Below are 54,080 nucleotides of genomic sequence, written 5' to 3'. Positions count from 1 at the left end.
GGGTTTCGTCGCCGGCGTGATCGGCGGTCTTGCGAGCTATCCGGGCGCGCTGATCGGTGCCCTGGCGGTGGGCGTGATCGAGGCTTTCGGCTCTTTCTGGGCCAGCTCGTTCAAGGAGGTGATCGTGTTCACCATCATCCTGCCCGTGCTTCTGTGGCGTTCTTTGCGCAGCGGTCATTCGGACGAGGAGCACTGATGAACTCCTTCCTCCTGTTGGTTCATGCCGGGCGTTCAGGGCGCGCTCACGCCGACGGGGTACCTTGCTCCGCGAATGTCCCCCGGCCTGCGGCCTCCTCCTTTATTTCGCTGCGCAAGGCACCCCGCCGTCGTGATCGTTCAGAGGACTTGTTGATCAGCCAGCACAAGAGCAGCGCTCGTTGTGCACAGGGCGCCGGGTGCTCCCCGCAGCGAAATAAAGGAGGAGCCCGAAGGGCGGGGGACATTCGCGGAGGGGAGTACCCGGTGGCCTGTGCACTCGCCCCGAACAAACCCACGACAAGCAAACAAAGACAACGCGCAACGGATCACTGACATGGAAGCGCTAATCAACACAACGCCGCCCCACGCGCCCGACAAGAGCGCGCTGCGCACATGGGGCCCGCTCGCGCTGATCCTGGTGCTGGCCGTGCTGCCGTTCCTGCCGCTGCCCGACTTCTGGATCATCCAGCTCAACTACATCGGCATCTACACCCTGCCCGTGCTGGGCCTCGTGCTGCTCACCGGCGTGGGCGGCCTCACCTCGTTCGGGCAGGCGGCCTTCGTCGGCATCGGTGCCTACACCACGGCCTACCTCACGGTGAACACAGGGCTGTCGCCGTGGGTCACGCTCTTCATCGGGCTGGCGCTCACCGGCATCAGCGCATCGATCATCGGCGCCATCACGCTGCGCATGTCTGGCCACTACCTGCCGCTGGCCACCATCGCCTGGGCGCTGTCGCTGTACTACCTGATGGGCAACCTCGATGCGCTGGGCAAGTACGACGGCATCCTGGGCGTCAAGGGCCTGTCGCTGTTCGGCTTCGAGTTCGGCCAGCAGCGCTTCTTCTACGGCGTGGTCTGGGTCTTTGCGATCGTCGCGGCATTCGCTGTGATACGCCTGCTCGACTCGCGCAGCGGCCGCGCCATCCGATCGCTGGCCGGCGGCTCGCAGATGGCCGAGGCCATGGGCGTGAACACGCTGCGCTTCAAGATCGGCATCTTCGTGCTGGCGGCCATGCTGGCCTCGATCTCGGGCTGGCTGTTCGCGCACTTCCAGCGCACGGTGAACCCCTCGCCCTTCGGACTGAAGATGGGCATCGAGTACCTGTTCATGGCGGTGCTCGGCGGCGCGGCCCACGTGTGGGGCGCCATTGCCGGCGCGGGCGTGGTCAAGCTGCTCGAAGACCAGCTGCAGGTGCTGCTGCCCAAGCTCATCGGCACGGCCGGCAGCTACGAGCTGATCGTGTTCGGCATCATGATCGTGCTGGTGCTCAAGTACCTGCCCGAGGGCCTCTGGGCCTTTGTCGACCGGCGCCTGCCGCGTCCGCGCCGCAGCGTCGACTGGCAGGACGCGAAAGACCTGCCCGCGCGCGCCAAGCCGGCCGCCGGCGAGGTGGTGCTCGACGTGCAGGCCATCCGCAAGACCTTCGGCGGTCTGGTGGCAGTGAACGACATCAGCTTCCAGGCGCGCGCCGGCCAGATCGTCGGCCTGATCGGGCCGAACGGCGCGGGCAAGTCGACCACCTTCAACCTGATCACCGGCGTGCTCGGCCTCTCGGGCGGCGCGGTGCGCTTCCGCGGCGAGGCCGTCGGCGGGCTGGGTGCGCGGCAGATCGCGCAGCGCGGCGTGTCGCGCACCTTCCAGCACGTGAAGATGGTGGCCGACATGACGGTGCTGGAGAACGTGGCGCTGGGCGCGCACCTGCGCGGCCGCAAAGGCGCCATCGCGGCCATGCTGCGCATCGACCGCCAGGAAGAGCGCGCGCTGTTCCGCGAGGCCGAGCGCCAGTTGCGGCGCGTGGGCATGGGCGACTACCTGCACGAACTGGCGGGCAACCTCGCGATGGGCCAGCAGCGCCTGCTGGAGATTGCACGCGCGCTGTGCGCCGACCCGGCCCTGCTGCTGCTCGACGAGCCCGCGGCCGGCCTGCGCCACAAGGAAAAGGAAGCGCTGGGCAAGGTGCTGCGTCAACTGCGCGACGAAGGCATGAGCATCCTGCTGGTCGAGCACGACATGGGGCTGGTGATGGACATCTGCGACCACATCGTGGTGATGGAGTTCGGCACGCACCTGATGGAGGGCACGCCTGCCGAGGTGCAGAACAGCGACAAGGTGCGCGCCGCGTACCTGGGAACGGAACATTGACATGACGACACCCCTGCTTCGCATACGCGACCTGCACGCCGGCTACGGCCGCGCCGAGGTGCTGCACGGCATCGACCTTCAGGCCGACCAGGGCCGCGTCGTCACCGTGATCGGCCCGAACGGCGCGGGCAAATCGACGCTGCTCAACGCGCTGATGGGCGTGCTGCCCTCCAAGGGCGTCATCGAATTCAAGGGCCAGCCCATTTCGGCGATGACGCTCGAGGAACGCGTGATGCTCGGCATTGCGCTGGTGCCGGAGAAGCGCGAGCTGTTCGGCACCATGCCGGTCGAAGACAACCTCGTGCTCGGCGCGTTCCGCCAGGTGCGGCTGCGCAACAAGCAGTGGCGCGACCGCATCGACGAGGTCTACACGCTGTTCCCGCGCCTGAAGGAGCGGCGCGCGCAGCTGGCCGGCACGCTCTCCGGCGGCGAGCGGCAGATGCTGGCGGTGGGCCGCGCCCTGATGTCGCGCCCCACGCTGCTGATGCTCGACGAACCCAGCCTGGGGCTGGCGCCGCTGGTGGTGCAGGAGATCTTCCGCACGGTCGATGCGCTGCGCGCCACGGGCGTGACCATTCTGCTGGTGGAGCAGAACGCGCGCGCCGCGCTCGAAGTGGCGGACCACGGCTATGTGCTCGAAATGGGCAGCGTGAGCCTCGAGGGCGAGGCACGCAAGCTCGCGGTCGATTCGCGCGTGATCGACACCTACCTGGGCGCGGCGCGCAAGGCCGCCTGACCAGAAAAGAAGATCGACCGAGACACCCGCCGCGCACGCGGCAAGGAGACGACATGACGAGACAGCGCCACTTCACATTCGGCCTGTGCGCAAGCGCGCTCGGAGTTGCCACGCTGCTCGCGGCTTGCGCGGGGAGCCCACCCTCCCCGCACGCGCCGCTGGCCGCCGCGCGGCCCGGCACGCTGCAGGCCTGCGCCGACCTGGCCACGCGCGCGGCGCTGCCGGGCACGGTCTACACCTCCGTCACCGACGTGCCGGCCGGCACCGTCACGGTCGGCGGCGTCGCGATGGCGGCACCCGCGCACTGCCTGGTGCAAGGCCGCATGAACGAACGCACCAGCCCGGTCGACAACCAGCGCTATGCCGTCGGTTTCGAGATGCGGCTGCCGGTGGCATGGAACGGCCGCTTCTTCTACCAGGCCAACGGCGGGCTCGACGGCGTGGTGGTGCCCGCGCTCGGCGGCATCGGCGGCGGCGGCCCGCGCAGCAGCGCGCTGCAGATGGGCTTTGCCGTCATCAGCTCCGACGCCGGCCATGCGGGTTCGATGGGCCCGCGCTTCGGGCTCGACCCGCAGGCGCGGCTCGACTACGGCTACAACGCGGTCGCGCAGCTCACGCCGATGGCGAAGAACCTGATCGCCAAGGCCTACGGCCGCGGCCCCGACCGCTCTTACTTCGGCGGCTGCTCCAACGGCGGGCGGCATGCGATGGTGGCCGCGGTGCGCTCGGCGCAGCAGTACGACGGCATCCTCGCCGGCGACCCCGGCTTCAACCTGCCGAAGGCGGCCGTGGCGCAGCTCTATGGCGCGCAGCAATACGCCGCGGTGGCCAGCGCGAAGACGCCTGCCGGCCAGCCAGACCTGCAGAGCGCCTTCACCCCGGCCGAGCTGAAGCTGGTGGCCGACAAGGTGCTGGCGCGCTGCGACGCGCTCGACGGCCTGGCCGACGGCATCGTGTCGAACGTGCAGGCCTGCAAAACGCGCTTCGACATCCAGCGGGACGTGCCCACCTGCGCCGCCGGCACGCGCGACGGCATATGCCTCAGCGCGCCGCAGAAGAATGCGCTGGCCAACGTGTTCAAGGGTGCGCGCAACGGCGCGGGCCAGCCGATCTACAGCAGCTTCCCCTTCGACGCGGGCGTGAGCGGCAGCAACTGGCGCGAATGGAAGTTCGCGAGCCCGCCGACGCGCGACGCGGGCGCCGTGGCCTTCATCTTCAGCACGCCACCTTTGGCCGCCCGGCCGCAGGGCCTGCCGTTTGCGCTGGGCTTCGACATGGACCGCGACGCGCCGCGCATTGCCGCGACGGACGGGGTGTTCCGCGAGTCGGCGCTGTCGTTCATGACGCCGCCGGACGCGGCCAACCTGGGCGCGCTGCGCGACAAGGGCGGGCGCATGATCGTCTACCACGGCACCAGCGATCCGGTGTTCTCGTCGGACGACACGGCCGCCTGGTACGAACGCGTGCAGGCCGCGAACGGCGGCGACGCCTCGTCGTTCGCGCGCTACTTCCCCGTGCCGAGCATGAACCACTGCTCGGGCGGCCCGGCCACCGACCAGTTCGACATGCTCAGTGCGCTGGTCGACTGGGTCGAACAGGGCAAGGCACCCGCGTCGATCACCGCCTCTGCGCGCGGTGCCGGCACGCCTGTGCCGAACACCGAAGTGCCGGCCAACTGGTCGCCGCAGCGCACGCGGCCACTGTGCCCCTATCCGCAAGTCGCCACCTACACCGGCGGCGATACCGAGCGCGCGAGCAGCTTTGCCTGCAAGCCGCCTTCTCCCTAGATTCCCGAGCGCCCATGGATTACCAGCCCCGCCCCGAAGATGTCCGATTCCTGCTGAACGCGGTGCTCGATGCGCCCGCGCGCCTGGCCGCGCTCGCGCCTTTCGCCGAGGTCGACGAGGCGCTGCAGTCGCAGGTGCTGGAGGAGGCGGGGCGCTTCGTCGGCGAGGTGGTCGCGCCGCTGAACCGTGACGGCGACGAGATCGGCTGCCGTTTTGCGGGCGGCGAAGTGACCAGCCCGCCGGGTTTTCGCGAGGTGTACCAGGCCTTCATCGACGGCGGCTGGCCCGCTCTTTCGGCCGCGACCGATGACGGCGGCCAGGGCCTGCCCGCCGTGCTCGATGCCGTGCTCTACGAGTGGCTGGCTGCCGCCAACCACGGCTTCACGATGGCGCCCGGCCTGCTGCATGGCGCCTATGCCTGCCTCAAGCACCACGGCAGCGACGAGCTGAAGCAGCGCTATCTCTCGAAGATCGCGACCGGCGAGTGGCTGGCCACCATGTGCCTGACCGAGGCGCATGCGGGCAGCGACCTGGGCCAGGTACGCACGCGCGCCGTGCCACAGGCTGACGGCAGCCTGCGGGTGAGCGGCGGCAAGATCTTCATTTCCGGCGGCGAGCACGACCTGACGCCGAACATCGTGCACCTGGTGCTGTGTCGTTTGCCGGACGCGCCCGCCGGCCCCAAGGGCCTGTCGCTGGCGCTCGTGCCCAAGCTGCTGCCCGACGGCACGCGCAACGCGGTGCAATGCGAACGCATCGAGGAAAAGATGGGCCTGCACGGCAGCCCGACCTGCACGATGCGCTTCGACGACGCCACCGGCTGGCTGGTCGGCGAGGCGGGGCGCGGGCTGGCCGCGATGTTCGTGATGATGAATTCGGCTCGCCTGCATGTGGCGCTGCAGGGCATCGGCCTGCTCGACGCCGCCTGGCAGAAGGCCGACGCCTATGCCGCCGAGCGCCGCCAGATGCGCGCGCCCGGCCCCGTGCCCGCGAGCCGCGGCGGCGAGAGCGCCGACCTGATCGCCGAACACCCGGCGGTGCGCCGCATCCTCGACACGCAGCGCGCCTGGATCGACGGCGCGCGCACCCTCGCCTACCGCAGCGCGCTGATGCTCGACGTGGCCACGCACGACGCCGACCCCAAGGCCCGCGAGCGCGCGCAGCGCTGGTGCTCGTTCGTCACGCCGGTGCTCAAGGCCGCGTGCACGCAACAGGCCTTCCAGGGCGCGAGCGAGTGCCTGCAAGTGTTCGGCGGCCACGGCTACGTGCGCGAATGGGGCATCGAGCAGATCGTGCGCGACTCGCGCGTGACCATGATCTACGAGGGCACCAACGAGATCCAGGCCATCGATCTGCTGGTGCGCAAGGTGCTGCCCGACGGCGGCGCCGGCATGTCGGCGGTGCTGCTCGAGCTGCGCGACACGCTCGACGCCTCGCGCGAGGCCGATGCCGACGTGCAGCGCCGGCTCGCTCAGCTGCGCTACCTGGGCACCACGGTCGCGATGGCCGCGCACGCCAACCCGGTGCTGCCTTACGAAGTGGCGGACGACTACCTGCGCGTGGCGATGCTCACGATGCTCGCCTGGGCCTGGGCGCGCATCGAGGCGGCGGCGCCGCAAGACAGCGGCAGGGCAAGGGTGGCGGCGGCCTTTCGGCGCTGGGTGCTGCCCGAGTTCGAGATGCGGCTGGGCATCGTCAAGCGGGCCTGCGAGACGGTCGCGCTGACCCACGCGGCGCAGCCGCAAGGTGTCGCGCGCTAGGCTGCCGGGCAGCTTTCACCCGGTTACGCTCGGGCCATGCCTTCCTCTTCGAAATCCGCTCCCGCGAAAAGCGAGCCGAGCATTGCGCCGCCGGGCAAGGCGGACCGGCTCGACGCGCGCATGCTCGAAACCCTCGTCGGCTACAACGCCCGGCGCGCATGGCTGATCGTCAGCGACTTCTTCGCGGAACGCATGGCGCCCTATGGGCTCAAGCAGATCGATTTCTCGGTGCTTTCGCTGCTGGCGCACAACCCAGGCGCCACGTCGCGGCAGCTGTGCAGCACGCTGGACATCCTGCCGCCCAATCTGGTGAGCCTGGTCGCCACGCTAGACAGCCGCGGCCTCATCGAGCGCCGTCCGCATCCGCACGATGGCCGCGCGGTGGGCCTGTACCTCACGCCGGCCGGCGAGGCGCTGATCCATGAAGCCGAGCAGACCGTGATGCAGCTCGAGGCCGATGCCAGCGCCAGACTCACGGCGCGCGAGCGCGAGACCCTGATCCGCCTGCTGCAGAAGATCTATCTCTGAGGGCCTGAGGGCGCCTACAGCCCTCGCTCGACCATGTCGATGAGGCGCTGGCCCAGCGCGTGGATCTCGCCTGGCGGCATGGCGCGCAGCGGCCCGTCGATGATGAGCAGCGCCAGCCCGTGCACCGACGACCACGCGAGGTATTCGGCATTGGGGCGCCGCGCCGGGTCGAGCACGCCCGCGTCCACCAGCCGGTCGATGGCCTTGCCCAGCAGCTGGAACGGGTCCATCCCGCTCGCGCCGGCCTTGTCCGGACCGAGTTGGCCGTCGCCTTCGGCGGAAACCACGAAGGCGGTGCGGAACAGCCCGGGCTCGGCCTGCGCGAACCGCAGGTAGGCGGTGCCGATGGCGCGCACCTGCGCGCGGGCGAAGTCGGCGGGCGGCTGGTCGCAAGGCAGCACGGCCAGTTCCTTTTCCATCGCACCCGCTGCCGCGGCCAGGGCCGCTTCCCGCACTGCCCACAGCAGTTCCTGACGGCTGCCGAAGTGCCGGTAGGCGGCGTTGGGCACCACCCCCGCGCGCCGCGTGGCTTCGCGCAGCACCACGGCGTCGGGGCCGCCGTCGCGCGCAAGCTCGATGCCCGCATCCAGCAGCGCCCGGCGCAAGTCCCCATGGCGGTAGGTGCTGCGGGCGGGCGGCAGGCTTTCAGGGACGTTGTTGAGCTTCATTGCACTTCCATGTGGACACCGTCCATTATCCCTGTTATTCTTTGTGGACGGTGTACACAAAGTAATCCGATTGTTTGCGGCCCGATACACCGGGGCCCCACGACTCATCCTCATCCGCCCGAAGGAATCGCCATGAAAGTCCAGTCTTACCTCTCGTTCGAAGGCCGCTGCGACGAAGCGCTCGGCTTCTACAAGAAGGCGCTCGGCGCCGAAGTGATCCAGCTCATGCGCTACGCCGACGCGCCCCCCTCGCCACCCGCCCCGTCCGACAACGCCGATGCCAGCTGCGGCGGCGCAGCGCCCTCGCCCGACAAGGTGATGCACGCGGTGGTCCGCATCGGCGAGACCGAGCTCATGGCCTCCGATGGCCGCTGCTCGGGCCAGCCGAAGTTCGAGGGCATCATGCTGGCCCTCACCGCCGGCACCGACGCCGAAGCCGTCAGGTGGTTCAACGCGCTGGCCGAAGGCGGCCAAGTGATGCAGCCGCTGATCCCGACCTTCTTCACCTCCAGCTTCGGCATGCTGGCCGACCGCTTCGGCGTGGGCTGGCTGCTGGTCGTGGCACACCCGGCCTGACCGCGCATCATCTTTTCTTTCGTCTCCAGGAAATTTTCTCCATGCTCAAGACCATCGCCCTCGCAGTCGTGGCGGCCATCGCGGCACTGCTGATCTTCGCGGCCACCCGGCCCGACACCTTCCGCGTGGAGCGCACCGCGCGCATCGACGCACCGGCCGAGAAGATCTTTCCGCTGATCGACGACTTCCACCGCTGGGGCACGTGGTCGCCCTACGAGAAGCTCGACCCCGACATGCAACGCAGCTTCGGCGGCAGCGCCAGCGGCAAGGGCGCCACCTACGCCTGGGAGAGCAAGGGCAAGGCAGGCGCGGGCCGCATGGAGATCACCGAGTCGACGCCCTCTTCGAAGATCGCGATCAACCTCGACTTCACCCGGCCCATGGAAGGCCACAACGTGGCCGAGTTCACGCTGCAGCCACAAGGCAACGCTACACAGGTCACCTGGTCCATGCACGGCCCGAGCCCCTATGTCGCCAAGCTCATGGGCATCTTCTTCAACATGGACCAGATGATCGGCAAGGACTTCGAGACGGGCCTTGCCAACCTCAAGACGGCCACCGAAAAGTAACCAAGGAAACTCTCATGTCCCCCATCAACGCTTACCTCACGTTCGACGGCAATGCAGCCGAGGCCATGCGCTTCTACGAGAAGACGCTCGGCGGCAAGATGCAGATGATGATGACCATGGGCGAGGCGCCCGGCGCCGAGCAGTTCCCGCCCGGCGCGGCCGACCGCATCATGCATGCCGCCCTCGCCTATGGCGACGGCCTGCTGATGGCCTCCGACTCCATGCCAGGCATGGCCTACGAAGGCATGAAGGGCTTCGGCGTGGCGCTCACGCTCGACACGGTGCCCGAGGCACAGCGCGTGTTCGACGCCTTCGCAGAAGGCGGCAAGGTCACGATGCCGTTCGGCCCGACTTTCTGGGTCGAGGGCTTCGGCATGGTGACCGACCGCTTCGGCACGCCCTGGCTCGTCAACGGCGGCAAGCCGCTGGTGTGACGCGCATGACGGACGCACTCGACAGCCGCAAGCGCTGGCTCGCGCTGATGGTGCTGTGCCTCGGCGTGCTGATGATCGTGCTGGACACCACCATCGTGAACGTCGCGCTGCCCTCGATCCGCACCGACCTCGGCTTCACCGAGACATCGCTGGTCTGGGTGGTGAACGCCTACATGCTGACCTTCGGCGGCTTCCTGCTGCTGGGGGGCCGGCTCGGCGACCTGTACGGCCACCGCAAGCTCTTTCTCATTGGCCTGGTGCTGTTCACGCTCGCCTCGCTGGCCTGCGGCATCTCCAACTCGCAGGTGCTGCTGGTGGCGGCCCGTGCGGTGCAGGGGCTGGGCGGCGCGGTGGTGTCGGCCGTGTCGCTATCGCTCATCATGAACCTCTTCACCGAGCCGGCGGAGCGCGCCAAGGCCATGGGCGTGTACGGCTTCGTGTGCGCGGGCGGCGGCAGCATCGGCGTGCTGCTGGGCGGCCTGCTCACGAGCACGCTGAGCTGGCACTGGATCTTCCTGGTGAACCTGCCGATCGGCGTGGCGGTGTATGCGCTGTGCGTGGCGCTGCTGCCGAGCGCGCGCGGCCATGCGCACGGCGAAAAGCTCGACGTGGCCGGCGCGGTGACTGTCACGCTGTCGCTCATGCTCGCGGTGTACGGCGTGGTCAACGGCAACGAGGCCGGCTGGGGCTCCACGCAGACCGTGGGGCTGCTCGGCGCCGCGGTGCTGCTGCTGGCGGTATTCATCGCCATCGAGGCGCGCGTGCAGCATCCGCTGATGCCGCTGGGCCTGTTCCGGCTGCGCAGCGTGTCGGTGGCCAATGTGGTGGGCGTGCTGTGGGCGGCGGCCATGTTCGCGTGGTTCTTCATCTCCGCGCTCTACATGCAGCTGGTGCTTCAGTACACGCCGATGCAGATCGGCCTGGCCTTCCTGCCGGCCAACATCATCATGGCGGTGTTCTCGCTGGGCCTGTCGGCGAAGATCGTGATGCGCTTCGGCATCCGCAAGCCGCTGGCGGTGGGGCTCTGGCTCGCGGCCATCGGGCTGGCGCTGTTCGCGCGGGCACCGGTCAACGGCAGCTTCGTGGTCGACGTGCTGCCCGGCATGATGCTGCTCGGCCTGGGCGCGGGCATGGCGTTCAACCCGGTGCTGCTGGCGGCCATGAGCGAGGTGGGCCCGTCCGATTCGGGCCTGGCTTCGGGCGTGGTCAACACCGCCTTCATGATGGGCGGCGCGCTGGGCCTGGCCGTGCTGGCCAGCGCCGCGGCAGCGCGCACCGCATCGATGGACGCCGCCGGCGCGCAGATGCCGCTGGCGCTCACCGGCGGCTACAACCTCGCGTTTCTCGTCGGCGCCGTGTTCGCGGCGGCGGCGGGCCTCATCGGGGCGTTGCTGCTTCGCTCCACCATGCCGGGGCAGACGCAGAACAGCGACGAAGAGGCGGCACCCCGGGGAACGGCGGCGTCGTGAGCCGAGAGGCGCCATGCAACCGCCGGTCTTCTTTCTTCAACGGTTCCACGCTTTGTTCAGGAGAACTTCCATGGCTCGTTATGTAGACGGTTTCATCGTCGCCGTTCCCAGTGCCAACGTAGAGGCTTACCGCAAGCTGGCGCGCAAGGCCGGCAAGGTCTGGATGGAATACGGCGCGCTCGAATACGTCGAGTGCATCGCCGACGACGTGAAGCCCGGCAAGCTGACCTCGTTTCCTCAGAGCGTGAAGCAGAAGGCCGACGAGACGGTGGCCTTCTCGTGGATCACCTACAAGTCGCGCAAGCACCGCGACACGGTGAACGCCAAGGTGATGGCCGACCCGCGCATCGCATCGATGGACCCCAAGACCATGCCCTTCGATGCCAAGCGCATGATCTTCGGCGGCTTCAAAAGCATCGTAGAGCTCTGAGTCTTCTCGGGAACACCGCGGAACCGGCTTCGCCGGGCCGCCGGTGTTGCCCCCTGCAAGGGGGTTGGCGCAGCGACACGAAGTGCGCGAAGCCTGGGGGTTAGCCAATAAACCCGTCGTAGACGAGCTTGAGCCCGGTGAGCAGCATGCCCAGATACACGAAGCGATAGAACCAAGTCGCATCGATGCGCCGTGCGATGCGTATGCCTACCCACACGCCGAACGGCGCGATCGGCATCAGCACCAGCGAAGTGGCCAGCGTGCGGAAGTCGATCAGGCCCAGCCACGCGTAGGGAATCCACTTGCTGAGGTTCACCACGAAGAAGAAATACGCCATGGTGGCCGTGAAGATCACCGGCTTGAGGCGCAGCGGAATCACGTAGGCGTTGATGGGCGGGCCGCCCGCATGCGCGATGAAGCTGGTGAAGCCCGACACGGTGGTCAGCACCGCGCCCACGCGGCGCGAAGGCAACGGGTCGTCGGGCTTGGGCGGGAACAGCAGGCGCTGCGCCAGGAACAGCAGCGTGAACACGCCGACGATGCCCGCCACCGTGTGCGCCGGCAACATGCGAAACAGCAGCGTGCCGATCACCGTGCCCAGCAGGCCGAACGGAATCAGGAACTTGAGCAGCGAACGGTCGAAGTCGCGCCGGAATGCGGCCAGGCCCAGAACGTCCATCAGCAGCAACAGCGGCATCAGGATGGCGGCTGCCTGCGGCACGGTGACGGCCAGCGCCATCATCGGCACCGCGAGCGACCCGAAGCCGGCGCCGAAACCGCTCTTGCTGATGCCGAGCAGCAGCACGGCGGGAATGGCGACCGCATAGAAATGCGGGTCGGTGATCAGGGGGAAAACCATGGACGGAAGGCAAAAGAAAACCCGCCATGCGGGCGGGCCTTCCGAGCGTAGCAGGATGCCGGAAAACGCGCCCGGCGCCGCCTGCCTTGCCTCTTACTGCCGGGCCGGCTCCTTCAGCGGATTGAGCACGAAGTCGAAGTCCAGGCGCCAGCGGCCGTTGTCCTGCTTCTTCCACGGCGCGACCAATGACTGGCGCACCGCGAACACGGCGTCGGAGTCCAGCCATTCGTCGCCGTCGCGGAACACGTGGGTGATGAGCCGTTCGTAGCCCGGTGCCTCGATCTTGAAATGCAGGTGCGCGGGCCGCCAGGGGTGGCGCTTCGTGGCACGCAGCAGATCGCCCACGGGGCCGTCGACCGGAATCGGATAGGCCACCGCCACCACGCTGCGGAAGTTCAGGCCGCCATCGGCCCCGGTGCGCAGGGTGCCGCGGTTCTCCGCATGGTCGAGTCCGGCGTGCTGCACGTCGTAGTGCCCGCCTGCGTCGGCCTGCCACACGTCGACGACCGCGCCGGGCACCGGCTCGCCGCCGAGCCCGCGCACGGTGGCGTACACGTCGCACGGCTCGCCCTCGGCGCCGTTGGCCACGTCGTCGCCGTGCTCGTACTCGGGGGCGCCGTCGAAGTAGAAGGGGCCGAACACCGTGGCCTCGGTGCAGCCGGCGGGCTTGTCGTTGTTCATTGCGATGGTGAGCATCGACAGGCCCAGCACGTCCGACAGCAGGATGAATTCCTGCCGCTTGTCGTCGCACTTCTGGCCGGTGGCCGTGAGGTACTGGATACCCTGGAACCACTCTTCCTCGGTGAGCTTCACCTCGCGCGCAAAGGCGTGCAGGTGCTGCACCAGGCTGGTCATGATCTCGCGCAGGCGCGGGTCGGGCGTGTCGGCGAAGCGCGCAAGCACGGCCTGCGTGATGTTGTCCTGGTTGAGGTTGCGCATCGCGGTGTCTCCATTTCGTCTCTTCGGTACCGCGCACTTTAGGCCGCGCGCCGCCGCCCTGAAAGCCGCCCGGAGCAAATGATTTTTCCGCCCAGCGGAACGGTCGCCGCGCGGCTGCGCCAAAATCCTCCGGACAGGCAAAAGACAAGACCCGGAGACACCGCCACATGGACCGCTGGACCGAAATCGCACTGCTCGTGCAGATCGCCGATGCCGGCAGCCTGAGCCGCGCGGCCGAGGCGCTGGGCCTTTCCAACGCCGCCGCGAGCCGGCACCTGAGCGCGCTGGAGGACCGGCTGGGCGCGCGGCTGGTGGAGCGCAACACCCGCCGGCTCTACCTGACCGACACGGGCCGCGAGTTCTGCGGCCGCGCCCGCGCCATCCTTAGCGACCTGGCGGATGCGGAATCGACGGTGAACGCCACTGCGTTCAACCCGACCGGCACGCTGCGGGTGACGGCGTCGCTCTCGTTCTCCATCCACCACATCGCGCCGCTGCTGCGCGAATACACCCAGCGCTATCCGGGCGTGACGGTGCACGTGGAAGCCGCCAACCGGTACTTCGACCTGATCGACAACAACATCGACGTGGCGATCCGTACCCGCGAGTACGAGCCCGACTCGAACGTCACGATCCGCCGGCTCGGCGAGACGCGGCGCATCCTGGTGGCGTCGCCGCGCTACTTTGCGCAGCACGGCTTTCCGAAGACGCTGGACGAACTCGCGCGGCACAAGCTGCTGATCTACACCCACGCCAACAATCCGAACGAGCTGCGCTTCAGCCGACGGGGCGAGACGCGCACGGTGTCGGTCACGGGGCTGCTCGAGTCGAACGACGGCCAGGTGCTGCGCGCCGCCGCGCTCGACGGCATGGGCATCCTGGTGCAGCCGACCTACATCGTCTACGACGACATCGTGGCCGGCCGGCTGGTGCCCACGCTGGACGACTGGGACCTGCCGCACCTGACCATCAACCTGGCATACCCGAGCCGCAAGCACCTGTCGGCCAAGGTGCGCAGCTTCATCGACTTCATGGCGGCCCACTTCGAAAAAATGGACTACGAGCGCAAGTGGACCGGCCACTTCGGCGTGCGCTGAGGCGGCTTTCCGGCAAAACATGTGCGTTTACGCACATCCCGCTTTCTGGCGGCTGCGCACACTGGAACCGCAACCGTCGCATTTCGCGGCGGCCTTCAATTTCCAAGGATCCGCCATGAACACCCAGGCCGCAGCCGCCAACACCCCGCGTGCGCCGATCGCATCGCCGCTTTCCGCCGTCTCCCCCACCACGCTGGACGACTCCGGCAAGTTGCTGATCCGCGTGACGGTCGGCTTCCTGGTGCTGCTGCACGGCATCTTCAAGCTGTCGGCGGGCGTCGGCTTCATTGCGGGCATGCTGGCCAAGGCCGGGCTGCCGGGCGGGATCGCCTATCTGGTGTACGTCGGCGAAATCGTCGCGCCGCTGCTGATGATCGCGGGCCTCTTCACCCGCGCCGCCGCCGGCGTGGTCGTGATCAACATGCTTGTGGCCTTCGGCCTCGTGCACATGGCCGACCTGTTCGCGCTGGGCAAGCAGGGCGGCTGGGCGCTGGAACTGCAGGGCCTGTACCTGTTCGGCGCGCTGACGGTGGTGCTGCTGGGCGCCGGCCGCTTCAGCATCGGCGGCCGCAACGGCCGCTTCAACTGACGGCCAGCCGGCTCAGCCGGCATCTCCCCTGACCTGCGAGACCATCGTCTCGAGGCGGGCGATGTCGGCCACCAGCAGGGCCTTGTCGTCCTTGCGCAGCACGCCGCTGCGCACCAGCACATTCAGTTCGCGGGTCACCTGCTCCCGGTTGGTGCTGATCTGGCTGGCCAGCGCCGCATGCTTGGGCGCGGGGTCCAGCCGAGCCTGGTTGGCGTCCCCGCCATGCGGGCCGGCGGCACGGGCCAGGCGCAGCAATTCGGCATGCAGCCGGTTCTGCACGCCCAGGGTGCTCAGGTCGATCACCCGTTCCGACAGCTGCCGCACCAGCGACGCCAGCCGCAGCATCACCCTCTCGGCCACCAGCGGCTCGTCGCGCAGCAGGGCCATGAAGGCGGCACGGTCCAGGCTGGCGACCACGCTGGGCGCAAGGGTGACCACGTCGGCGGAGCGCGGGCCGCCGTCGATGGCGGCGATGTCGCCGAAGTGCTCCCCGGCCTCCGAGTCGCGGAAGGTCACCTGCCGGCCGTTGGCCGAATAGGTCGTCACCCGCACCCGGCCCGAGACCAGCAGAAACACCTCGCCCTGCTGCTCGGCGCGCAGCAGCAGGGGCTTGCCGGCTTCCACGCTGTGCCACAGGCATTGCCGGGCCAGCAGGTCCAGGCGCTGGTCGGAGAGGCCTTCCAACAGTGCGATCTGGCGCAGTGCGAGGCTGGAACGGGGGACAGGGTCTGGTTTGTCCATGCCGGGGTCTGTGGTCAAGGGGGATGAGCGCGCGGATTATGCTCGGGAGCCGCTTCGAACCCGTTCATGGACAGACGTTCCCCCCAACCGCACTTTTCCCCGAGAACGCCGACACGGCGCAATCTCCGCTGGGCGAGCGGGTTGGTGCTGATGGCCTACATCACCGTTCACCTCCTGAACCATTCCCTTGGCATCTATTCGTTTGCCGCCGCCGAGACGGTGCTGCGCGGCGTGCAGAAGTTCTGGCACAGCCTGCCCGGCACCGCGCTGCTGTACGGTGCCGCCGCCACCCACCTCGTGCTGGCGGTGGTCGCCCTATGGGAGCGCCGCACCCTGCGCATGCCGCCGCTCGAGGGCCTTCGCGTGCTGCTGGGCTTTGCGCTGCCGCTGCTGCTGGCCACCCACCTCACGGCCATGCGTGGCGCCTACCAGGCCTTCGGCATCGAGGGCTCGTACGTGCGGGTGGTCTGGGGCCTGTGGGACTGGCAGGGCGCGGCCGCGCAATTGGTGATGATGCTGGCGGCCTGGACCCACGGCTGCCTCGGCCTGCATTTCGCGCTGCGAGCGCAGCCGGCGTACCGGCGCTTTTCCTACCTGCTGCTGGCCGTGGCGGTGGCGCTGCCGCTGACGGCTGCGATGGGCTTCGTGTCGATGGGTCGCGAGTTCCAGTGGACCGGCGTGCCGCCCGTCGTGCTGCCGACGCCCGAGCAGGGCAAGGCGCTCAGCACGGCCGAAGACAGCATCAAGTGGTTCTACGGACTGGCGCTGGCCCTGCTGCTGCTGGCGCGCTGGGGACGCAACGGTTTTTCGCGCTGGTCGCGACAGCCGTCGATCACGCTGCGCTACCCCGACCGCACGGTGCAGGTGCCGCGCGGCTGGAGCGTGCTGGAGGCGAGCCGTTCGCACGGCATCGACCATCTGTCGATCTGCGGCGGCCGGGCGCGCTGCTCGACCTGCCGGGTGCGCGTGGTCGGCCCGGCGGAGCACATCGGCGAACCGGGCCGCGACGAGCAGCGCACCCTGGAGCGCGTGCGCGCTCCCGCCGACGTGCGGCTGGCCTGCCAGCTGCGCCCACGCGGCGACATCGAGGTAACGCCGCTGTTCGCCCCGCTGCCCAATGAAGGCCGGCCCGCGCCGGTCGGCAGCTTCGGGCGCGAGCGCGACGTGGCGATCCTGTTCGTCGACCTGCGGCGCTGGTCGGGCCTGTCGGAGCGGCAGTGGCCTTTCGACCTGGCCTACGTGCTCGACCGCTACTTCGCCACCGTCGGCGCAGCCGTGCGCGAGAGCGGCGGCGTGCCCAACCAGTTCATCGGCGACAGCGTGATGGCCATCTTCGGGCTCGACTGCGACCTGCCCACCGCCTGCCGGCAGGCCTTGCGCGCGACCGAACTGATCGGCGAGCGCATGGACGCATGGAGCAAGGGCTTCGAGGCGCAGTTCGGCCAGCGGCTGGAGTTCGGCATGGGCCTGCATGCGGGCCGCGCCGCGGTGGGTGAAGTGGGCTACCTGGAAACCACCACCTTCACCGCCATCGGCGAAGTGGTGAACACGGCGAGCCGGCTGCAGGACCACTCGAAGACCGCGGCGTCGCGCCTTGTCGTCTCGCTGTTCGCGGCCGAGCAGGCGGGCGTGGCGGACACCCTGGGCACGCCTGAAACGCTCGCGGTGCGCGGGCGCTCCGAACCTCTTGCGGTGCTTTACGCATCCACGGGTGCCGTCTCCGCGTAGCAGATGCCGAATGCGGTGCGCAAACGCACATCGCAAACCGCACTGTGGTTTCACACTGCATCCTGTGGCAACGACGAATGTCCGCCGCCCACACAGTGATCCAAAGGGACTCTCATCATGAACACCAAGCAACGCATCGCCGCTTCCGCTCTTGCCACCGCCTTCGCCCTGCTGGGCGCCGCCGGTGCAGCACATGCGGAAACCTATGACGGCGTGCACGCCATCACATCGTCCGCCAGCCGCGCCGACGTGAAGGCCGAAGCCGTGGCCGCCACACGCGCAGGCAACACCTATTCGGACACCGCCGCCGAAGGCGCCGTGGCCTTCAACTCCACGCTCGACCGCGGCACGGTCCGCGACCAGGCCGTGGCCGCCGCGCACAACCCGCTGCAAAGCCTGGACCGCCGCGCCTTCTACCGCGACGAAGTGCCGCAGGCCTACAAGAAGCCCAGCGTGTCCTTCACCCGCCAGGCCGGCCTGTAAAGCCAGACGCGGCCCTGCCCCACCGGTTCAGGGCCGCACGCCTTCCCAGGCGTTCTGCAGCAAGGCGCGGATCGCATCGCGCTCCAGCGCGCGCGGATTGGGATACTGGTTCTTGAGCGCATGCTCGCAGGCCAGGTCGAGATCGGACTCCTTCATGCCGATGTCGCGCAACGCGACCGGCGCGCCGTTGTCGCGTGCCAGGTCGTACACGGCCTGCGCGGCGCTGCTGCTTCCCCCCAGTGCCTTCACGATGCGCGCCATGGCTTGCGGCGCCGCTTCGGCGTTGTAGGCCAGCGCATGCGGCAGCACGATGGTGTGGGTCTCGGCATGCGGCAGGTTGAAGCTGCCGCCCAGCGTGTGGCACAGCTTGTGGTGCAGCGCCATGCCGACATTGCCCAGCACCGTGCCGCAGAGCCACGCACCGTAGAGCGCATCGCTGCGCGCGCCCGGGTCTTGCGGCGTGGCGCGGATGGCGGGCAGCGCCCGGCCCAGTGCAGCGATGCCTTCCTGCGCCATCAGGTCCATCACAGGATTCGAATCGACCGCATAGAGCCCCTCGGCCGCATGCGCGATGGCGTTGATGCCGCTCGTCACGCTGATGCCCACGGGCAGGCTCAAAGACAGCTCCGGGTCGTAGATCACGGTGCGCGGCAGCACCCGGATGTCCTTGCCCGTCTTCTTCATGCCGGCTTCGGTGATGCCGTAGATCGGCGTCATTTCGGAGCCGGCATAGGTCGTCGGTATGGCGAGGATCGGCAACCCCGAATCGAGCGCGATCGCCTTGCCAAGACCGGTGGTCGAGCCGCCGCCAATGGCCACGGCGCAATCGGCGCCCAGGCGTTGCGCCACTTCCCTGGCCTCGCGTGCGGTCTCGATGGGCACATGCATCACTGCCCGGTCGAACACGCCGGCTGCGTGGCCGCCGAGCATGGCCGCCACGCGCTCGGCCTGCGGGCGCTGCTCGGGCGTGGAGAGCACCAGCGCGCGTCTTGCGCCCAGCGCATCGATCTCGCGCGCCAGATGCCGCAGCGAACCCGCGCCGAACACCACCCGCTGGGGCACGCTGTTGTAGACGAATGAGGATGTGGTCATGGCGTTCCTGTCTTTCTCCCGAGTTTCCCGCCGTCCAGCGCTGCCTTCAACCGCGGCAGCGGAAAGGAGTTTTCCTCAGGCCGGCGATACCTGCACCCTGCAGGCATCGCGGCCCTCGGCAATCGCGAAGCGCACCGGCAGGAACCGCTCGATCACCGCGCAGTTGGTGCGCGTGTGCTCCGTCACCTCGCTGCAGGTGAAGGCGCAGGCCTTCCTGCCCTGCCATGCGGCAAGCGCCTGCAGCAGCGCCAGTTGGTCAGCGAGGTGCGGTCCTACCGCCGCTTCGCTCTTCTGGAACGCACGCAGCTCCTTGGCCAGGCCATGCGCCACCTGCTCTGCACTCATCGATTTTTCGCCGAAGGCGGTGAACACCTCGGTGACGTGTTCGTAGGCCAGCGTGGCCATCAGCGCATTGCCGGGGCCTTCGTTCTGGCGCACCGCGCCCAGGCGCAGCTGCTCGCCGGACCAGCCCATCGCGCCGCCCAGCGTGTCGAGTTCGCGCGTCGGCACATGGCGCGGCAGGCCCGGTGCCAGGCACTCCGCATGGCCGGCCTGGTGCGCGCCGCGCGCCGTCAGGTCGAAGGGCTGCAGCGGGCCGGCTGCGGGCACGATGACTGCCTCCACCTCGCCGCCTCCTGCCGGATAGAAGCCGCAGCGGCGCAGCGTCAGTTGCAGGTCCGCACCCAGGCGGCGCACCAGTGGCGCGAAAGCGCGCTCGAGGAAATGGAACGGCGGCGCCATCGGGTTGTGCGTGCCGCCGCTCAAATGCACCCGACTCTGCGCGCCAGCCAGCAGCAGCGGCGGCAGCACGGTCTGCAGCACCAGCATGCAGCTGCCCGCACCCGAGATCGCAAAGCGGTACTCGCCCGCGCGCACCGCGCCAGGCTTGAAGCGCAGAGATTGCGAGCCGAGTTCGGCGCCTTCGACCTCTGCACTACTGATCGCCGCAGCAGCGTTCACGCATGCCAGGTGCTGGCGCATCAGGCCCGGCTTGGCACGGCCCGCGCGGATCTTCTCGATGGCCAGCGGCTGGCCGGTGACCACCGACAGCGCCAGGCTGGTGCGCAGGATCTGGCCGCCGCCTTCGCCTTGGGAGCCGTCGAGTTCAATCATGGGCGGCCTCCTTCTCTTTGTTCTCCAGTTCGCAAAGCAGCACCGTCTCGCAAAGAAATGCATCGAGCCCCGAACCATCGGCCGACGGCAGGGGCGTCACCGGCTCGGCTGCATTGGCCGCCAGTTCGGCTTCGATGAACGCGTGGATACCCGGCCAGCGCGGGCTGGTCGCGGCTTCGCCGGCGCGCATCTTCACCTCGAGCAGCGCGTTGATCTCGGCGATCAGCGCCTCGTCGCGTACCGGGTCGAGCGTGTGCTGCGCCAGGTCGGCAAAGCGCATGGGCGGCACGCCGGCGCGCGAGCGGATCCAGCGCGCGGCCAGCAGCGGTCGCAGCACGTAGAGGTACTTCTTGTAGCGCACCTCGTCGGCCTGCAGATGCTCGCGGAAGTTCTTCTTCGCCATCGAGCTGTAGTGATGCCAGCTGCGCGCGTTGGAGAACACGGCCTCCGACAGCGCGCGAAAGCGCGGCATCGCCACCGCGTCGTCGCGGTACACGATGGGCGAGCGCAGCCACTCGAGCAGCGTCGGGTTCGACTCGCGCATCAGGCCCAGCGCCTTGCGCAGGTCCCAGCCGTTGATGTCGAGGTCGCCGCTGATCGGCACCTCGATCACGTCGCGACGCGATGCCACCGTGAGGTACCACGGCAGGCGGTTGACGTAGATGAAGCGCACGTCGTAATCGCTGTCGGGCGAGGCGAAGCCCCAGCCGCGGCTGCCGGATTCGCAGGCGAACAGCACGGTCACGTCATGCGTCAATTCGATGTTGCGCAGGGCTTCCATGATCTGCGCGCGCATGGCGGGCTCGATCGGGTGGGCGGAGCGCAGGAATTCTTCGGTACTCATGTCTTTCTTCTTCTCTTCTTCTTTCGTCAGGTCCGGGTGACGGTCACATTGCCGGCACTGTCGAGCTCGTAAACATCCAGGTCGTTGGCCAGGAACGCATGGCCGCGGTAGTGCGCCTGCGTCTCTGCCATCAATGCGGCCATGCCCTCTTCGTTCTGATGGCGCGCGCTGAAGTGCGTGAGGATCAGGTTGGGCACTTCGGCAGCCTGCGCGAATTCGGCCAGCAGGCGCGCGGAGCTGTGCATCGGCCCGGGGCCGACCTTGTCGAGTGCCTCCTGCGTGAAGGTGGCCTCGTGCACCAGCAGTTGCGCGCCCTTGCAGGCGTCGTGCAGCAATGCGGGGTCGGCGTTATCGCCGCCCATCACCGCGGCAACCGTTTCGACCTGGGTCTCGGTGTAGTCGGCACTGCGCAGCACGCCGCCGTTGAAAGGCACGTCCTCACCTTGCTGCAGCGCACGCCATGCGGGACCGGGTGGCAGGCCGATGGCGCGCAATGCGTCCGCTTTCAGCCGCACGCGCCGCGTCTCGACTTGCATGCGATAGGCGTGGCTGGGCACACGATGCAGCAGCGCATGGCTTTCGATGCGCAGGCCCGGCACCTCGTACACCAGTGACGGTCCGCCGAGATCCACATGCTCGACTTCGTAGGGCAGATGCAGATCGGTCAACGCGCGCGTAGCCTCGAACCACTCCCACACCGGCAGCGGCGCAATCAGCTTCAGCGGCTTCGTGCGCTTGTTCATGCCCGCGCTCGCGAGCAGCCCCGGCAGGCCGTAGCAGTGGTCGCCATGCACATGCGTGATGCAGACGGCGGCCAGGTCGTTCAGGGACAGCGGGGTCTGCAGCACGCGATGCTGCGTGCCTTCACCGCAGTCGACCAGGAACCAGTCCGGGCCGAGCACCGTCTGCACGGCAAGGCCGGAGACGTTGCGGTGGCGCGTGGGGGTACCGGAGGAGGTACCCAGGAAAGTCAGTTTCATCATCATTTTTTCTTCTCGCTCTCTATGCGGGTCAACGCTTTTCTCGCGGCGTCCGCAGCCTCACGCTCCCACCAGCGATGGTTGCTCCCTCCTGGATGGCCCGCGACGAACGCTTTGAGCCTCTCGATCTGCTCGGCACCTCCCCATCGCCCCATCACTTCGATAGCAACGACGCGAAGGCTACGCCACTTGCTTTGCAAGGCAGCATCGACCGTTGCCCGCGCCGCGGCGTTAGGCGCCGCCGAAGCAAGAGCCCGCAAACGCGCGACCTCTTCACGCAACAGATTCGCCCCTTCATGCAGGCTGGCTGCCTCACGCTGCAGCCGGCGCGTCTGTCGGCACGCACGGCAGCGAACAGCGCGGCTGTAGACGCAGCCTTGTGCGACCTCGTACCACCATTTCTGCTGCTTGGCAGTCCACACCTCATTGGAACCGCAGTCGGAGCAGGTGAAAGGGCGATCAAGATAGAAGTCGGAGAGCTCCTGGCAATGAGCAAGCTGATCGCGTTCGAGCTTCGACTTGTCGACAATTTCCAATCCGGGCAATCGCCCGTCGGCAAGCAGAAGCCGTGCATCCGTCGCGCTCAGGCGTGCTTCCAAAGCAACGGCCCGTGCAAGGCGCCTATCCTTGATTTCCGCACGGCGTTGCCTGTTGCTTTTTTTCATTTCTCAAACCTTCGCAATACGTACGGTGTCACGAAGGCAGGCCAGAGCTCTTTCCTTTTACAACACCGTACTCATGAGGCCACGAGACGGCCACGTTTTCACCCTTTCACACATACCACCTGCTTGAGCGTGTAGACCACCTCCACCAGGTCCTGCTGCGCCTCCATCACCGCATCGATGTCCTTGTAAGCCATCGGGATCTCGTCGATCACGTCGGCGTCCTTGCGGCATTCCACGCCTTCGGTCGCGGCGATCTGGTCGGCCACGGTGTAGAGCTTCTTCGCCTTGGTACGGCTCATCTTTCGACCGGCGCCGTGGCTGCAGCTCATGAAGCTCTCGGGGTTGCCCTTTCCGCGCACGATGAAGCTCTTGGCGCCCATGCTGCCGGGGATGATCCCCAGCTCGCCGGCCTTTGCGCTCACCGCGCCCTTGCGGGTCACGAGCACGTCCTCACCGAAGTGCGTTTCGCGGCTCACGTAGTTGTGGTGGCAGTTCACCGCTTCCACATGCGCCTCGAAGGGCTTGATGATGACCTTGCGCACGGCCGCTACCACGCGCTGCATCATCACTTCGCGGTTCGCACGCGCGAACTTCTGGGCCCAGCCCACGGCGCGCACGTAGTCGCCGAAGTACTGGGCGCCTTCCTCGAAGTACGCCAGGTCCTGATCGGGCAGGTTGCGCTGGTGCAGTTCGGCGTCTTTCTTGGCAAGCTCGATGAAGTGCGTACCGATGGCGTTACCCACGCCGCGCGAACCCGAATGCAGCATGAACCACACGGAGCCCGCCTCGTCCAGGCATACCTCGATGAAGTGGTTGCCCGTACCCAGCGTTCCCAGGTGCTTGTGGTTGTTGGTGTTCTTCAGGCGCGGGTAGTCTTCGCAGATCGCGTCGAACTCGTCCTTCAGCGCACCCCATGCCACGTCGGTTTCGTTCGGCGGCGTCTCCCACGAGCCCTTGTCGCGGCCCATGCGCTTGGGGTTCGAGCCGTGCGGCACGGCCTTCTCGATCGCGCCGCGCAGCGGCCCCAGGTTGTCGGGCAGGTCGTTGGCATGCAGCGTGGTCTTGCACGCCATCATTCCGCAGCCGATGTCCACGCCCACCGCGGCGGGAATGATGGCCTTGAAGGTCGGGATCACCGAACCCACCGTTGCGCCGATGCCGTAGTGCACGTCGGGCATGGCCGCGATGTGCTTGAACACGATGGGCAGGCGCGCCGCGTTCTCCAGCTGCTTCTGCGCTTCGGGCTCCACGGGCACGCCGCGGGTCCACATCTTCACGGGCACGCCGTTCTCGACTTCGTGCAGGTTGTAGTTCATTTTTTCTTCTTTCCTCATCGTTTCACTCCTCTGTTCAAGTCATCGCGCGCTTGTGCAGCGCGATCGACAGTCGTTCGTAGTCCTGCAGCGAGAAGTCGTGTTCGCGAATTTCATCTTCGGCCATTTTCTTCTCCCTTGGTGCCCCTTAGGCGCCAGTCAAACCTTCTCGAACCTGCAGCTCAAAGGGCGTTCGGCCGAAGCGTCACCAGCCCGTTGAGCACCTGGTCCAGACCGCCGATCACGGAGATCTTGTCGATCCGCTCGGCCACCCGTTCCAGCGTTTCGAGTTCCTTCATCCGCAACGCGACGGGATTGCCCTCCATCACCTTGGCGGTGTTCAGCAGCGAGCGCGTGGCCGCGGTTTCCTCGCGGCGGCGGATCACGTTGGCCTGGGCCGACTTCTCGGCCTCCACCACCTGGGCGAGGATGGTCTTCATCTCGCCGGGCAGGATGATGTCCTTCACGCCCACGCTTTCCAGCGCAACGCCGGAGCCTTCCAACCGCTCGCGCACCTGCGCCAGCACCGTCTGGTCGATGGCCGCCTTGTTCTCCAGCAGCGCATCGAGCGTCTGCTCGCCCACGGCGGCGCGAAGCCCGAACTGCAGCTCGCGATACACATGGTCGGCCGGCTTCGGCATCTGTGCCATCGCCCGCCGCACGTCGGTGAAGCGCCACACCGCCGACATGTTCAACCGCAGGCCCACCTTGTCGCGGGTCAGGATTTCCTGGCCGCTCACTTCAGCGATCTGCGAACGCATGTCCACGCAGGTCACTGCCACCTGCCGGTTGAAGCGCCAGAAACCATGGTTGCCAGGTGCCAGCAGCTCCTGCATCTGGCCCTGCAGCGTCAGCACGCCGACGTGGAACTCCGGCACCTGCACCAGCAGCACACCTTCGAGGCCGGCCACCGCACGCGGGCGCAATGCCACGCTCTGCAGTTTCGACACCAGTTCGGCCGGCAGGCGCACGTCTTCGGCCACGTCGATCACATCGACACGCTGCGCGCGCAGGCCGCGCCAGTAAAGCTTGCGGGTGGCGGGCGGCAGGATCTGCACCAGCACACCGTCTTCCAGGCGCAGGCCGGCTTCGGTTTCGCCGAGGGACACATGCACGAACTCGCGCTCGACCAGCTCAGGCTCCTGCGCCAGGAAGTAGTCGACCAGCTCGTGCTCGAAAGCCGGCTCGGTCAGGGCAAAGCGCTGCAGCTGGATCTTGTCGAAACGCGAAAACACCCAGTGCTTTCCGGCGCCCAGCAGTTGCTCGAAATCGCCGTTGCGAAGCAGCAGCGCGCGTTCGTTCTTCTTGATCGTGATTCGGTTGAAGCCCAGCATTTTTTCTCCCACTCGTTATTCGGTTCGTTTCTTCGTTCAGTCTTCAGTCATTCGGTCCAGGCCCTCGAAAGGGCAGGCGGCGGGCACTGCGGCAGCCAAGGCCTGACGTGCGGCGTTCGCCCGGCTCGGCAGGTGCCCTCCCTCGTCGCTTTTGCAACGCCGTCACCTGCCTCGCCGTCGATGGCCGCACGCAGTTCCTTGCCACGCACGCGGTGCGCAAGCCGCCTGCGCTTGGCACTGTGTCGCGCGCCGCAGGGCATCTTTGCCCTGCGCCATCGCTCCGGTGTGCCGGGGCGGAGGGGCTTTCGCCCCCATCAGATGGCGGTGCAGGCACCGCCGGGTTTTTCGCGGGAATCGAACCCGCAACTCCATGTGGTTAGCACGGCGCTCAACCATGAGCGGACTGAATCAAGTTCAGTTGCCAAACAGCCAACCACGGCATACGGCAAACCCAAGGACAGGCCTGGCTTGCTGCACCGGGCCGCTTTTACGCGGCACCTGCGAGTGGATGAACTGCATCCTGACGGGATATCCATTGCAGCCGGCGTGCCAGCTTTTGACTACTTCCACGAGCAGCAGCGCAAGTCATTGACAGGAAAGGAGAAATTCCTTGCCGGGCTCCTTTGTGAGCGGCATCCGTACCTATAAAATTCCTCTTACTCTATAAATTCAGCTAGTTTTATATCCATGAAGCCAATCGTCGTCATCGGCTTTCTAGGCACCCAGCTCGATGCCGGCCAAGGCGCGGGCCGCTGGAACAAGTGGCGCCCCACCGTCTCGCTCGCCCAGCACGAAGACATGGTCGTCTCGCGCATGGAGTTGCTCTACACGCTCAGGCACAAGGCGCTGGCCGAGCTCGTGAAGGCCGACATCGCCACCGTGTCGCCTGAGACCACCGTCAACCTCGTGCCGATCGAGCTCGCGGACCCGTGGGATTTCGGCGAGGTCTACACGCGCCTGTACGACTGGGCGCGCGGCTACAGCTTCGACACCGAACGCGAGCAGTACTGGACGCACATCACCACCGGCACGCACGTCGCGCAGATCTGCATGTTCCTACTGTCGGAGTCGCGCGTGGTGCCGGGCGTGCTCGCGCAGACCTCGCCGCCCCGCAAGCAGCGCCAGGGCGAGGCTGGCAAATGCACGCTGATCGACCTCGACCTCTCGCGCTACGACGTGATCGCGCGGCGCTTCGACGCCGAGCAGCGCGACGCGGTCGCGTTCCTGAAGAGCGGCATCGCCACGCGCAACGCGCGCTTCAATGCGCTGATCGACGAGATCGAGCGCGTGGCCGTGCGCTCGCGCGCGCCGATCCTGCTGATCGGGCCGACCGGCGCGGGCAAGTCCTTCCTGGCGCGGCGCATGTTCGAGCTGAAGCAGGCGCGGCACCAGATGACCGGGCCCTTCGTGGAAGTGAACTGCGCCACGCTGCGCGGCGACGGGGCGGCGTCCACCCTGTTCGGGCACAGGAAGGGTTCTTTCACCGGAGCGGCGAGCGACCGCGCGGGCCTGCTGCGCACGGCGCACCAGGGCGCGCTCTTCCTCGACGAAATCGGCGAACTCGGGCTCGACGAGCAGGCGATGCTGCTGAAGGCAATCGAGGAGAAGCGCTTCTTCCCGGTGGGTGCCGACAAGGAAGTGGAGAGCGATTTCCAGCTCATCGCCGGCACCAACCGCGACCTGCGCAGCGACGTGGCCGAAGGACGGTTCCGAGAAGACCTGTTCGCGCGCATCAACCTCTGGACCTACGACCTTCCCGGCCTCGCGCAGCGGCCCGAGGACATCGAACCCAACGTCGACCACCTGCTGGCCATCCACGCCGCCGAGAACCACCGCGTGGTGCGCTTCAACGCCGAAGCGCGCACGGCCTACCTGCGCTTCGCGCAGAGCGGCGAGGCGGTCTGGAGCGGCAACTTCCGCGACCTGTCGGCCAGCGTGACTCGGCTGGCCACGTTGGCCGACGGCGGCCGCATTCCGGTCGCGCTGGTCGAAGCGGAAATTGCACGGCTGCGATGGCTGTGGAAGCATGCGGGCGCGATGCCCATGGCCCGCGGCGCCGACGGCGTGGATCTGGATGCATTGCTGGGTGAAGAGCGGGTGCAGGCCCTCGACCTGTTCGACCGGCTGCAACTCGAAGCGGTAGTGCGTGTGTGCCGCCAGTCGCGCAGCCTCTCCGACGCGGGGCGGCAGCTGTTCCAGGCCTCGCGCGCGCAGCGCAGCGTGGTGAACGATGCGGACCGGCTGCGCAAGTACCTGGCCAAGCTGGGCCTCGATTGGGGGCAGGTTTCCGCGGGGCCGAGGAGCTGATCGGAGTGCGCCATCGATGGGCTATCCTCCGCCCGATGGCCATCTCCGCATTCGTCGTGAAGGTTCCCGCCGCCGAGCCCATCGCCGGCGATCTGCGCCGCCGCTACGACCCGACCATGGCGCTCGGCGTGCCGGCACACATCACGCTTCTTGTTCCCTTCATGGACCCCGCGCTGATCACGGCAGACGTGCTGGACATTGCGCGGCACGTGCTCGCGCAAACGCCGTCGTTCGCGTTCTCGCTGGGCAAGGTCGGGCGGTTTCCCGAGACCACGTATCTGGCGCCCGAGCCCGCCGCCCCTTTCATCGAGATGACGCTGGCGCTCGCGAAGGCCTTTCCCGATTTCCCGCCATATGGCGGCGAACACGAAGGCGTCGTTCCGCATCTTTCAGTGGCACACGGCAACGTGCGCGATGCTGAAGATGCTGCCGTCGAACTGGGCACCCGGCTTCTTGCATCTGGCGCTGTGCATGCGCATTGCACCGAAGCCGCGCTGATGGAGAACTCGTCAGGGCGTTGGCGGGACTTGCATGTCTTTGCGTTGCCCGAGGCGGCCTCCTGAGTATTCATTCATGCCCGAAAAACCATCGACCTCGCCCGTTCGCAACGTTCTCTTCATCTGCAGCCGCAATCAGTGGCGCAGCCCGACCGCGGAGCAGATCTGGCGCCGGCATCCCCTTATCTCCGCACGCTCGGCCGGCACCAGCCCGAATGCGCGGCACACGGTGTCTGCGGACGACATCGAATGGGCCGACGTGATCCTGGTGATGGAAGAAAAGCACAAGTCGCGGCTTGTGGCGGAGTTCACACGAATGCTGCGAGGCAAGCCGATCCATGTGCTCGACATTCCGGACGAGTACAAATACATGGACCCGGAACTCGTCGAAGAGCTCCACCGCTCGGTGTCGTCGATCCTCGGCATCGCGTAACAAGCAAAAGGACTTAACCCGTCGTGACCGACATCCTGTCCCGTCTTCAGACACTCAAGCGGCTCGATCTGGACTGCAGTTGCTTTGCGGCGAAGTCGCACTGGTACGACCTGAATCCGCCACTTTCCGAAGAAGAGGTCGCACAGGTGGAAGCTAAGCACGGGTGCAGATTCCCCGATGAGTACCGCAGGTTCATCACGGAGATCGGAAACGGTGGTGCGGGCCCGGCATATGGCGTGTTTCCGCTCGGCATGCACGACAGGAGCCACGACCTTTGCCGTTGGGACGAGGGCTACGCACTCATCGGAGACCTGTCCAGGCCGTTCCCGCTGCGCGACGCATGGAACCTTCCAGAGGACTTCTGGCGCCAGCAGCCCGATCCGCCGGAAGACATGCCGGTCGAAGAGCAAGACCGGATGCACGAAGCTTGGGAAAGGAAGCTTGAAAGCGACTACTACGCCACCAGCATCACCGACGGCGCCATACCCATCTGCCATGAAGGCTGCGCCCTGCGCAACTGGCTGGTCGTGACAGGGCCTCTGGCAGGTACGGTCTGGCGCGACCTGCGCGCGGACAACGAGGGCATCGAACCCTTCCTGAAAGAGGATGGAACCCGCATGGGTTTCAATGACTGGTACCTGCACTGGGTGGAGCAGAACATCCGGCAGGTCGTCGAGTCACAAGCGCAGAGTCGCCTCTCCCAGGCCTTCTCGCCCCGGCTGTCGAAGCTCTCGAACCCGAAGGCTGCGGCATTCGCGACCTTCTGCGCTCAGGCCCTCTATCCCAATGTCGAGGCCTACGCCTCGGCCATCGGCTTCGACAAGAAATTCTCGTTGCAGGACCGTTTGGACAAGGTGCTGTGGGCGCAACTGCTGCAACAGGATTTCAACCTGCCGCTGACCTGCGACGAAATGGTGGACAGCCTGCTCGGCGTACAGCATGACCTGGGGCGGCACTTGGCGTCCACAAGGAAAGCCGGCCCAGACGACGCGCCCATGAAGGCCGCAGTTTTCTCGTACATCGCCGCATGTACTTTCTGGTTCGGCAACGGAGACCCGCAACAGCAGTTGGCCGTAACGCAAGGTGCGGTCAAAGGCGAAGCCATGTGCGAAGCGGCAGAGTCCGAGATACGGTGGGCGCTCGAACAGCTCGAAGGCGAGCCGTCAGAGTGGGCAAGCGCAGACCTCATCGAAAAGCTGCGCACTCGCGCCAGGGCCTGCAAGGCTTTTCTTGCATCCCCGGCCACCGCACCGGCGAAGCAGCCGTGGTGGAAGCGTTTGATCCCCGCCGACTCGCAATGAGCGAGCCCCAACGACCTGCCTACACCCATGCCAGAAATCTACATAAGCACAGACGTCGAATCCGACGGCCCCATTCCCGGCCCGCATTCGATGCTCAGCTTCGGCTCTGCCGCCTACACGGCCGACAAGCAACTGCTTTCCACCTTCAGCGCCAACCTGCACACGCTGCCCGGCGCCGAAGCCGACCCGAAGACCGCCGCCTGGTGGAAGACCCAACCTGAGGCATGGGCCGCCTGCCGCACCGACCTGCAGGACCCCGCCCACGCCATGAAGAACTACCTGGGCTGGCTCAAGGGGATGCCTGCGCGGCCCGTGTTCGTCGCGTACCCGGCGGGCTTCGATTTCCTGTTCGTCTACTGGTACCTGATGCGCTTCGCGGGCGAGAGCCCGTTCAGCCACTCGGCGCTCGACGTGAAGTCGTTCGCGATGGCGATGCTCCAGCTCGACTACCGCGACAGCACCAAGCGCGCGATGCCGCGCCGCTGGTTCGACCCCGGGATGCCGCACACGCATGTGGCGCTCGACGACGCGATCGAGCAGGGCGCCCTCTTCTGCAACATGCTTGCGGAGAACCGCGCGGCCGCCAAGGGTGCAAAGCCATGACCGACACCGGCCTGATCCGCCGATGGTGCGGAAAGCTCGCGCTGTGCGCACTGCCTCTGCTGCTGGCAGGTTGCGTGCAGTCGATGTTCTATTACCCCGACAACGTGCGCTACGAGACACCCGACGTACTGGGCATGCGCTACGAACCCGTGCAGTTCACCAGCGCCGACGGCACGCGCCTGAGCGGCTGGTTCCTGCCCGCCGCCGACCGCAAGAACCCGAAGGAGGCCAAGGGCACGGTGGTGCATTTCCACGGCAACGCGCAGAACATGAGCACGCACTGGCGCTTCGTGGCCTGGCTGCCCAAACAGGACTACAACGTGCTCGTCTTCGACTACCGAGGCTACGGCCAGTCCGAAGGCAAGCCGGAGCCCAAGGGAGTGTTCGAGGATTCCAATGCCGCGCTGAACTACGTGCGCTCGCGCCAGGACGTCGACCCGGAGCGGTTGTTCGTCTTCGGGCAGAGCCTGGGGGGCACCAATGCGATCGCGGTGGTGGGGTCGGGCAACCGCGCAGGCGTGAAGGCGGCCGCCATCGAGTCGACCTTCTATTCGTATTCCTCGATTGCCAACGACAAGTTCAAGGGCGCCGGCCTGATGGTGAGCGACGAATATGCGGCGTCGAAGTACGTGGCGGCGGTCTCGCCGATTCCGCTGCTGTTCATTCACGGCACCGCCGACCAAGTGATTCCTGTCGAGCATTCGAAGCGGCTGCTGGCCGACGCGCGCGAGCCCAAGCGGCTGATCGAGGTGCAGGGCGCCGGGCATCTGGAGCCGATGACGACCCTGCGCTTCGGAAGCGCCTACCGCAAGGCGCTGACGGCCTTCTTCGAATCGTCCATGCAGCCGCTGCAGCAATGAAGCATTTCGACGAAACCGCCACCCGCGCGCCGCTGGCTTTCGAGCGGCTGGTGCCCGCGCTGCGCTCCGCGTTCGCGGCCGAGGCCGAGGTGCCGCCACGCCATGTGCACGCCATCGAGACCGCCGGCGCGGACGGCGCCGCCTGCAAGGGCACGGTGCTCATCATGCCGGCGTGGAGCGACGCGGGCTTCCTGGGCATCAAGACCATCAACATCTTCCCCGGCAACGGTGCGCGCGGCCTGCCCGGCCTGCACGCGACCTACGTGCTGTACGACGCGCGCACCGGCGTGCCGCTGGCAATGATGGACGGCAACGAGATCACCGCGCGCCGCACGGCGGCCGCTTCGGCGCTGGGTGCGTCGTTCCTCGCGCGCAAGGATGCACGCCGGCTGCTGGTGCTGGGCACCGGCCGCATCGCGCGCATGCTGCCGGCCGCGCATGCGAGCGTGCGGGCCATCGACGAGGTGTGGGTGTGGAACCACCGGCCCGAAGGCGCCGAGGCGCTGGCGGCGCAATGGCGCGCCGAGGGCTGGAATGCGCGGGCCGCCATCGACCTGGAGACCGCCGTGCGCAGGCACGCCGACATCGTGAGCTGCGCCACGCTGGCCACCGCACCGCTGGTTCGCGGCGAATGGCTTGCGCCGGGCTCGCACCTGGACCTGATCGGCAGCTTCACGCCCGCAATGCGCGAGACCGACGAACATTGCTTCTCCGCTGCGCGCACCTTTGTCGACACCCCGGAAGCGCTGCAGAAATCCGGCGACCTGCTCGACGCGATGGCGGCGGGCACGCTGCGTGCGCAGGATGTCCAGGGCACCTTGGCCGAGTTGTGCCGCGGCGAGCGAACCGGCCGGTCCAGCGACGAGGAGCGCACGGTCTTCAAGGCCGTGGGCAGCGCACTCGAAGACCTGACCGCCGCCACGCTGGTGTGGCAGGCCGCGGCGCCGACGGCCTAACGCTTCCGGCTTAGTGCCCGCCGCAAAACCGGTTCTGGAGGGCTTTTTCCTACATCCGCATACGTCAAGCAGCTAATAGCGCGCCCTGGCACATGCCGCTATCTTCTTTGCACGACATACAGAGGAGGCGCCCGCATGCTCAGCACAAACCACAAAGCAAACATCCTGCGCAAGGCCGGGTACGACGTGCCGGCATGTCCGATGGAGCCCGGCGCGCCAGGGGCGTACGCGGCAAGCCTTCCCGCCGACACGGTGCACCAGACGCCTCAAGCCTGGGGCAAGGCGATCGAAACAATGTATGTGTCTTATGCCGCAGCCCGCGCAGCCAAGAGCCTGCGCGATGCCGAAGAAGCGCGGATGCTGGCGATGCTGCAGCTGCGCTCGGCCAAGGCCTACGCCTGAGCCATCGCGCCCCGGTCGCGCAAATAGGCAAGGATCAGCCGGACCAGCTCGGTCCTGAATGCCGCCGCACCGAGTTCATTGCGGCCCGCTGCCGAGTGGACAACGCCTTCGACCGCAGACGAGAGCATCCGCGCGGCCATGGCCTGGTCTTCGCCGTCGTCTCCACTACGGCCGTCGGCGGCAGCAAGCAGCGCCTGATAGCGCCGCTGGTACTCGGCCTCGAACGCCACGTAACTCGAGCGAGCCCCCAGCGGCACCTCGTCGACCAGCACGTGATGCAGCGCCTGGTCGATGGAATGGGCAGCGATGACGCCGTCGACGAACCGGGCAACCCGCTGCTCGAGGGCAAGGGTCTCGCTCTGCTCGTCTGCTGCGGACAGCACGCGCAGCACCTCGTCCAGATGCCGCTGCCGGATCGCCTCGGCGATGGCCAGCTTGTTCGGAAAGTACTGGTACAGCGAGCCCACGCTGACGCCAGCGACCGCCGCGATCTCATTCGTCGTGAATCGGGCCCAGCCTCGGCGGCCCAGAACGCGAGCAGCGGCTTCGACGATCACATCGACCGTGGCGCGCGAACGCTGCTGCCGCGGTGCTTTGCGCATGCTCTTGTGCTGCGAAGGAATGCGAGTACCCAAGTTCGAGGCTCCACTCAAGAATAAGACCGCGCGCACCCGCCGTCGGCCGATGGCTGCGAAGTGTGCCGTTTTTATCCAAGGGAACCACGATGACCACGCAGACACTTTTGAATTCCTTGTTCCGCTACAAGTCATGGGCGGACGAGGGGCTGCTGGCGGGCCTGGCCACGCTGGCCGAAAGAGCACCGCAGGCCGAGTACCAAGCCGCAGTTCGCGTCTTCAACCACGCATGCATCGTCGATCGCATCTTCGTGGCGAACCTGCAGCGCATGGAACACGGCTGCACCGCGACAGGGTCGGACACCGCGCCGCCGCTGCGGGAACTGGCTGAAACAGTGAGGGAAACGGACCGCTGGTATGTCGCCTACACAGCGCGCGTGAGCACGGAAGAGCTTGCGCAGATCATCGACTTCACCTTCACCGATGGTGCCGCCGGCCGGATGTCGCGCCAGGAGATGCTGGGCCACGTCGTGACCCATGCCGGCTACCACCGGGGCGAGGTCGGCCGGATCATGTGGCGGCTCATGGGCTCGTCGCCTCCCGACACGTTCACCGGCTTTCTGCATCAGGCCGAGCCCGCGCGCCGCATGCGCGCTTGAAGGGCCCGGCGAGCTTGCCTTGCTTACTTGCTTTGCGCGGCCTTCAGCACCGGGTTCTCCATGGTGGAGATCACCTTGCTGTTGACGCGCGAGCCGCCGGTCACGTTCTGGTCGGGTGCCGCGGCGGTGGCCATGGCTTCCTGGTAGACCTGGGCCGGGTCGCGGCTCGAGGTGAAGGGATCGGGACCGCGCGAGCCGCGGGTCACGTTCTGGTTCGGCGCATGGGCCGTGTCGACGGCCTGCTTGTAAACAGCTTCGGCGTCCGCCGTGGAGGTGAACGGATCGGCACCGCGCGAGCCGCGCGTGACGTTCTGGTCCTTGGCATGGGCAGCGGCGATGGCTTCTGCCTCGACAGCTTCGCGGGTGCGTTGCTGGGCGTTGGCGGAAGCGACGGCCAGCACGGTGAGTGCGGCGGCAAGGGCGAGTTGGGAGGTCTTCATGGTTCCGTCTTTTCTATGGGTTGTCTGTCTGGATGGGGTCTTGCCTCTGTGATTCGGGAAAACCCTGAGCAAGGCTATTAACGTCAGAAGGCATATCCGTGACGGCCCCTGGGCGCGGAGTAGCTCTTTCGCAAGCGCTGCAACCTCTGCGAACTTCTGTTAACAGCTTCCGGGCATTTCGAATTTCCTGCTTGCCCGCGCATGACGGGTTCTGACACAGTCAGCCGATCCAGACCGCGTCACAGCACGCACATCCAGCAAAGGAAAGCCGCAACCATGGGACTGTTCGACCTCCTGAAGAAAAAGAAGCCAGCCATGCCTGAAACGATCGAGGAAGGCATGGCTTCGCAGGCCACCGACTTCGTCGGCGCGTTCTCGCGGCCCGGCGCACCCATCGAAGGCTCGCGGCTGGACTACACGGCGTCCTCCTTGTCGCTGGTCGACCAGATGCTCGACGACTTCTTCAAGCAGCGGGCACCCCTGCCGGATGATCTTCACTTCCTCGCGTCGGCATATGTCTTCGAGGTTGCGCGCCGCGAATTCGGCGGACGCTACCTGCGGGGCGACGAGGACAACCCCTTCGTTCTGGTGATCGGCCAGGGAGACGCCCAGGTAGGCGTATGCGTGATGGGCAAGGTGCGCGGGCGTGCAGTCAACGGCCCCGAGGACGACCTGGGCTTCTTCTACGCCGGCATCGCACCCGCCGTAGCGCGCGGTGCGAGCGCTACGCTCATCTGAGGACAGCGCTCGTTGCAACGATGACCGCGGCAAAGCACGGTCACAGCCGGCTGCTACCCGCGGCGCCCACCTCCTTCGAATAATGCGGTGACGGTAGCCCGCACGCGCACCGCATTCCGACAACCTCATCCGAAGGAGACAAACAGATGGCTCGCAAGATCCTCATGCTCTGCGGCGACTACGCCGAAGACTACGAAACCATGGTGCCCTTCCAGGCCCTGCTGGCCGTGGGCCACACGGTGCACGCGGTGGCGCCCGACAAGAAGGCCGGCGACTGGGTGCACACCGCCATCCACGACTTCGAAGGCGCCCAGACCTACAGCGAGAAGCCCGGCCACCGATTCACGCTGAACGCCAACTTCGCCGACGTGCACCCCGAGGCCTACGACGCGCTCGTCATTCCCGGCGGCCGCGCGCCCGAGTACCTGCGCATGAACACCCGCGTGGTCGAGATCGCCAGGCATTTCCTGGCCGCCGACAAACCGCTGGCCGCCGTGTGCCACGGCGCGCAACTGCTCGCGGCCACCGGTCTGCTCAAGGGCCGCAAGGTTTCTGCCTACCCGGCCTGCCAGGTCGAGGTGGAACTCGCCGGCGCCGAGTACATGGGCATTCCGGTCGACCAGGCAGTGACCGACCGCAACCTCGTCACCGCGCCAGCATGGCCGGCGCACCCGGCGTGGCTCTCGCAGTTCCTGGTGGTGCTCGGCACGCGCATCGAGCACTGATCGATTCACCGACGGGCGGCGCTACAGTGCGTGCGTCGCCCATACCCCTCAAAAGGAGACAGCCCATGTGCGAAGTCTTCATCAGCGCCGATCCGCAGAGCTACGACGCGCGCACGCGCTCGGTGCGGCTGCACGGCGTGGTCACCAGCATCCGGCTCGAGAACCTGTTCTGGCAGGTGCTCGAGGAAATCGCGCAGCGCGACGGCATGGTCGTGGTGCAGCTCATCGAGCGGCTCTACGACGAGCTGGTCGCGGCGCGCGGCGAGGTCGGCAACTTCGCTTCGTTCCTGCGGGTCAGCGCCTTGCGCTACGAGGCGATGGTGGCTCAAGGGCGCATTCCGGCGGACACCTCGGTGGCGATCCGCTCGCTCGATGCCAAGGCCGTGCTGCATGAATTGCCGCAGGGGTGGGGACGGCCGGCGCCCGACGGACGCGCGGGCGCTCAATCCAGCGAAACGTTCGCCTTGCGGATCACCTCGGTGAACCGCTTCGTCTCGCTCGCCACGAACTCATCGAACTGCGGGCGAGTCGTCGGGAACGGCTCGTAGCCGAAGCTCTTGAACTTCTCCAGCACGTCGGGCTCCGCCAGGCCCTTCTCGATGTCGCGCTTGATCTTCTCGGTGACCGATGCCGGCAGGCCCTTCGGCACGGCAATGGCGTTCCAGCCGATGACCTCAAAGCCCTTGGGACCGCCCGATTCGGAAACCGTCGGCACGTCCGGGAATGCGGCCACGCGCTGCGGCGCGGCTGCGGCCAGGAAGCGCAGCTTGTTCGCGCGCTGCAGCGGGCCGGCGGTGGCGCTGCTGCCCAGCGCAAAGGCCAGTTCGCCCGTGGCCACCGAGGTGTAGAGCTGCGTGGTTTCCTTGTAGACGATGTGCTCCATCTGCGTGCCGGTGGCCGACTCGAACAGCTCCGAGCCCAGGTGCACCGGGTTGCCCACCGACCACGAGCCGTAGTCGAGCTTGCCGGGGTTGGCCTTGGCATCGGCGATCAAGTCGCCGATGGTCTTGTACTTGCTGTTGGTGGCCACGGTGAAGAAGAAGTAGGTCTTGAACAGCGGCAGCAGCGCGTCGAAGTCCTTGCTTGTGTCGTAGGGCAGCTTCTTGAACAGCGCGGGGTACGCGGCCAGGTGCACGTTGTCGAGCACGATGATGTCGTGGCCGTCCCTGGCGCCGCGCTTGAAGGCATCGATGGCGATGAAGCCATTGCCACCGGGGCGGTTCTCGACCACCACCGGCTGGCCCCACGCACGCGAAAGCTTGTCGGCCACCAGGCGCGCCACGCCGTCGGGGCCGCCACCCACCGGGAACGGCGTGATGATGCGCACGGGCTTGGTGGGAAAGGCCTGTTGTTGCTGCTGCGCCGATGCGGTGGCGGGCACCAGCGCGGCGGCGGCGAGCGCCAGTGCGGCCAGGCCGACATTGCGGCGCGTCGGCTTCGTTGTGTTCTTCATCCTCTGATCCTCTTTTCTAGATCCTCATTGATTGAAAAAAAGCCATCGGGCCGCTATGCGTGCGGCTTCCGATGGCTTGTTGGTTCTCTTCTTGTTGTTGTGTGTTCGTTCGCAGTGCGGCGTCAGACGCGTTCGAGAATCACCGCGATGCCCTGCCCCACGCCGATGCACATGGTGCACAGCGCATAGCGGCCGCCGCCCTTGTGCAGCTGGTTCACTGCCGTGGTGGCCAGGCGGGCACCGCTGGCGCCCAGCGGGTGGCCCAGCGCGATGGCGCCGCCGTTGATGTTGACGCGTGCGTCGTCGTCCTTCAGGCCCAGCAGGCGCAGCACGGCGAGGCCCTGGGCTGCGAAGGCTTCGTTCAGTTCGATGACGTCGATCTGGTCGAGCGTGAGGCCGGTGAGCGCCAGCACCTTCTGCGTGGCGGGCGCGGGGCCGATGCCCATCACGCGCGGCGCGACGCCGGCGGTGGCCATGCCGACCACCCGGGCGCGCGGCGTGAGGCCGTGCTTGGCGGCGCTGGCTTCATCGGCCAGCAGCAGCGCGCAGGCGCCGTCGTTCACGCCGCTGGCATTGCCGGCGGTCACGGTGCCGTCTGGGCGCACCACGCCCTTGAGCTTGGCGAGCGACTCGAGGCTGGTTTCGCGCGGATGCTCGTCCTTGTTGACGATGATGGCGTCGCCCTTCTTCTGCGGCACGGTCACGGGCACGATTTCGGAGTCGAAGAAGCCCGACTTCTGCGAAGCCACGGCGCGCAGCTGCGAGTTCAGGGCCATCAGGTCTTGCGCCTCGCGCTCGATCTTGTAGTCGGTGGCCACGTTCTCGGCGGTCTCGGGCATCGAGTCGACGCCGTACTGCGCCTTCATGAGCTTGTTGACGAAGCGCCAGCCGATGGTGGTGTCGTACACCGCGTTGTTGCGGCTGAAGGCGCTTTCGGCCTTGGGCATGACGAAGGGCGCGCGGCTCATGCTTTCCACGCCGCCGGCGATCATCAGGCCGGCTTCACCGGCGCGGATGGCGCGCGCCGCGGTGCCCACGGCATCCAGGCCCGAACCGCACAGGCGGTTGATGGTCGCGCCGCCGAGTTCGAGCGGCAGGCCCGCCAGCAGCGCCGACATGCGCGCGACGTTGCGGTTGTCTTCGCCGGCCTGGTTGGCGCAACCGTAGAGCACGTCGCCCACGGCCTGCCAGTCGACGTTCTTGTTGCGTTCCATCAGCGCCTTGAGCGGCACGGCGCCCAGGTCGTCGGCGCGCACGCTGCTGAGCGAACCGCCGTAGCGGCCGAAGGGAGTGCGAACGGCGTCGCAGATGAAGGCTTGGTTGGTCATGGTGTGGTGTGTCTCTGTAATGGCTTGAAAGGGATCAGGCGGCGATCGGAAGGCCGACGAGCTTTTCGAGTTCTTCGCGGCTCAGGCCGTCGACCACGTCGATGAGCTTCAGGCCCTGCGGCGTGCATTCGAGCGTGGCGAGGTCGGAGTACACGCGCTTGACGCAGGCGATGCCGGTCAGCGGATAGGTGCATTCCTTCACCAGCTTGCTTGCGCCCTGCTTGGTCAACAGGTCCATCATGACCCACGTCTGCTTGGCGCCGATGGCCAGGTCCATTGCGCCGCCGACGGCGGGAATGGCGTCTTTCTCGCCGGTGTGCCAGTTGGCGAGATCGCCGGTGGCCGACACCTGGAACGCGCCGAGCACGCAGATGTCGAGGTGGCCGCCGCGCATCATCGCGAAGCTGTCGGAGTGGTGGAAGAACGAGCCGCCCGGCAGCAGCGTGACGGGCTGCTTGCCGGCGTTGATGAGGTCGTAGTCTTCTTCGCCGGCCTCGGGCGCGGGGCCCATGCCGAGGATGCCGTTCTCGCTCTGCAGGATGACCTCGCGGCCCTTGGGCAGGTGGTTGGCCACCAGCGTGGGCTGGCCGATGCCGAGGTTGACGACGGCGCCGTCGAAGATGTCCTGCGCCACGCGGGCGGCGAGCTGGTCCTTGGTGCGACGTGTATAGGTCATGGTCATGCTGCCTTCTTGAAGCCGCCGGCTTGCGTGGCGACACGTTCGATGCGCACCACCTGGTGCACGAAGATGCCCGGGGTCACGATGGTCTCGGGGTCGAGGGTGCCGAGCTCGGCGATGTCGTGCACGGTGGCGATGGTCTTCTTCGCGGCCATGGCCATCACCGGGCCGAAGTTGCGCGCGGCCTTGCGGTAGACCAGGTTGCCCCAGCGGTCGCCGCGCTCGGCCTTGATGAGCGCAACGTCGCCGTGAATGGGGTACTCGAGCACGTATTGCTTGCCGTCGATCTCGCGGGTCTCGCGGTTGCCCGCGAGTTGGGTGCCGTAGCCGGTGGGGCAAAAGAAGGCGCCGATGCCTGCGCCCGCGGCGCGGATGCGCTCGGCGAGGTTGCCCTGGGGTACGAGCTCGAGTTCGATCTTGCCGCTGCGGTAGAGCCCGTCGAACACCTGGCTGTCGGCCTGGCGCGGGAAGCTGCAGATGATCTTGCGCACGCGACCCGTCTTGAGCAGCGCCGCGAGGCCGGTCTCGCCGTTGCCCGCGTTGTTGTTGACGACCGTGAGGTCCTTGGCGCCCTGCTCGACGAGGCCGTCGATGAGTTCGCCGGGGATGCCGGCGGTGCCGAAGCCGCCGATGAGAACCGTGGCGCCGTCCTGGATGCCCGACAGGGCATCGGCGACCGAGCGCGCGATCTTGTTGATCATGAAGCTTGTCTCCGGGTGAGAGGAAAGAAGAAACCGAACCGCGATCCGCTGGATTCTGCGAACCGCCAAATTGTTCGTCTAAAGAACATTTGTTCGTATAATGAATTCTAGAGAGGATCGCTCACCATGGCAACCCACGCGACACAACCCACCGCACCCGCGCCCGGCGACAGCTACGTGCAGTCTTTCGCGCGCGGCCTGCAGGTCATCCGCTCGTTCAGCGCGAACGCGCCGCACCAGACGCTGAGCGAGGTGGCGGCCGGCAGCGGGCTCACGCGCGCAGGCGCGCGGCGCATCCTGCTCACGCTGCAGACGCTGGGCTATGTGGTGACCGACGGCAAGCTGTTCACGCTCACGCCGCGCATCCTCGACCTGGGATTCGCGTACCTGTCGTCGATGCCGATCTGGAACCGCGCGGAGCCGGTGATGGAAGCACTGGTGCAGCAGGTGCAGGAGTCATGCTCGGCCGCCGTGCTCGATGCGACCGACATCGTCTACGTGCTGCGCGTGCCGACGAAGAAGATCATGCACATCAACCTGGGCGTAGGCTCCCGCCTGCCGGCCTATTGCACGTCGCTCGGGCGGCTGCTGCTGGCCGACCTCGATGACGACGAAGTTCGCACGCGCCTCGAAGCCTCCGACATCCAGATGCTGACCAAGCACACGCTGACCGACATCGACGCGCTCATGGCCAAGGTGGCGCAGGCGCGCAAGCAGCAGTGGTGCCTGGTGAACCAGGAGCTGGAAGAAGGCCTGATCTCGGTGGCCGCGCCCATCGTCGACCGGCAGGGGCGCATGGTGGCCGCGCTCAACATCAGCGGGCAGGCGAACCGCACCAGCGCGAAGGTGATGCAGGAGACCATGCTGCCGGCTCTGGTGGATGCGGCAAAGCGGGTGTCGCAGCTGCTCTGAGCGCCCACCCGCGGCCGCGTCGGCGCGCGCTCAGGCGTCGGAGTGAATGCCCTTCATCAGGATCACGCCGCCCAGGCGCGTGGTGTCGGCGCGCATGCGCTTGGCCAGCGTGTCGGGCGAGCCTGGCTGCGCCTGCCAGCCGGTCTTGAGCAGCGCCTGGCTCACCTCGGGCGAGCTGATCACTTCGACCAGCGCGGCGTTGAGCCTTGCCACGGCGGCAGGCTTCATGCTGGCGGGCGCGGCGAGCGCGGTCCAGATCTCGAGGTCGGCGCCGCGCACGTCGGCGTCGCGGATGGTGGGCAGCTCGCTCGCCAGCGGGCTGCGCTCGGGCGAGGTCACGCCGATGGCCTTGATCTTTCCCGACTTGATGTGCTGCATGGCAAGGCCGGGCGGCAACAGCGCCAGATGGATCTCGTTGGCCAGCAGGCCCGCGATGACCTGCGGGTTGCCGGTGTAGGGCTTGTGCTGCGCGGTGATGGCGGCGCGGCTCTTGATGAGTTCCATGCCCAGGTGGCCCACGGTGCCCACGCCCGGCGTGCCGTACTTGCCGCCGGCGCCGAGATTGCGCACCCACAGCAGCTGCTCGGCCGCGGTCTTGCCTTCGGCGTTGCCCGACACCGCCAGCACCAGCGGCGCGGTGCCGATCAGGCCGACTGGGGCAAAGTCTTTTTCGGGGTCGAAGGGCAGCGACGGGTTGAGCAGCTTGGCAATGGTGAGGTTGCCGTTGATCAGCGCACCGATGGTGTGGTCGTCGGTGGCCTTCGCCACCTGGTCGGCCACGGTGTTGCCGCTGGCACCGGGCTTGTTCTCGACCGTCACCGGCTGGCGCAGGATCTTCGACAGTGGCTCCGCGATGGCGCGGGCCGCGAGATCGGGCGATGCGCCGGCGGGAAAGCCCACCAGGATGTGCAGAGGCTTGGTCGGCCAGGCATCGCCGCCGGTGCTGCGCTGCTGCGCCCAGGAGGCCTTCGCTAACAGCGATGCGGCGACGGCTGCCGCGCCGCCTTCGAGCAAGCGGCGTTTGGTGATCGTCAAGATGACTCCAGGAAGAATGAAAAGACTTGGAAATTGCTTAGGCTTCGTTTACATGAAGTTACATTATGAGGCTGCATTAATCAAGTCTGAATGAGCGCCGCGCAGAGCTTTATTTAGCATGGGGGCAAGGGAGCATCGACCTGATGCCACTACATGCAACCAGAGGGAGCACACGCCGATGATCGAGTTTTTCCACACCAAGGACCGCCTGCGTTTTCTGCTGTATGTGGGCGCCATCGCGGCGCCGCTGCTGCTCATCAGCGCATGGGTCGTGAGCAGCATGGAAGAGTCCGCCGCCGCCAAGGGCGAGCCCAACGCGCAGGGTGGCCTGAGCTATCGCATCCAGGAAAAAAGCGGCGCCACGATCTTGCCACCGCCGCTGGCCGCCTTGCTCTCGGTGCCACCGAACACCGCAATGACCGACGTGGACGTGACTGCAGACAGCACCGGCCGCTTGAGCAGCGCGGCCATCAAGGCGTTCAGTACCGACGGCTTCAAGACGGTGGCCGCCTTCCACAGGCCCACGCTGTCGCCCGTCACCACCGACAGCGCGACCTCGCTGGAGGGCGTGCGCGACGGCTACCAGATCAGGATCTCGCAAGAGACCAGGTTCTTCGACAACGATCCCTACAAGGACCGCACGAAGATCGAGTACTACATCAACCCCGTGAAGAAGCCGTAGCACCGACCGGCGCGTGCAGCAGCAGCTTGCGCTGCGTCGGGAACAGCGACCAGCCCCAGCGCTGCTGCGCGTAACCCCACAGGCCCTGCTTGAAGAACAGCGTGACGAGAATCGCGAGCAGCCCCAGCCCCAGCAGATACCAGGTGCCGTAGTCGCTCAGGAACTTGTTGAGCGCCCAGAAGATGAGCGCGCCCACCAGCGGCCCCTCGATGCGGCCGATGCCGCCGATGACCACCATGAAGATGGCGAAGGCCGTCCAGTTGACGCTGAAGGCCGCGTCGGGGCTGATGCGCAAGTTGCCCACGAAGTACAGCGCGCCCGCGAGCCCCGCGCCGAAGGCCGCGACCACGTACACCGCCAGCTTCATGCGCGCGACCGGAATGCCCTGCGACTCCGCCGCCACCTCGTTGTCGCGTATGGCCAGCAGCGCTAGGCCGCGCTTGCTGCGCAGGAACAGGTAGACCAGCGCGACGGCCGCGACCACGCAGGCCAGCGCCATCCAGTAGGTGGTGCTTTCGCGCGTGGCCTTCTCGATGCCGCGCAGCGCGGTGAGCGTGGTGCCCGAGCCGCCGCCCACGGCCGACACGTTCGCGAAGCTCAGCCGGAACACCTCGGCGATGACCCAGGTGCCGATGGCGAAATAGCCGCCCGACAGCCGAAAAGCGACGAAGGACACTGGAATGGCAACCAGCCCCGCCGCCAGTGCCCCCAGCGGTATCGCCACGAACGGATTGACGCCCCCGAAGTTGCCCAGCATCAGCATCACGTAGCCGCCGAAGCCGAAGAAGGCCTGCTGCCCGATGCTCACCATGCCGCCGTAGCCGGCGAGCAGGTTCCACATCATCGCGAAGATGAAGTAGCAGGCAATCTCGACGAACTCGCGCATCCAGCTCGACTCGCCCCACCACGGCAGGCTGGCCGCAACGAGCACGAGGGCAATGCCGGTGGCCAGCGCGGCGCGGCTCGCGGCGGTGGCACGCTCCACGGCGATGAGTGTGGGGGGCATGTTGGTCATTCGCTTCATCCGCGCGTTTTTGGAAAGAGCCCCTGCGGCCGCAGCACCAGCACCACCAGGAACACGATGTGCCCGAACCAGATGCCCCAGCCCGGGTCGAGCCGGAAGCCGATCTGCTGCGTGATGCCGAGGATCATCGCGCCGGCCAGCGTGCCCCAGAAAGAGCCCATGCCGCCGATGATCACGGCCTCGAAGGCGAAGAGCAGCAGCAGCGGCCCGTCCGATGGAGACACCGTCGTGCGCATGCCCTGCAAGGCGCCTGCAATGGCGATGAGCACGAAGGCAATGGCGGTGGCAAAAGCGTAGACCTTCTTCGCGTTCAGGCCCATCAGTTCGGCGATCTCGCGGTCGTCCGACACGGCCCGGAACGACCGCCCCAGCGCCGTGCGCGCGAAGAGCCATTGCAGCGCGCCCGTCGCCACCAGTGCGATCGCCAGCACGACCAGCGGCAGCACGCCGACCGACATTGCACCGCCCAGCGCAATACCCTGCGTGCTGAGCCCGCCGGTATCGATGGCGCGCGGGTCGGCCGAGAACAGCTCCAGCAGCAGGTTCTGGATCACGATCGACAGGCCGAAGGTAACGACCAGCGAAGGCAGCGGATCTTTGCCGAGCGTGCCGTTGAGCACGTAGCGCTGCAGCGCATAGCCGAAGCCGAAGGCCACCGGCAGCACCGCGAGCGCGACCAGCCACGGCGCCACCGCATCGCCCGTCAGCGACACGCCCGCGATGACCGCGAACGCGCCGAGGATGATGAAGTCGCCCTGCGCGGTGTTGGTGAGCCGCATCACGCCGAACATCAGCGACTGGCCCAGCGCGAACAGCGTGTAGAGGCCGCCGAGCAGCACGCCCTGGACAATGGTTTCAAGCATGGGCGGCCTCGATGCCGAAATAGGCCTGCGAAATCTGCTCACGCGTGAGATCGCACGAGTCGCCTTCGAGCGACACGCGGCCTTCCTGGAAGCAGTAGATGCGCTGAGAGACCTGGCGCGCCATCGTCACGTCCTGCTCGACGATGACCACCGTCATGCCTTCGCCCGTGATGGTGGGCATGGCAGCGTAGATCTCGCGGATGACGATGGGCGCGAGGCCCAGCGAAAGCTCGTCGCACAGCAGCACCTCGGGGTTGCTCATGAGCGCGCGGCCCAGCGCCACCATCTGCTGCTGGCCGCCCGAGAGCGACGTGCCCGGCTGGTGCCGCTTCTCGGCGAGGATGGGAAACAGCGCATACAGGCGCTGCAGGTTCCACGGGCCCTTGCGCGCGGCAGTGGCGCCCATGAGCAGGTTCTCTTCCACGCTGAGGCTTGGGAACAGGCGCCGGCCTTCGGGAACCATTGCAAGGCCCCGGCGCACGATGTCGCCGGGCGGAAGTCCGCCGATGGGCTGGCTCTTGAAACGGATGGCTTCGCGCGGCGCGCGCACCAGGCCCGTGAGGCTCTTGAGGAAGGTCGACTTGCCCGCGCCGTTGGCGCCGATGATGGCGACGAGTTCGCCTTGTACCAGGGAGAAGTCGATGCCGAAGAGGGCTTGGGCGTCGCCGTAGAAGGCCTTGAGGGAGTGGGTAGAGAGCAGGGTGTTCATGGCTTTTTCTCCCTCCCCCGCTGGGAGAGGGCCGGGGTGGGGGCAAGCGGCGTTGGAGTGGTGACGCCGTCGCGCCCCCATCCCCACCTTCCCCCAGCTGGGGAAGGAGCAATACGGAACGCGCTCATGCTTCCATCCCCATGTACACCCGCTGCACCTCCGCATCGTTCATCACCACCCGCGGCGCCCCCTCCGCAAGCTTCTGCCCGAAGTTGATGACGAACAACCGGTCCGCCAGCGACAGCAGCGCATGCACCACATGCTCGATCCAGATCATCGTCACGCCCCGCGCCTTGATGCGCTTGAGCTCCGCAACAAGCACGGCCGCCTCCGGCTCCGTCAACCCGCCCGCGATCTCGTCGAGCAGCAGCAGGCGCGGCCGCGTCGCGAGCGCACGCGCCAGCTCCAGCCGCTTGCGGTCGAGCAGCGTCAGCCCGCCCGCGGGCTTGTTCGCATGCGCCATCAGGCCTGTCTGCGAGAGCACCTCGTGCGCCGTCTGCCATGCCTCGCGCTCGGTCTGCTGCCCGCCGAAGCAGGCGGCGGTCACGAGGTTCTCGAACACGCTCATGTTGCCGAAGGGTTGCGGCACCTGGTAGCTGCGCCCGATGCCCGCATGGCAGCGCTGGTGCGGCTTGAGCCGGGTCACGTCGCGGCCCGCGTACTCGACGCGCCCCGCATCGGCGCGCACATCGCCCGAGATCAGGTTGAACAGCGTGGTCTTCCCCGCGCCGTTCGGCCCGAGGATGCCCAGCGTCTCGCCCTCGGCCACCGACAGCGTGATGTCGTCAGTGACCTTGAGCGCGCCGTAGGACTTGCTCACGGCATGCAGTGCCAGCAGTGCCATGTCAAAGCAGCCGCAGCTTGCCGCCGGTAGGAATGTTGGTCGCCGCCTCGTTGTTGACGATGGTCAGCTCCACCTTGTACTTCGTGCCCTTGCCCCACTGGCCGAGCACCAGCGGCGTCTTGCTGACGTTCTTGAACGGCCCCTGGCCGCCCCACTTCACCGGGCCGACCACCGAGTTGATCGAGGTCGACGCCACGGCATCGCGCACATCCGACGCCTTCAGCGACTTCGCGCGCCCCAGCGCATTCGCCGCCACTTCGAACAGCGCATGCGCGAAGCCGATGGGCTGCGTCCACTGCTTCTTCACGCCGGCCTCGTAGGCATCGGCCAGCGCCTTCGCGCTCTGCTGCGTGAGGCTCGAAGTGAACGGATGCGACGGGCTCCACCACACCTCGGTCGACAGGCCGTCGCCCAGATCGCCGAGTGCTTCGATGGCACCGGGGAACAGCAGCGCCTTGCCCAGCGTGATGATCTTCGGCTTGAAGCCCTGCTGCCGCGCCTGCGTGAGGAAGGTCTTGGCATCTGGCGGAATCACCACGCCGGTGACGATCTCGCACCCCGCGCTCTTGAAGGCCGCGATCTGCGCGCTGAAATCCTGCGTGCCGTTCTGGAAGCGGCCGGGATCTGTGAGCGTGAAGCCCATCTGCGCGAGCGGCTTCGGAAAGCCCAGCTCCTTGTCGCCCCAGGCGTTGCCGTCGCCGTCGTTCGGGAACAGGCCGCCCACCTTCTTGTTGGTGGCCAGCGTCTTCCAGCCGTTGGTGAAGTTGGCGATGACGTCTTCAAGCCCCCAGAACATGTGATACGTCCAGTTGAAGCCCTTGGCCGGGTCGCCCTTGCGGCCGAAGAACCAGGGCTGCCACGGCACCACGCTGGAGATGCAGGGCACCTCGTTGAGTTCGCACGCGTCGCTCACCGGGTTGGCGGTTTCGGGCGTGCCGGCCGTGAGCACCAGCGCGACCTTGTCCTTCAGGATCAGGTCGTTCGCCACTTCCCCCGCGCGGTTGGGGTTCGACTGGCTGTCCTTCAGAACGATCTGCACCGCGTATTTCTTGCCGCCAACGCTGATGCCATCCTTGAAGGCGGTCTTCATCTGGTCGATGACCCATTTGTCGGCCTCGCCGAAAGGCGCGAGCGGCCCGGTCTGCGGCGACACGTAGCCGATCTTCAGCGTGTCGGCAGCGAACACCAGAGGTGCCGCGCCCGATGCCACCAGCGCGGCCGTGGCCTGCGTGAACTGTCTGCGATTGAATGTCATGGTTGTCTCCGTCTCTTCTGTTTGTTTTGCCGCAAAGGGCCCGGGTCAGCGCGCGAAGTGCGGCGGTATCTGCGCGTCGACGTTCACCCACACGCTTTTCACCTGCGTGTATTCGCGCATCGCATCGAAGCCCATCTCGCGGCCGTAGCCGCTCTGGCCGACGCCGCCGAAGGGCGAGCCGGGGTTCACGCGCTTGTAGCTGTTGATCCAGACCATGCCGGCGTGCAGGTCGCGCGCGACCTTGTGGGCGCGTTGCAGGTCGCGGGTCCACAGGCCGCTGCCGAGGCCGTAGTCGGTGCCGTTGGCGATCTGCATCGCCTCTTCGTCGGACTTGAAGGTGAGCACGGTGACGAAGGGGCCGAAGACTTCTTCCTGCGCGACGCGGTCCTTGTATGACCTGGCGCGCATCACCGTCGGTTCGACGTAGCAGCCCTTCGCCAGATCGCCGCCGGGCGACTTGCCGCCAGCGAGCAGTTCGCCGCCCTCACCCTGCGCAACATCGACATAGCTCAGCACGCGCTCGCGGTGCTGTGCGCTGGTGAGTGGCCCCATCTCCGTCGCCTCGTCGAGCGGGTTGCCGAGGCGGATCGACTTGGCCAGCGGAATGAACTGCTCGAGGAAGGCATCGGCGATCTTCTCGTGCAGCATCAGCCGCGAGCCCGCGATGCAGGCCTGCCCCTGGTTGTGGAAGATGGCCCACGCGCTGCCGTTGACGGCCGCCTGCAGGTTCGCATCTTCGAAGACGATGTTCGGCCCCTTGCCTCCAAGTTCGAGTTGCACCTTCTTCAGGTTGCCCGCGCTGGCCTGCACGATCCGTCGGCCGGTGGCGGTGCTGCCCGTGAAAGCGATCTTCGCGATCTCAGGATGCTCGGCGATGTACTGGCCCGCCACGCTGCCCAGCCCCGGCAGCATGTTGACCACGCCGGGCGGCAGGCCAGCTTCGGCCATCAGCTCGGCGATGCGCAGCGAACTCAGCGGCGTGATCTCCGCCGGCTTCATCACGATGCAGTTGCCGGCCGCGAGCGCGGGCGCCATCTTCCAGCTGGTGAACATCAGCGGAAAGTTCCACGGCACCACCTGGCCGACGATGCCGACCGGCTCGCGCAGCGTGTAGTTGAGGAAGCCCTCTTCCACCGGAATGGTCTCGCCCTGGAACTTGTCGGCCATGCCGCCGAAGTAGCGGAAGCACGCGGCCGTGCGTGGCACGTCGAGCCGGCGCGAATCGCGGATGGGGTGGCCGGTGTCTAGCGATTCGAGGCGCGCGAGCTCTTCGCCGTTGGCCTCGATGAGGTCTGCGAGCTTCAGCAGGATGCGGCCTCGATCGGCGGCAGCCATGCGGCTCCATTTGGGGAAGGCGCGCTTTGCCGCGGCCACGGCCTTGTCGACGTCGGCCTTGCCGGCCAGCGCGACATCGACGATGGGCGTGTTGTCGTGCGGGTTCAGCGTGGCGAGCGTCTCGCCGGATTCGGCGTCGACGAAGCGGCCGTCGATGAAGAGCTGGTGGCGGATGGACAGTGCAGGCATGGTCGTTCCTCTCCCTCCCCCGCTGGGGGAGGGTTGGGGTGGGGGCTTCTTCAAAGAGGGCGCGGGCCTGGAGAGCCCCCACCCCTGCCCTCCCCCAGCGGGGGAGGGAGAAATGCATCAGAACTGCACGGGAATCTCGGGCGATTCGCCCTTCTGGATCTCGTACACCAGGCTAGGCGATCCGTTCTCCCACACCAGCAGCATCGAGCGTTTGGGGCTGAAGCCCTGGTGCCGGCAGTAGGCTGGCATGGCGGCCATGTCGCCCGCCTTCATGATCACGCGGGCCATCGGCTTGCCGGTGTTCTTGTCCCCGCAGTCCCAGTGGATCTCGTCGGTCATCTGGAAGAACCACTCGACGCGGTCGTTGCCGTGGATGATCGGCAGGATGTGTTCTTCGGTCGTCGGGCACATGTAGCTGTGCTTCACCACCGAGGTGAAGCTCGGGTTCCACGTGACCTGCGAACGGCTCAGGAAGCCGAAGAGATTGAAGGCGTGCACCTCGTTTTCGAAGCCTGGCTCGGGGTGCAGCTCGGGCTGGCCCTGCGGCACGTCGGCGAAGGCGCGGTTCACCGGAGCGCCGCGTTCGTCGCTGCGCAGGTCGAGGTCGCCCTTCAGGCCCACGCAACGCTTGGCGAGTTCGCGTGCCCTCGTGATCTTGGCGGTGTTGTTGCCGTTCTTGCGGCCGTAGGGCGAGCCGGTTTCCTGCGGCGCTGCGAAGGGGTCGAAGCTCTCGTTGGTCCAGTCGTCGAGCATGGCCTCGAAGGTGGCTCGGATCTGCGCGGTCGGGAAGTTCTCGAGCAGGTCGATGCCCGCGTCCTTCATCGTGCCGTTGAAGCTGCCGGCGTACAGGTCGACCGACTCGTAGTGGTTGACGGTGCCGAACACGTCGTCGAAGTTGACCCAGCCGTAGAAGAAGCCCCAGGCCACGTCGCGCATCAGCGCTCGCAGGTAGCTGCCGGCGTCCATGGTGTGGCTCATGGGGCGGCCGTCGCGGGTCTTCCAGCCGATGTGCACGAAGTATTCGTCACGGCGGAAGCTGAAGCTGCCGAGCGAAAAGTCCTTGTAGCCGAGCGTGGCGTCGGGCTGCGACGCGATCACCTTGGCGAGTTCTGCGGGTGCGTTCATGGTGCGGTTCCTCTCAATGCGATTGGCAGATGTCGGCCCACTTCTCTACCGAGAGGTCGCCCTTGCAGCTCTGAAGGACGATCACGCCCGGCTCGCCGGCGGTGCGGAACTGGTAGGCGGTGTTCTTCGGCAGCAGGCCCTGGTGGCCGCGCGAGAGCTTCATCCAGCCCATCTTCTTGCCCTTGGGCTCGCCCTCGACGAGCACGGCACCGTTCTTTTCCTTGTCGCTCACGGTCTGCGCGGCATCGAGCTGCACGAGGTGCACTTCGACCTCGCCGTCCATCACCAGCGCGAACTCGTCGTGCGCGCAGGTGTACCAGGGCGAGGTGCCTTCCGCGCGCAGCGTCTCCAGCACATAGATCTGGTTCTGGCCGAACACGACCTTCTCGTAAGGCTTGCTGATGCTCGCGATCTCGAAGCAGTTGGAAAACGCATAGTGGCGCACGTCGTCGTCGATGGGCTCTACGTGGCCCTTCTCGAAGTGCTTGAGCGACCCGAAGCGGGTCCGGTAGGCGGTCGAAGTAGCGGCTGTCATGGCTTGTCTCCTTGTATGAGCGAACTCTAGGAGCCAATGGCCACCCCCGGTAGGGACCAGATTGGGAGAGGATTATTCGGAGACTCCGAATAATCGGCCGGGTTTACCCCTGTTCGTGCGCTATCCGCTGGAGCGGCTGAACTCGATCAGTTCGGCAGGAATGAGGCCGCGCTCGATCAGCGTGGCGTCCCACGGCGGCACGCGGGTGAAGCGCGTGGCAATGTGCTCGATGAACAGGCGCAGCTTCAGCGCATTGCGCGAGGTGCCCGCATACACCGCGCTCAGCGAGAAAGACGACAGCTGGTGCTCGGCCAGCACCACCTGCAGATCGCCGCGGGCGATGGCGTCGCCCGCCACCAGCGTCGGCAGGCAGACGATGCCGGCATGCTCCAGCGCATATTCGCGCAGCAGGTGCACGCTGTTGGTCAGCAGCGCGGCGGCGAGGTAGATGGTGGTCTGCTCGCCGTTGTGATGAAAGGTCCAGCGGTCGCGCGTGGGGTAGCCCGAATACAGGCCCAGCTTGTGACGATGCAGCTCGCGCGGGGTGGCGGGCGTGCCGTGGGCCTCCAGGTAGGCGGGCGTGGCGCAGAGCACTCGCCGCACCGGGAAGAGCGGGCGCGACACCAGTTCCTGCGAGGCCGCCGGAAAAATCTGCAGCGCGCAGTCGACGCCGGCCTTGACCGGGTCGGCCACCGCGTCGCTCACGATCAGCTCGAGGTGGATGTCGGGGTAGGTGGTCTGGAACTCGCGCAGCAGCGAGGCAAAGCGGCCCAGCACCATGCCGGTCAGCGCATGCACGCGCAGCGTGCCCGAAGGCGTGCCGCGCGCGTCGCGCATCTGGTCGACGATGTTGTCGGCACGCACGACCAGCTCGGTGCAGTCGCGCAGGAAGGCCTGCCCCATGTCGCTGAGCCGCACCACGCGCGTGCTGCGGTGGAACAGCGGCGCACCCAGGAATTCCTCGAGCTGCTTGACCCGCGTTGTCACCACCGAATTGGCCACCCGCAGCTGCCGAGCCGCTTCCGCGAAGCTCTGGGTCTGCGCAACACGAACGAAAGTTTCAATGCTTTGGAGACGGTCCACGGCGGCACTGTACTGCGGAGCCGTCTGTTGCGGGCAAACCTGAAAGGCCTCGAAAGACCGTCAGGCCTGTATCGGGGGGTTACCTGCCCCACTTACAATCCCTGCCGCATCACCCACCCCTACGAGGTCTTGTCCGCAATGCCCAAGAGCCCCCGGCCACGCGCCCGTTTCAGCTTCTCCCCCACCGTGCGCGCCCTCTTCCTGGCCGCTGCGACCTGTGGCGTGGCGCTCCCCGCGCTGTCCGCCGTCGAACATGAGGAAGTCGACAAGCTCATGCAGGCCGGCAAGCTCGACGAAGCCATGACGAAGGCCGACGCCTTCCTCAAGGACAAGCCGCGCGATCCGCAGATGCGCTTCCTCAAGGGCGTGATCCAGCTCGACACCGGCAAGCGCGCCGAGGCCATCGCCGCCTTCACGCAGCTCACGCAGGACGCACCCGAGCTGCCCGAGCCGTTCAACAACCTGGCCGTGATCTACGCAAGCCAGAACCAGTTCGACAAGGCGCGCGCCGCGCTCGAAAGCGCGATCCGCACCAACCCCAGCTACGCCACCGCCCAGGAAAACCTCGGCGACGTGTATGCACGGCTCGCGAGCCAGGCCTACAGCAAGGCACTGCAGCTCGACCAGAACAACACGGCCGTGCAGCCCAAGCTGGCGGTGATCCGCACCCTCTTCACGCCGACGCCTGCACTGGCGGGCGGCAAGTCGGGCACGCTGGTCGCGTCGGCTGCGCCGGTGCCTGCCCCGGCGCCAGCTCCGGCGGTGAAGGCCGCTGCACCGGCCCCGGCACCCGCCGCGCCGCCGCCCGCCAAGGTCGCGGCCGCGCCCGCACCGGTGGCTGCCGCGCCCAAGGCGCCGGAAGCAGCGCCTGCCCCGGCGCCAGCACCCGCACCGGCTGCAAGCCCGGCCTCCAATGCCGAGGTCGAATCGGCCGTGCGCGCCTGGGCTTCGGCCTGGGCCAGCCAGGACATGGACCGCTACCTCGCCGCCTACGGCAGCGACTTCACACCCGGCGGCGGCCAGAGCCGCAAGAGCTGGGAGCAGGACCGCCGCGCCCGCATCGTCGGCAAGTCCAGCATCAGCGTGAACATCGAGAACCTGGTCATCAAGGTCGACGGCGACAACGCCACGGCCAAGTTCCGCCAGATCTACCGCGCCGACAACCTCAACGTCTCCAGCCGCAAGACGCTGGACATGCAGCGCTCCGGCAACCAGTGGCACATTCGCAAGGAAAGCGTCGGCGGCTAGTGACAGACATCGTCCGGCACGGCCGGCTTCAGAATCCCCCGTTCCGTCCGCGCAGCGGACACCTGCTGGCAGCGCTGATGGCCGCGTCGGCGCTGATGCTCGCGGCACCGGGTGCCGCGCAGGCATCGGCTGCGGCCAAGCAGAGCAACGCGAAATCCAGTAGCGGCAACAGCACTTCCAAGCCCAAGACCAAGGCGGCGAGCAGCAGTGGCAGCAGCCGCGCCTCCGCCGCGCACGGTGCACGTGCTTCCGCCAAGGAGGCGAAGGAAGCCAAGGGCGGCAGGAAGGCCGCGGTGGCCGAAACCAAGGCCGCCGCCGCCAAGGCCGCCCGCAGGCCGGCGCGCGCCGCGGCGCCCATCCAGGAAGCCAGCAACGCCGAGGCCCGCCTGATCGCCGTCTACGAGATGTTCGGCCGCGGCCAGGCCCGCCCCGCGCTCGCCAAGGCCCGCGACCTGGTGCGCGACTACCCGAATTTCCAGCTCGCGCAGCTCGTCTACGGCGACCTGCTCGCAGCCCAGGTGCCCCCGTCGAACAGCCTGCCCGACACCGCCAGCATCGCCAAGATGCGTGGCAACCCGGCCATGGCCGAACTGCACGAAGAATCGCGCCGCCGCCTGCAGGCCCTGCGCGAGCGGCCGCCGGCCAACACCGTGCCGTCGCAGTTCCTGGCGCTCTCCACGCGCAGCCGCTACGCCATTGCCGTCGATGCCTCGCGCTCGCGCCTGTACCTGTTCGAGAACAGCGACAAGGGCCTGAAGCTCACGGCCGACTACTACATCTCGGTCGGCAAGTCGGGCACCGACAAGGCCACCGAAGGCGATGCCCGTACCCCGCTGGGCGTGTACTACATCACCAGCAGCCTCGACCCGAAGTCGCTCAAGGACTTCTACGGCGCGGGCGCCCTGCCCATCAATTACCCCAACCCGTACGACGTGCGGCGCGGCAAGACCGGCGGCGGCATCTGGCTGCACGGTACCCCGCCCCAGCAGTTCGCACGGGCGCCGCTGGCCAGCGACGGCTGCGTGGTCATGGCCAACCCCGACTTGAAGCAGCTTTTGCGAAAAGTGCAAATCGGCGCAACGCCGGTGGTCACCGCGCGCAGCCTGCAATGGATTTCGCAGCCGCAGGCCGAAAAAGAATCGCAATCCATTTCCAGCGCAATCAATGGCTGGAAAGATGCGCGGGCCAATGGAAATGAAGCGCAATTGAAGAAATTCTATTTGCCTGATTTCCAGCGCATCAGCAAGAAATCCACCGAAGGCATTTCGGTGGTCGACGACGAAGTGAAATACGCGCAGGGCAAGCGCGTGCAGCTCAAGGACATGTCGTACCTCCACTGGCGGGACGGTGACGACACGATGGTTGTTACCTTCGGCGAAGTGTTCGAAGGCGAGAAGAGCGGGCGCTCGCGGCGCCAGTACTGGCTGCGCCAAGGCAGCGAGTGGAAGCTCTTCCACGAAGAAATCCTGGGCTGAACCCCTGCTGGCGACGCGGTCACGGCCTCTG

At 67.1% G+C, this 54,080-nt stretch carries 58 protein-coding genes and 1 pseudogene (1 of these 59 running past the window's edge); 32 read left to right on the top strand and 27 right to left on the bottom strand.

The features are described from left to right. The 6 genes from ACWV14_RS06015 to ACWV14_RS05990 form a co-directional block, all read left to right on the top strand. A protein-coding gene (locus ACWV14_RS06015; protein WP_454907709.1) for a branched-chain amino acid ABC transporter permease crosses the window boundary here: on the top strand, window positions 1–196 show its end. It extends 845 nt beyond the left edge of the window; only the last 196 of its 1,041 coding nucleotides appear in the window; the start codon falls outside the window, past its left edge; its stop codon occupies window positions 194–196. 336 nt (window positions 197–532) lie between these two features. Beyond that, a complete protein-coding gene (locus ACWV14_RS06010) occupies window positions 533–2,344 on the top strand; it encodes a branched-chain amino acid ABC transporter ATP-binding protein/permease (RefSeq protein ID WP_454907710.1) in 1,812 nt (603 codons plus the stop codon). A gap of 1 nt (window position 2,345) precedes the next feature. Continuing rightward, window positions 2,346–3,080 (top strand): ABC transporter ATP-binding protein, encoded by a 735-nt coding sequence (locus ACWV14_RS06005; RefSeq protein ID WP_081269946.1) that lies wholly within the window; start codon window positions 2,346–2,348, stop codon window positions 3,078–3,080. Window positions 3,081–3,133: 53 nt separating this feature from the next. Continuing rightward, window positions 3,134–4,867, top strand: a complete 1,734-nt coding sequence (locus tag ACWV14_RS06000) for a tannase/feruloyl esterase family alpha/beta hydrolase (protein WP_454907711.1) — start codon at window positions 3,134–3,136, stop codon at window positions 4,865–4,867. 14 nt (window positions 4,868–4,881) lie between these two features. Further along, window positions 4,882–6,627 carry an acyl-CoA dehydrogenase family protein gene (locus ACWV14_RS05995; RefSeq protein ID WP_454907712.1) on the top strand — a complete coding sequence of 582 codons (1,746 nt, stop codon included), beginning with the start codon at window positions 4,882–4,884 and terminating at the stop codon, window positions 6,625–6,627. A gap of 36 nt (window positions 6,628–6,663) precedes the next feature. Next, on the top strand, window positions 6,664–7,155 hold the full coding sequence (locus ACWV14_RS05990; RefSeq protein ID WP_422085071.1) for a MarR family winged helix-turn-helix transcriptional regulator: 492 nt from the start codon (window positions 6,664–6,666) through the stop codon (window positions 7,153–7,155). A 14-nt stretch (window positions 7,156–7,169) separates the two neighbouring features. Here ACWV14_RS05990 and ACWV14_RS05985 read toward each other — a convergent pair whose 3' ends face one another. Next, the gene (locus ACWV14_RS05985) at window positions 7,170–7,823 is read right to left on the bottom strand and encodes a TetR/AcrR family transcriptional regulator (protein ID WP_422085069.1); all 654 of its coding nucleotides are present in this window, start codon (window positions 7,821–7,823) and stop codon (window positions 7,170–7,172) included. 132 nt (window positions 7,824–7,955) lie between these two features. Between ACWV14_RS05985 and ACWV14_RS05980 the strand changes: the two genes are divergently transcribed. The 5 genes from ACWV14_RS05980 to ACWV14_RS05960 all read left to right on the top strand — a co-directional run bounded on the left by ACWV14_RS05980 (window position 7,956) and on the right by ACWV14_RS05960 (window position 11,301). Then, a complete protein-coding gene (locus ACWV14_RS05980; protein WP_454907713.1) occupies window positions 7,956–8,399 on the top strand; it encodes a VOC family protein in 444 nt (147 codons plus the stop codon). 41 nt (window positions 8,400–8,440) lie between these two features. Beyond that, window positions 8,441–8,968 carry an SRPBCC family protein gene (locus ACWV14_RS05975; protein ID WP_454907714.1) on the top strand — a complete coding sequence of 176 codons (528 nt, stop codon included), beginning with the start codon at window positions 8,441–8,443 and terminating at the stop codon, window positions 8,966–8,968. Between the two features lie 14 nt (window positions 8,969–8,982). Continuing rightward, a complete protein-coding gene (locus ACWV14_RS05970; protein WP_422085066.1) occupies window positions 8,983–9,402 on the top strand; it encodes a VOC family protein in 420 nt (139 codons plus the stop codon). 5 nt (window positions 9,403–9,407) lie between these two features. Beyond that, window positions 9,408–10,871 (top strand): DHA2 family efflux MFS transporter permease subunit, encoded by a 1,464-nt coding sequence (locus ACWV14_RS05965; RefSeq protein WP_454907715.1) that lies wholly within the window; start codon window positions 9,408–9,410, stop codon window positions 10,869–10,871. 70 nt (window positions 10,872–10,941) lie between these two features. Beyond that, window positions 10,942–11,301, top strand: a complete 360-nt coding sequence (locus ACWV14_RS05960) for a DUF1428 domain-containing protein (RefSeq protein WP_454907716.1) — start codon at window positions 10,942–10,944, stop codon at window positions 11,299–11,301. Window positions 11,302–11,401: 100 nt separating this feature from the next. On the opposite strand, the gene ACWV14_RS05955 is transcribed toward ACWV14_RS05960, so the two are convergent. Continuing rightward, window positions 11,402–12,160 carry a sulfite exporter TauE/SafE family protein gene (locus tag ACWV14_RS05955; protein ID WP_454907717.1) on the bottom strand — a complete coding sequence of 253 codons (759 nt, stop codon included), beginning with the start codon at window positions 12,158–12,160 and terminating at the stop codon, window positions 11,402–11,404. 93 nt (window positions 12,161–12,253) lie between these two features. Then, complete coding sequence (locus ACWV14_RS05950; RefSeq protein ID WP_454907718.1) at window positions 12,254–13,099, bottom strand: intradiol ring-cleavage dioxygenase; 846 nt, start codon at window positions 13,097–13,099, stop codon at window positions 12,254–12,256. Between the two features lie 167 nt (window positions 13,100–13,266). Between ACWV14_RS05950 and ACWV14_RS05945 the strand changes: the two genes are divergently transcribed. Both ACWV14_RS05945 and ACWV14_RS05940 read left to right on the top strand, forming a co-directional pair. Beyond that, the gene (locus ACWV14_RS05945) at window positions 13,267–14,196 is read left to right on the top strand and encodes a LysR family transcriptional regulator (protein WP_422085061.1); all 930 of its coding nucleotides are present in this window, start codon (window positions 13,267–13,269) and stop codon (window positions 14,194–14,196) included. 115 nt (window positions 14,197–14,311) lie between these two features. Further along, window positions 14,312–14,785, top strand: a complete 474-nt coding sequence (locus ACWV14_RS05940; protein WP_454907719.1) for a DoxX family protein — start codon at window positions 14,312–14,314, stop codon at window positions 14,783–14,785. Window positions 14,786–14,797: 12 nt separating this feature from the next. On the opposite strand, the gene ACWV14_RS05935 is transcribed toward ACWV14_RS05940, so the two are convergent. After that, on the bottom strand, window positions 14,798–15,526 hold the full coding sequence (locus ACWV14_RS05935; RefSeq protein WP_454907720.1) for a Crp/Fnr family transcriptional regulator: 729 nt from the start codon (window positions 15,524–15,526) through the stop codon (window positions 14,798–14,800). A 66-nt stretch (window positions 15,527–15,592) separates the two neighbouring features. Between ACWV14_RS05935 and ACWV14_RS05930 the strand changes: the two genes are divergently transcribed. Continuing rightward, the gene (locus tag ACWV14_RS05930; RefSeq protein WP_454907721.1) at window positions 15,593–17,254 is read left to right on the top strand and encodes an adenylate/guanylate cyclase domain-containing protein; all 1,662 of its coding nucleotides are present in this window, start codon (window positions 15,593–15,595) and stop codon (window positions 17,252–17,254) included. Window positions 17,255–17,371: 117 nt separating this feature from the next. Beyond that, a complete protein-coding gene (locus ACWV14_RS05925) occupies window positions 17,372–17,737 on the top strand; it encodes an alpha/beta hydrolase (RefSeq protein WP_422085057.1) in 366 nt (121 codons plus the stop codon). Between the two features lie 27 nt (window positions 17,738–17,764). Here the strand turns inward: ACWV14_RS05925 and ACWV14_RS05920 are convergent, their stop codons facing one another. From ACWV14_RS05920 to ACWV14_RS05890, 7 genes are all read right to left on the bottom strand, one after another. After that, window positions 17,765–18,829, bottom strand: a complete 1,065-nt coding sequence (locus ACWV14_RS05920) for a maleylacetate reductase (RefSeq protein WP_454907722.1) — start codon at window positions 18,827–18,829, stop codon at window positions 17,765–17,767. A gap of 75 nt (window positions 18,830–18,904) precedes the next feature. Continuing rightward, window positions 18,905–19,942: an RNA 3'-terminal phosphate cyclase gene (rtcA, locus tag ACWV14_RS05915; RefSeq protein WP_454907723.1), complete on the bottom strand. Its 1,038-nt coding sequence runs from the start codon at window positions 19,940–19,942 to the stop codon at window positions 18,905–18,907. Continuing rightward, a complete protein-coding gene (locus tag ACWV14_RS05910; RefSeq protein ID WP_454907724.1) occupies window positions 19,935–20,786 on the bottom strand; it encodes a nucleotidyltransferase domain-containing protein in 852 nt (283 codons plus the stop codon). The genes rtcA and ACWV14_RS05910 overlap by 8 nt, the downstream gene beginning before the upstream one ends. 26 nt (window positions 20,787–20,812) lie before the next feature. Then, the gene (locus ACWV14_RS05905; protein ID WP_454907725.1) at window positions 20,813–21,766 is read right to left on the bottom strand and encodes a ribonuclease Z; all 954 of its coding nucleotides are present in this window, start codon (window positions 21,764–21,766) and stop codon (window positions 20,813–20,815) included. A gap of 2 nt (window positions 21,767–21,768) precedes the next feature. Beyond that, window positions 21,769–22,431, bottom strand: a complete 663-nt coding sequence (locus ACWV14_RS05900; RefSeq protein WP_454907726.1) for a zinc-ribbon domain-containing protein — start codon at window positions 22,429–22,431, stop codon at window positions 21,769–21,771. Window positions 22,432–22,529: 98 nt separating this feature from the next. Continuing rightward, window positions 22,530–23,747 (bottom strand): RtcB family protein, encoded by a 1,218-nt coding sequence (locus ACWV14_RS05895; protein ID WP_454907727.1) that lies wholly within the window; start codon window positions 23,745–23,747, stop codon window positions 22,530–22,532. Window positions 23,748–23,926: 179 nt separating this feature from the next. Then, complete coding sequence (locus ACWV14_RS05890; RefSeq protein ID WP_454907728.1) at window positions 23,927–25,078, bottom strand: slipin family protein; 1,152 nt, start codon at window positions 25,076–25,078, stop codon at window positions 23,927–23,929. Between the two features lie 231 nt (window positions 25,079–25,309). Here ACWV14_RS05890 and ACWV14_RS05885 point away from each other — a divergent pair, with 231 nt between their 5' ends. The 9 genes from ACWV14_RS05885 (at window position 25,310) to ACWV14_RS05845 (ending at window position 32,437) form a co-directional block, all read left to right on the top strand. Continuing rightward, window positions 25,310–25,726 (top strand): hypothetical protein, encoded by a 417-nt coding sequence (locus tag ACWV14_RS05885; RefSeq protein ID WP_454907729.1) that lies wholly within the window; start codon window positions 25,310–25,312, stop codon window positions 25,724–25,726. A 39-nt stretch (window positions 25,727–25,765) separates the two neighbouring features. Beyond that, window positions 25,766–27,385, top strand: coding sequence for an RNA repair transcriptional activator RtcR (gene rtcR / locus ACWV14_RS05880; protein WP_454907730.1), 1,620 nt, complete (start codon window positions 25,766–25,768; stop codon window positions 27,383–27,385). Then, on the top strand, window positions 27,352–27,948 hold the full coding sequence (locus ACWV14_RS05875) for a 2'-5' RNA ligase family protein (RefSeq protein WP_454907731.1): 597 nt from the start codon (window positions 27,352–27,354) through the stop codon (window positions 27,946–27,948). The genes rtcR and ACWV14_RS05875 overlap by 34 nt, the downstream gene beginning before the upstream one ends. Before the next feature lie 10 nt (window positions 27,949–27,958). After that, a complete protein-coding gene (locus tag ACWV14_RS05870; RefSeq protein ID WP_454907732.1) occupies window positions 27,959–28,315 on the top strand; it encodes a low molecular weight protein tyrosine phosphatase family protein in 357 nt (118 codons plus the stop codon). 23 nt (window positions 28,316–28,338) lie between these two features. After that, a complete protein-coding gene (locus tag ACWV14_RS05865) occupies window positions 28,339–29,616 on the top strand; it encodes an SMI1/KNR4 family protein (protein ID WP_454907733.1) in 1,278 nt (425 codons plus the stop codon). Between the two features lie 27 nt (window positions 29,617–29,643). Further along, window positions 29,644–30,219, top strand: coding sequence for an exonuclease (locus tag ACWV14_RS05860; protein ID WP_454907734.1), 576 nt, complete (start codon window positions 29,644–29,646; stop codon window positions 30,217–30,219). Further along, the gene (locus ACWV14_RS05855; RefSeq protein WP_454907735.1) at window positions 30,216–31,079 is read left to right on the top strand and encodes an alpha/beta hydrolase; all 864 of its coding nucleotides are present in this window, start codon (window positions 30,216–30,218) and stop codon (window positions 31,077–31,079) included. The genes ACWV14_RS05860 and ACWV14_RS05855 overlap by 4 nt, the downstream gene beginning before the upstream one ends. Beyond that, on the top strand, window positions 31,076–32,035 hold the full coding sequence (locus tag ACWV14_RS05850) for an ornithine cyclodeaminase family protein (RefSeq protein WP_454907736.1): 960 nt from the start codon (window positions 31,076–31,078) through the stop codon (window positions 32,033–32,035). Before ACWV14_RS05855 ends, ACWV14_RS05850 begins: the two co-directional genes overlap by 4 nt. A gap of 135 nt (window positions 32,036–32,170) precedes the next feature. Then, window positions 32,171–32,437: a hypothetical protein gene (locus ACWV14_RS05845; protein WP_454907737.1), complete on the top strand. Its 267-nt coding sequence runs from the start codon at window positions 32,171–32,173 to the stop codon at window positions 32,435–32,437. Here ACWV14_RS05845 and ACWV14_RS05840 read toward each other — a convergent pair. Then, the gene (locus tag ACWV14_RS05840; RefSeq protein ID WP_454907738.1) at window positions 32,428–33,039 is read right to left on the bottom strand and encodes a TetR/AcrR family transcriptional regulator; all 612 of its coding nucleotides are present in this window, start codon (window positions 33,037–33,039) and stop codon (window positions 32,428–32,430) included. The two genes, ACWV14_RS05845 and ACWV14_RS05840, sit on opposite strands and share 10 nt — an antisense overlap. A 122-nt stretch (window positions 33,040–33,161) precedes the next feature. Between ACWV14_RS05840 and ACWV14_RS05835 the strand changes: the two genes are divergently transcribed. After that, complete coding sequence (locus ACWV14_RS05835; protein ID WP_454907739.1) at window positions 33,162–33,671, top strand: DinB family protein; 510 nt, start codon at window positions 33,162–33,164, stop codon at window positions 33,669–33,671. A 23-nt stretch (window positions 33,672–33,694) separates the two neighbouring features. Here the strand turns inward: ACWV14_RS05835 and ACWV14_RS05830 are convergent, their stop codons facing one another. Beyond that, complete coding sequence (locus ACWV14_RS05830; protein WP_454907740.1) at window positions 33,695–34,111, bottom strand: hypothetical protein; 417 nt, start codon at window positions 34,109–34,111, stop codon at window positions 33,695–33,697. Window positions 34,112–34,426: 315 nt separating this feature from the next. Here ACWV14_RS05830 and ACWV14_RS05825 point away from each other — a divergent pair, with 315 nt between their 5' ends. From ACWV14_RS05825 to ACWV14_RS05815, 3 genes and pseudogenes are all read left to right on the top strand, one after another. After that, window positions 34,427–34,849: a hypothetical protein gene (locus ACWV14_RS05825; protein WP_455342650.1), complete on the top strand. Its 423-nt coding sequence runs from the start codon at window positions 34,427–34,429 to the stop codon at window positions 34,847–34,849. A 146-nt stretch (window positions 34,850–34,995) separates the two neighbouring features. Beyond that, window positions 34,996–35,574 (top strand): DJ-1/PfpI family protein, encoded by a 579-nt coding sequence (locus ACWV14_RS05820; RefSeq protein ID WP_454907742.1) that lies wholly within the window; start codon window positions 34,996–34,998, stop codon window positions 35,572–35,574. Between the two features lie 65 nt (window positions 35,575–35,639). Further along, window positions 35,640–35,978 (top strand): annotated as a pseudogene (locus ACWV14_RS05815) (ribbon-helix-helix domain-containing protein); the annotation flags it as partial. A gap of 38 nt (window positions 35,979–36,016) precedes the next feature. Here the strand turns inward: ACWV14_RS05815 and ACWV14_RS05810 are convergent. The 4 genes from ACWV14_RS05810 to ACWV14_RS05795 form a co-directional block, all read right to left on the bottom strand. Further along, on the bottom strand, window positions 36,017–37,027 hold the full coding sequence (locus ACWV14_RS05810) for a Bug family tripartite tricarboxylate transporter substrate binding protein (protein ID WP_454907743.1): 1,011 nt from the start codon (window positions 37,025–37,027) through the stop codon (window positions 36,017–36,019). A gap of 122 nt (window positions 37,028–37,149) precedes the next feature. After that, complete coding sequence (gene pcaF, locus ACWV14_RS05805; RefSeq protein ID WP_454907744.1) at window positions 37,150–38,355, bottom strand: 3-oxoadipyl-CoA thiolase; 1,206 nt, start codon at window positions 38,353–38,355, stop codon at window positions 37,150–37,152. A 34-nt stretch (window positions 38,356–38,389) separates the two neighbouring features. Next, a complete protein-coding gene (locus ACWV14_RS05800) occupies window positions 38,390–39,037 on the bottom strand; it encodes a 3-oxoacid CoA-transferase subunit B (RefSeq protein WP_454907745.1) in 648 nt (215 codons plus the stop codon). After that, on the bottom strand, window positions 39,034–39,735 hold the full coding sequence (locus ACWV14_RS05795) for a 3-oxoacid CoA-transferase subunit A (RefSeq protein ID WP_081269977.1): 702 nt from the start codon (window positions 39,733–39,735) through the stop codon (window positions 39,034–39,036). Before ACWV14_RS05795 ends, ACWV14_RS05800 begins: the two co-directional genes overlap by 4 nt. 126 nt (window positions 39,736–39,861) lie before the next feature. Between ACWV14_RS05795 and ACWV14_RS05790 the strand changes: the two genes are divergently transcribed. Then, the gene (locus ACWV14_RS05790) at window positions 39,862–40,647 is read left to right on the top strand and encodes an IclR family transcriptional regulator domain-containing protein (RefSeq protein WP_454907746.1); all 786 of its coding nucleotides are present in this window, start codon (window positions 39,862–39,864) and stop codon (window positions 40,645–40,647) included. Between the two features lie 30 nt (window positions 40,648–40,677). On the opposite strand, the gene ACWV14_RS05785 is transcribed toward ACWV14_RS05790, so the two are convergent. Next, on the bottom strand, window positions 40,678–41,682 hold the full coding sequence (locus ACWV14_RS05785; RefSeq protein WP_454907747.1) for a Bug family tripartite tricarboxylate transporter substrate binding protein: 1,005 nt from the start codon (window positions 41,680–41,682) through the stop codon (window positions 40,678–40,680). Between the two features lie 178 nt (window positions 41,683–41,860). On the opposite strand from ACWV14_RS05785, the gene ACWV14_RS05780 reads away from it, so the two are divergent. Beyond that, entirely contained in the window at window positions 41,861–42,364 is a 504-nt protein-coding gene (locus ACWV14_RS05780) for a hypothetical protein (protein WP_454907748.1), read from the top strand. Here ACWV14_RS05780 and ACWV14_RS05775 read toward each other — a convergent pair. The 9 genes from ACWV14_RS05775 to ACWV14_RS05735 form a co-directional block, all read right to left on the bottom strand. Next, entirely contained in the window at window positions 42,342–43,370 is a 1,029-nt protein-coding gene (locus ACWV14_RS05775; protein WP_454907749.1) for a branched-chain amino acid ABC transporter permease, read from the bottom strand. The genes ACWV14_RS05780 and ACWV14_RS05775 overlap by 23 nt on opposite strands. Window positions 43,371–43,384: 14 nt before the next feature. Further along, on the bottom strand, window positions 43,385–44,251 hold the full coding sequence (locus ACWV14_RS05770; RefSeq protein WP_454907750.1) for a branched-chain amino acid ABC transporter permease: 867 nt from the start codon (window positions 44,249–44,251) through the stop codon (window positions 43,385–43,387). Further along, window positions 44,244–44,960 (bottom strand): ABC transporter ATP-binding protein, encoded by a 717-nt coding sequence (locus ACWV14_RS05765; RefSeq protein WP_454907751.1) that lies wholly within the window; start codon window positions 44,958–44,960, stop codon window positions 44,244–44,246. The genes ACWV14_RS05770 and ACWV14_RS05765 overlap by 8 nt, the downstream gene beginning before the upstream one ends. Before the next feature lie 124 nt (window positions 44,961–45,084). Continuing rightward, window positions 45,085–45,804, bottom strand: coding sequence for an ABC transporter ATP-binding protein (locus ACWV14_RS05760; protein ID WP_454907752.1), 720 nt, complete (start codon window positions 45,802–45,804; stop codon window positions 45,085–45,087). Between the two features lies 1 nt (window position 45,805). Beyond that, window positions 45,806–47,059 carry an ABC transporter substrate-binding protein gene (locus ACWV14_RS05755; protein ID WP_454907753.1) on the bottom strand — a complete coding sequence of 418 codons (1,254 nt, stop codon included), beginning with the start codon at window positions 47,057–47,059 and terminating at the stop codon, window positions 45,806–45,808. Window positions 47,060–47,104: 45 nt separating this feature from the next. After that, window positions 47,105–48,568: an aldehyde dehydrogenase family protein gene (locus tag ACWV14_RS05750; protein WP_454907854.1), complete on the bottom strand. Its 1,464-nt coding sequence runs from the start codon at window positions 48,566–48,568 to the stop codon at window positions 47,105–47,107. 132 nt (window positions 48,569–48,700) lie between these two features. Then, the gene (locus ACWV14_RS05745; protein ID WP_301507997.1) at window positions 48,701–49,708 is read right to left on the bottom strand and encodes a hydroxyquinol 1,2-dioxygenase; all 1,008 of its coding nucleotides are present in this window, start codon (window positions 49,706–49,708) and stop codon (window positions 48,701–48,703) included. Between the two features lie 13 nt (window positions 49,709–49,721). After that, window positions 49,722–50,243, bottom strand: coding sequence for a hydroxyquinol 1,2-dioxygenase (locus ACWV14_RS05740; protein ID WP_454907754.1), 522 nt, complete (start codon window positions 50,241–50,243; stop codon window positions 49,722–49,724). Between the two features lie 120 nt (window positions 50,244–50,363). Beyond that, a complete protein-coding gene (locus ACWV14_RS05735; protein WP_081269988.1) occupies window positions 50,364–51,326 on the bottom strand; it encodes a LysR family transcriptional regulator in 963 nt (320 codons plus the stop codon). Window positions 51,327–51,464: 138 nt separating this feature from the next. Between ACWV14_RS05735 and ACWV14_RS05730 the strand changes: the two genes are divergently transcribed. Both ACWV14_RS05730 and ACWV14_RS05725 read left to right on the top strand, forming a co-directional pair. Then, on the top strand, window positions 51,465–52,574 hold the full coding sequence (locus ACWV14_RS05730; RefSeq protein WP_422085025.1) for a nuclear transport factor 2 family protein: 1,110 nt from the start codon (window positions 51,465–51,467) through the stop codon (window positions 52,572–52,574). After that, the gene (locus ACWV14_RS05725) at window positions 52,574–54,049 is read left to right on the top strand and encodes a L,D-transpeptidase family protein (RefSeq protein WP_454907755.1); all 1,476 of its coding nucleotides are present in this window, start codon (window positions 52,574–52,576) and stop codon (window positions 54,047–54,049) included. Before ACWV14_RS05730 ends, ACWV14_RS05725 begins: the two co-directional genes overlap by 1 nt. Window positions 54,050–54,080: the final 31 nt, after the last annotated feature.

It is taken from the genome of Variovorax durovernensis, assembly GCF_977011995.1.
Note: the sequence above shows the minus strand (reverse complement) of the source record. Positions and strands in the feature narration are given on the sequence as shown.

Excerpts from the sequence above, each read along its gene's own strand:
- ACWV14_RS06010 (WP_454907710.1), top strand. The coding sequence starts at position 533 with ATGGAAGCGCTAATCAACACAACGCCGCCCCACGCGCCCGACAAGAGC.
- ACWV14_RS06005 (WP_081269946.1), top strand. The coding sequence starts at position 2,346 with ATGACGACACCCCTGCTTCGCATACGCGACCTGCACGCCGGCTACGGC.
- ACWV14_RS06000 (WP_454907711.1), top strand. The coding sequence starts at position 3,134 with ATGACGAGACAGCGCCACTTCACATTCGGCCTGTGCGCAAGCGCGCTC.
- ACWV14_RS05995 (WP_454907712.1), top strand. The coding sequence starts at position 4,882 with ATGGATTACCAGCCCCGCCCCGAAGATGTCCGATTCCTGCTGAACGCG.
- ACWV14_RS05990 (WP_422085071.1), top strand. The coding sequence starts at position 6,664 with ATGCCTTCCTCTTCGAAATCCGCTCCCGCGAAAAGCGAGCCGAGCATT.
- ACWV14_RS05985 (WP_422085069.1), bottom strand. The coding sequence starts at position 7,823 with ATGAAGCTCAACAACGTCCCTGAAAGCCTGCCGCCCGCCCGCAGCACC.
- ACWV14_RS05980 (WP_454907713.1), top strand. The coding sequence starts at position 7,956 with ATGAAAGTCCAGTCTTACCTCTCGTTCGAAGGCCGCTGCGACGAAGCG.
- ACWV14_RS05975 (WP_454907714.1), top strand. The coding sequence starts at position 8,441 with ATGCTCAAGACCATCGCCCTCGCAGTCGTGGCGGCCATCGCGGCACTG.
- ACWV14_RS05970 (WP_422085066.1), top strand. The coding sequence starts at position 8,983 with ATGTCCCCCATCAACGCTTACCTCACGTTCGACGGCAATGCAGCCGAG.
- ACWV14_RS05965 (WP_454907715.1), top strand. The coding sequence starts at position 9,408 with ATGACGGACGCACTCGACAGCCGCAAGCGCTGGCTCGCGCTGATGGTG.
- ACWV14_RS05960 (WP_454907716.1), top strand. The coding sequence starts at position 10,942 with ATGGCTCGTTATGTAGACGGTTTCATCGTCGCCGTTCCCAGTGCCAAC.
- ACWV14_RS05955 (WP_454907717.1), bottom strand. The coding sequence starts at position 12,160 with ATGGTTTTCCCCCTGATCACCGACCCGCATTTCTATGCGGTCGCCATT.
- ACWV14_RS05950 (WP_454907718.1), bottom strand. The coding sequence starts at position 13,099 with ATGCGCAACCTCAACCAGGACAACATCACGCAGGCCGTGCTTGCGCGC.
- ACWV14_RS05945 (WP_422085061.1), top strand. The coding sequence starts at position 13,267 with ATGGACCGCTGGACCGAAATCGCACTGCTCGTGCAGATCGCCGATGCC.
- ACWV14_RS05940 (WP_454907719.1), top strand. The coding sequence starts at position 14,312 with ATGAACACCCAGGCCGCAGCCGCCAACACCCCGCGTGCGCCGATCGCA.
- ACWV14_RS05935 (WP_454907720.1), bottom strand. The coding sequence starts at position 15,526 with ATGGACAAACCAGACCCTGTCCCCCGTTCCAGCCTCGCACTGCGCCAG.
- ACWV14_RS05930 (WP_454907721.1), top strand. The coding sequence starts at position 15,593 with ATGGACAGACGTTCCCCCCAACCGCACTTTTCCCCGAGAACGCCGACA.
- ACWV14_RS05925 (WP_422085057.1), top strand. The coding sequence starts at position 17,372 with ATGAACACCAAGCAACGCATCGCCGCTTCCGCTCTTGCCACCGCCTTC.
- ACWV14_RS05920 (WP_454907722.1), bottom strand. The coding sequence starts at position 18,829 with ATGACCACATCCTCATTCGTCTACAACAGCGTGCCCCAGCGGGTGGTG.
- rtcA (WP_454907723.1), bottom strand. The coding sequence starts at position 19,942 with ATGATTGAACTCGACGGCTCCCAAGGCGAAGGCGGCGGCCAGATCCTG.
- ACWV14_RS05910 (WP_454907724.1), bottom strand. The coding sequence starts at position 20,786 with ATGAGTACCGAAGAATTCCTGCGCTCCGCCCACCCGATCGAGCCCGCC.
- ACWV14_RS05905 (WP_454907725.1), bottom strand. The coding sequence starts at position 21,766 with ATGAAACTGACTTTCCTGGGTACCTCCTCCGGTACCCCCACGCGCCAC.
- ACWV14_RS05900 (WP_454907726.1), bottom strand. The coding sequence starts at position 22,431 with ATGAAAAAAAGCAACAGGCAACGCCGTGCGGAAATCAAGGATAGGCGC.
- ACWV14_RS05895 (WP_454907727.1), bottom strand. The coding sequence starts at position 23,747 with ATGAACTACAACCTGCACGAAGTCGAGAACGGCGTGCCCGTGAAGATG.
- ACWV14_RS05890 (WP_454907728.1), bottom strand. The coding sequence starts at position 25,078 with ATGCTGGGCTTCAACCGAATCACGATCAAGAAGAACGAACGCGCGCTG.
- rtcR (WP_454907730.1), top strand. The coding sequence starts at position 25,766 with ATGAAGCCAATCGTCGTCATCGGCTTTCTAGGCACCCAGCTCGATGCC.
- ACWV14_RS05870 (WP_454907732.1), top strand. The coding sequence starts at position 27,959 with ATGCCCGAAAAACCATCGACCTCGCCCGTTCGCAACGTTCTCTTCATC.
- ACWV14_RS05860 (WP_454907734.1), top strand. The coding sequence starts at position 29,644 with ATGCCAGAAATCTACATAAGCACAGACGTCGAATCCGACGGCCCCATT.
- ACWV14_RS05855 (WP_454907735.1), top strand. The coding sequence starts at position 30,216 with ATGACCGACACCGGCCTGATCCGCCGATGGTGCGGAAAGCTCGCGCTG.
- ACWV14_RS05850 (WP_454907736.1), top strand. The coding sequence starts at position 31,076 with ATGAAGCATTTCGACGAAACCGCCACCCGCGCGCCGCTGGCTTTCGAG.
- ACWV14_RS05845 (WP_454907737.1), top strand. The coding sequence starts at position 32,171 with ATGCTCAGCACAAACCACAAAGCAAACATCCTGCGCAAGGCCGGGTAC.
- ACWV14_RS05840 (WP_454907738.1), bottom strand. The coding sequence starts at position 33,039 with ATGCGCAAAGCACCGCGGCAGCAGCGTTCGCGCGCCACGGTCGATGTG.
- ACWV14_RS05835 (WP_454907739.1), top strand. The coding sequence starts at position 33,162 with ATGACCACGCAGACACTTTTGAATTCCTTGTTCCGCTACAAGTCATGG.
- ACWV14_RS05830 (WP_454907740.1), bottom strand. The coding sequence starts at position 34,111 with ATGAAGACCTCCCAACTCGCCCTTGCCGCCGCACTCACCGTGCTGGCC.
- ACWV14_RS05825 (WP_455342650.1), top strand. The coding sequence starts at position 34,427 with ATGCCTGAAACGATCGAGGAAGGCATGGCTTCGCAGGCCACCGACTTC.
- ACWV14_RS05820 (WP_454907742.1), top strand. The coding sequence starts at position 34,996 with ATGGCTCGCAAGATCCTCATGCTCTGCGGCGACTACGCCGAAGACTAC.
- ACWV14_RS05810 (WP_454907743.1), bottom strand. The coding sequence starts at position 37,027 with ATGAAGAACACAACGAAGCCGACGCGCCGCAATGTCGGCCTGGCCGCA.
- pcaF (WP_454907744.1), bottom strand. The coding sequence starts at position 38,355 with ATGACCAACCAAGCCTTCATCTGCGACGCCGTTCGCACTCCCTTCGGC.
- ACWV14_RS05800 (WP_454907745.1), bottom strand. The coding sequence starts at position 39,037 with ATGACCATGACCTATACACGTCGCACCAAGGACCAGCTCGCCGCCCGC.
- ACWV14_RS05795 (WP_081269977.1), bottom strand. The coding sequence starts at position 39,735 with ATGATCAACAAGATCGCGCGCTCGGTCGCCGATGCCCTGTCGGGCATC.
- ACWV14_RS05790 (WP_454907746.1), top strand. The coding sequence starts at position 39,862 with ATGGCAACCCACGCGACACAACCCACCGCACCCGCGCCCGGCGACAGC.
- ACWV14_RS05780 (WP_454907748.1), top strand. The coding sequence starts at position 41,861 with ATGATCGAGTTTTTCCACACCAAGGACCGCCTGCGTTTTCTGCTGTAT.
- ACWV14_RS05775 (WP_454907749.1), bottom strand. The coding sequence starts at position 43,370 with ATGCCCCCCACACTCATCGCCGTGGAGCGTGCCACCGCCGCGAGCCGC.
- ACWV14_RS05770 (WP_454907750.1), bottom strand. The coding sequence starts at position 44,251 with ATGCTTGAAACCATTGTCCAGGGCGTGCTGCTCGGCGGCCTCTACACG.
- ACWV14_RS05765 (WP_454907751.1), bottom strand. The coding sequence starts at position 44,960 with ATGAACACCCTGCTCTCTACCCACTCCCTCAAGGCCTTCTACGGCGAC.
- ACWV14_RS05760 (WP_454907752.1), bottom strand. The coding sequence starts at position 45,804 with ATGGCACTGCTGGCACTGCATGCCGTGAGCAAGTCCTACGGCGCGCTC.
- ACWV14_RS05755 (WP_454907753.1), bottom strand. The coding sequence starts at position 47,059 with ATGACATTCAATCGCAGACAGTTCACGCAGGCCACGGCCGCGCTGGTG.
- ACWV14_RS05745 (WP_301507997.1), bottom strand. The coding sequence starts at position 49,708 with ATGAACGCACCCGCAGAACTCGCCAAGGTGATCGCGTCGCAGCCCGAC.
- ACWV14_RS05740 (WP_454907754.1), bottom strand. The coding sequence starts at position 50,243 with ATGACAGCCGCTACTTCGACCGCCTACCGGACCCGCTTCGGGTCGCTC.
- ACWV14_RS05730 (WP_422085025.1), top strand. The coding sequence starts at position 51,465 with ATGCCCAAGAGCCCCCGGCCACGCGCCCGTTTCAGCTTCTCCCCCACC.